This is a genomic window from Streptomyces sp. NPDC006544, assembly GCF_040611715.1.
In the GTDB taxonomy this organism is placed as follows: Bacteria; Actinomycetota; Actinomycetes; order Streptomycetales; family Streptomycetaceae; genus Streptomyces.
Genome location: NZ_JBEXOV010000060.1, coordinates 1 through 48,264 on the forward strand (window position 1 = coordinate 1; position 48,264 = coordinate 48,264).

Consider the following 48,264-nt stretch of genomic DNA (forward strand, 5'->3'; position numbering starts at 1 on the left):
AGACGACAACACCAGGCCCGCACCAGCCACTACAAACGACGCGGACACACACCACCCGAAGCTGCCAACCTGTCAGACCAAAGACCGTTGCAGTATTAGAAGTCATCTCAATTGGCGAGTCTGCGGTAGCAGATGAGGGTGCAGGCGATGCTGGTGAAGGCGGGGAAGTGGTCGGCCTTGCGTTCGTAGCGGCGGTGGAGGCGGCGGCAGGCCACCACGGGCAAGACCGGAAACACCGTCCTGCAGCTGACCAACGTCCACGGTGACGTGGCCCTGGAGCTGCCTCTGGACGGAGTCCCTCGCACACACTGATCGCGCGGACCACCGTGCGACATCGCACCAAATCGGCTGACCCGGCCCGTCCAGGCCGGGTCAGCCGCCTCGTTTACCATCCAAGGGTGGAGGACCACATGGAGGGAAGCGACCTTGAGCGCCGCTACGGGCAGCTTCTTGCGCAGTGGCTGGAGCGTGTCGAGTGCGAGCTGGGTCTCCAGGTCGCCGAAGGGCCGCCGGCCGACTGGATCCGGGACGTCTACCGCGACCACGGGGAGCTGCCTGCGGATCGGTTCGCGCAGATCGCTTTCGAGCGGAAGCTCCGTTTCGTCCTGGAGGCGTTCCCGGAGGTGGCCGCGGCCTCCGCGCGGGACACGGGCCTCCGCGTCGACATTCGGCCGGATGTGACTCATCCTTCGACCGACTTTCCCGCGGGGATCGTCATTGTGGCCGAGTTGGCGATCCAGTCGTTCGATCCCGCCGGGGTACGCGCGGAAGTGGCCGACGCCGTCCAGACGTACCTCGCCGACCGCTACGGACGGCTGTGGCCGCTCTGCCAGGAACACGACAGGGGCATGCACGCCGTCACGTACGAAAGCGAAGCGCTCTGGTGGTGCAGAGCGCAAGACCATCCGGGCGGCCGGGTCCCCCTCGGGTAGCCCTGGCACGCGAATCAGCGGCTTGGCTGCCCCAGCGGACACCAGCCTGCTCGGGCGCGACCCCGAGGGGAGCCAGGGCCTGAAACACCGTAGACCGCAGGTTCGTGGCCTCGGCGGCCTCGTGTTGGTGCCGCCCGATGTGGACAGCTCTTCCCCGTACGCGTCCGCGTCGTGCTGCTTGGTGCTCACGCTGTGCCTCCCTCGTCTTCCTGGGTGCGGTTGATGACGCCCATCACGCCCACCGCATCCCGACCTTGGATTGGACAGCTGCTCCACCCGCTCCGGCGTCAACGACGTCGACCGGCGGCGCTGGTTGTCGACCCACGTCCCGAGCTTCAGCGGTACGTCCCGCTGCGCCTGGCCGTCGCGGCCGAGGGTGAGGGTCTCGACGTGCTTGCGGGGCACCGTGAGGTGGCCCTCGCGGGCGAAGTACTGGGCTGTTCCGGCGGCTCGTGCGGGATTGCGAGAGCAGGCCGAAGTAGTGACCGGCGGAATTTGGTGTCGACCATCTTCCCTGCCAGGGCGATGGGCGGCCTCAGGGTGCGTGCGTTCAGCCTTTGCGCGGGGGGCTGAGGTTTGGTGGGTTTTGGTGCCCGAGGTCAGTGGGGGAGTGGTGGGATCAGGTTGGCTTCGTACGCGCAGATGGCGGCTTCCACTCGGTTGCGTACGCCCAGTTTCGCGAGGACCGCGCTGACGTGTGCCTTAACAGTCCCCTCGACCAAATGGAGCCGGCTTGCGGGTGCCCGTCCGGAGGGGAGGCCGACGGCAGTTACGGGGAAGGTTGAAATTCCAGCCGACTCGGACGGGCCCAGGATCTCGATCAGCAGCGACCCCGACCATCCCCAGAGGGCGCAGAGGTTCGCCCATGTGCCTGTCTCCTGTGGCCGTCGACGCCGATCGCTCCGAGGCTGGCGGCGGTGCCCTGCGCCCGCAGGGACATGTGTTTTGGGAGGATTCGAATGTCTGAGCGCAACACGGTCATGCGTAGTCTGCATGACATCGGCATGGCGGCTTGGTTCGGTGGCTCCCTGATGGGAGCGGTCGCGCTGAACAGGGCGGTGGGCAACGCCGTGAAGGAGCCAGTTCTCGTCTCACGGATCGTCAGTGCCGGCTGGGCCGCCTGGACTCCGGTGAACGCCGCTGCGATCGGCGCCCACCTGGTGGGCGGGGCGGGCCTTCTGGGCGCCGACAGCGCCCGGGTGGCCTACCAGAAGGGCGTCGGTGCCTCCACCATCGCCAAGACGGTCCTCACCGGAGCCGCGCTCGCCGCCACCGCCTACAGCCGCATGCTCGGCAAGAAGGTGGAACTTGCCTCCTCGCCGGACTCCGAGGACCAAGAGGTGGCAGCCGACAACCCCGTGGAACTGGACCAGGCGCAGCGCCACCTCGCGATGCTGCAATGGGCCGTACCGGCTCTGACGGCCGGAATCCTGGTCCTCAACGCCCTGCACGGAGAGCAGCAGCGCCCCGAGCAGCAGAGGGCGGGCATGCTGCGCCGGGCTGCTTCGCCCCTGGCCATGGCAGGCGGAACCGGTATGGCCGCCGTACGCCGTGCCTGCCAGCACGGTCCGACGACGGGCCGCTGCTGAACTCACCGGCCAGCTCCGGGGGTGTGCCGGGCCAGCGCTTCGCCCTACCCAGCACCCCAACTTCGCGGGTGACCGACAGCTGACTGCCACCCGCCAGCCGGTGGATGCCCGGTCGCCGTCCGAATCCGAATCCACATCCGACATCATTCATGCGAGGAGAGACGCCATGCCCCGAGCTGCCACGACCAAGGTGACGCAACCCGTCACGGACGACAGCATCAAGGTCCGCCAACTCAGCCACTACCAGTTCAGCTGGGTCGCCGGCGAGCCCGGTGCCCGAGGCACCCTCACTCTGCAACTTGTACTGGACGAAGGCGCCTGGGAAGAGGTGCTGACCGTCGACACTGACGACGCCGACGTCCTCCAGGACCTCCTGCGCAACACACCGACCGTGCACTACGACGTCGGCCGCCGCACCCTGATGTTCGGCGTCACCGCCGTCGGCAGCTGAACGAGCAACGCCACCTCGGTGCCGGCAGGCGCGGCCCCGCCGAGAGCATGATCCGGCGATCTGCGACGGGGGCGAACTGCGGGTGGATCAAGCAGTCCCGCCCCCGCAGCCAACACCCGGCCTCGCTAGACGCCGGACAGCCATCTGGCACCGAAATCCGAGAGGTCGCGTGCGCACTGCGCCCGCTCCTCGAGCAGTCGGCGAAAGCCCGTCAGCGCGTACCGCTCGCCGGTGGCCGAGCCGCGCCCGCGGATGCCGGCGACGTCGGCCATGAGCTGATGGGGCTGGGGCTGCCAGCCGACGACCAGGACGCGCAAGCCCAGGCTCTCCACCCGCCGGTGCAGGGCCAGGAGGTGGAGCAGACCGTCGGCGTCCATGGACATCGCGCCGTGCAGATCGACCATGAGGTCCCGCTCGCCGGCGGTGACATCGTCCAGCACCCGTTGGAGCGCCGCTCCCTCTGCCGGTACGGGGCGGAGTGGACCGCGACCAAGCTCCGCTGGGCGCACAGCGCCAAGCGGACGGCGGCTTCTTTGGTGAGTATCAGGGCTTGACGACGGCGGCCCACCCGAGGGTGCAGACGAGGGCGGGGGCGGTGCAGGACGTCTCGTAGATGTCGCCCGAAGTGGTCAGGACCTTTACGTAGACGCGGTCGCCCGCGAGTTTGACGGCGACGCTGCAGGTGTTGCGCGGGTATCCAGGGGTGATAGGACGGGTCAGATCGCGCCAGGTGATCGTGCCGGTCAATGAGGGGCGGTAGCCGACGAAGGTCCTACCGCGGGTGAGTGCCGCGCTGTATTCGCTGCCGGGCGCGAGCCCGGCCACGACCGCGATGTCGATGCAGGGTCCGGCGGGGCCCGCAGGGCCGCGGACTCCCTGGGGGCCTCTCGGGCCCGGGTCCCACGCTGCTCCGCGCACTTCAAAGCCCGGGCCTCGTCGCAGTTCGTGCTTACGACGGCATCCGTGGTCGGCGCGGCGACAGCCGGCGCCGCGATCGATGCCAGCGTGAGTGCCAGGGGGACGGCGGCGACACCCCTTCGTCGCACCGCCTTGAGTACTACGTTCACTTACCGCTCCTCGGTCGTCGTACGGAACGAAAGGAGCATCGCCGCCCGTGGGTTCCGTGGACGCGTGACGGGCTGACAGTCAGCGGGTCGTGTGAACCACAGCGTCTGAACAGCCCCGCCCCACTGGCGTGCCTACGGACACTGTGCAGTGCACTACTCACGAACGACTGACAAGCAGCTGGCAACCGAGGTCCTTCCCGTGCCGTTTGACCCCCGGCTCGAGCGGGCCGAACCTCGCACCCCCGCCCGCCGAGCGGTGTGGGCCATCACGGTCCAACGGGGCGGGCTTGTTCGGCTGGCAGGGGGTAGGGCAAGGTAAAAAACCAAGCATGGTCCGGGGCACCGGTAGGAGGAAGCGGAATGGAACGGCAGCAGGTGGCGGTGCGGCCGGACGTGGACGGTGTCCGGGTGATCGAGTGCGCGGGAGAGTTCGACCAAGACACCCTGCACCCCCTCAAGACCGCCGCCATCGAGGCTGCCGCAGACACGCATGTTCGCCGGATCGTCCTGGACGTCAGCGGGGTCGCCTTCGCGGACTCCTCCATGCTCAACCTGATGCTCCTGCTTCTGCGCTCCGGGCGCCTCGTACTAGCCGGCCCGGTGCCTGCACAACTGGACCGGCTGATGGAGATCACGCAGTCGCGCTCGCTGTTCACGACCGCCGACGGGGTCGAGGCGGCCCGCGCCCTGTAACCAACCGGGCGATGGCCCTATGGCCTCTGTACGACCACCGTGCCCGTCCTCCAGACGCTCCGCTGGGAAGAGATCGGCGACCAGGACCTGGACGACGCCGGGGAGGATCAAAGCGGACGACTGCCTGCGGGACTGGGACGGGCACACCGTCACCCCGGCCAACCAGCCCGCCCAGTGAGCCGCCCGCGCTGCCTGATCTGCACCAGCATGCGGCGCTCACTCTGGTACGCCGCGGGTTCGCCTTGTCCCGCGCCTGCGTGAACAGCGGAGCGGTCAGGTCCTCACAACGGACCTGGCGCTGGTTCATGGGGCTACAGGCTGGGCTGGTACCCAGTGCGGTGCAGGAACTGCCGGGCACCGCGCAGTGTGGTGTGCAGAGTCCGCTGGGTTGCCCGGCTGTCGAGGCGCACGTCGAGTGCGCCGGGAAGGGTGCTGTCGGCCCGCAGGCCCGTGGGCAGTCGGGAGGCATCAACACCGTCCCGCTCGGCGATGAGCACGCCAAGCTCGTGACGGCTCACAGCGTCGGGGTCTGCGAGGTGGTGGACGCCGGCTGTGTCGGTGGCCGCCAGCTCCAGGAGGGCGGCGGCCAGGTCGGTGACGTGAACGGGGCAACGGATGTCGTCGGTGAACAGGACGCCGTCGCGCGTGCCATCGGCGAGTTCGTGCCCCACCTTCTCGTGTACAGACCGCCCGTAACCGATGACCAGAGGTGCCCCTCTTGGCCGTGCGCGTTTACAGGCCCCTACGCAACCCGCCTGCGGCTTCGCGTACGCCTTCGGAGCGGGGATTCTGCGGAGGGCGCCGAGCACCATCATGACCGCTCTGGCTTTCGTCGCCGGTGAGGAGTTCCAAGCGGGACTCGGAGACGCCACCGCCCGGCCGCCAGAGCCTGGACCAAGATCCGCCGCCGGGACACCAGCCAGTCGGCCCATCCGTAGCGCGATGTGAGCACCTGGGCTACGTCGCGTACGGGCGAACGGGGAGCGGCATCGGGCTCTACACGGGGTGGCAGGTTCCGCCGCGGACCATGTCGAGGTGCATGGCTACCACGGGGCGGGCCTTCTCGGCGGACTGGGTGACGGCGGGGTCGGTGCCGGCGCGGATCTGCGTGTCGATCAATGCGAGGGTCTTGGTGTGGGCGGCTTCCTGATCGGCGAGCCAAGCCTGGTCATAGCCGGCCGACCCGGCCTTGTCCTGGACCGCCTTCAGCTTTTGCTGCTGCTCTGCCGTAGGCGTCGTCGGAAGCGTCATCTCGCTCTGCGCGGCGAGTGCCTTCAGATCGGTGTCGAGCTTCTGGTGATCGGTGACCAGCTTGGCACCGACGTCCTTGACGCACGAGGTCGTGGCGTTCGTCCTGGCATCGCTGCCGGCAGCGATTTCCGCCAGATTGCCCTGGTGGGCGGACCGGACGTATGTGCTGTCCTGGTAGCCAGAGGGGCCGGCGGCCATCGCTGCCGGCCCGCAGACCCCGCTCGCCGCAGCTACCAAAGCCGCAATGATCAGCAGACGACTGGGCATGGTGCTCATCTCCATCCACGCGGTCTGGGCTCGAAAGGAGCCACTCGTGTCACCGCGTTCTGCACGGCGCCTACCCGATCCGCGCCCGCCAAACGAGGGTGCCTCGCCGCAGCCAGGGAGACATAGCGAGGACCGCCGTGGCGGCCCGGAGATTCTCGCCCGAGCGCAGAGGCGAGCTCGGCGGTGACGGTGACCGCGAGACTGGCAGCGTGGTCGCCGCCGGTCACGCGCGGTGAGTCCTTCGCGACCGAGATGGACTCGGCCGCCTGGTTGGGCCGGGCCGCTGCTCGAGGTGGTATCCCGGGTCACCCTCTCGTGCGACCCGGCTCCGATTCGGTTCGCCGGCGTCCGCGCCGCCTTGTCCGAGATCGCCTCGACCACCAGGCCGCCCCAGTGCAGAGCGGCGGCTGCGTCCGTTCCCGGCCCCGCTGCACCCAGGCTTGGTGAGGGTGGCTTTGTCACCGAGCCAGCAACGAGTGTCTTCTCGACGATGTCGGCACGCTTTCAGCCCACCGGGCCGCCGGAGCCCCGGCCTGACAGACAGGACGCTCCATGCTGGGCTGCGGGCCCACCGCTGTCGCGTCAGGCGTGGGGCAGCCAGCCGTCGGTGAAGTCTGCACTGTCCCGTGCGCGTTGGGCGCGGGTTTGGAGGAGTCGGCGGAAGCTGGCCAGTGCGTAGCGTTCCCCGGTGGCCGAGCGGGGCCCGGGGATGCCGGCCACTGTGGCCATGAGCTGTTGGGGCTGAGGCTGCCAGCCGATGACCAGGACCCTCAGGCGCATGTGTTCTGCGCGCCGGTGCAGGTTCAGGAGGTGGAGCAGCCCGTCGGCGTCCATGACGGCGACGCCGTGCAGGTCCACCAGGAAGTCCCTCTCGTCCATGGTCACGTGCTCCAGCGCGCGCTGGAGTACCTCGCCGGCATCCTCATCGAGGTCCCCGGCGGCGCTGACCAGGACCTGGCTGCCACAGTGCTGAACGTTCACGTTGATCAATTGCTTTGCTCCCGTCACCCGAAGGCTCCCAGCCCACGGTCCTCTCATCCTGGCGCGGCACGTCTTGGGCCGGGTGCGAGGCGCGCTGAAACGCTGGCGGCCGCGGGCCGGATCGGGTTGCACGAGAGGACGGGCAGGAGTGCCACCGGGAACCCTGGGGCGGCTCGGACGCCACCGCCCACCACGTCCCCGCGAGGAAGCCCAGACGGCCGCGTGCCGCGTAGCACCCGAGACGGAGTGCAGGCGTGGGCTGGGCCGGGCTGGACGGCTGTGGTGTGCGATCGGCGTGCGTTTGGCGACGAGCGGGCTCGCCCAGCGGGGAGCACGTCCCGCCCGAGTACGCGGGCCGGCTGTTCGCCGCAGGAAGCCGCAGCGCCCGAAACCGAGCTCCAGCGGGTCGCTGCCGAAGACCTTCAAGATGCCTATCTCAAGGACAGCGGCCACCCCGCCGACGAGCTTCTCGTCGAGTTCACCGACATCGACTACCTCGACCTCGGCTACTGATCGACAGCGATCCCGGCCACAGTAAATCCGGCTGTTGAGCGGAGGCACGAGTAGGCACGAGTAGGCACGAGTACGCCGTGAGCAGCGGCGCGGGCACGGCTTCCACGGCCACGGCGAGCGCGTCCGCGTCCCTCACGTCGACCGTCCAGGAGGCGGCCGGGCCGGGCAGCTCCGCCGCCAGCCGGCCGAGCCGCTCTCCCTCCAGCCCCAGGAGAGCAACCCGGGAACCTCGCTCCGTCAAGGCGTATGCCACGCCTTCGCCCAGCCCGCGGGCGGCGGCGGTGACCACCGCGACGCGGCCTTCCAAGACGCGTGCCTCGCTCCGGTACCGCCGGGAGTGGATTGCCAGACGCCTGCCTTTCTCTACACGCCGAGGCATCTGAGGACGCGTTGTCCTGGTTCGGACCGGGTATGCGCCCCAGCATCCGAAGGGTTCGCTTGCACAGCCCTTACATCGTGCGGGCGGAGGGAGACGGTTCGATGGGCGCACTGCGAGGTCTGCGGTCCCACAGCGGGCACTTGTGCACGATGGCCGTGTTCGCCGGCTACACGGCCGGCTGGGCCCTGCTGCGCCGGCGGACGGGACGTCCTTGGCCCGCCCCCTCAGATCCCTGGGAGCTTGTGCTCACCGCAACTGCGGCCTTCCGCCTCAGCCGCCTCATCGGCAAGGCCACCGTGACGCGCCCCTTGCGTGCCCCGTTCACTCGGGTGGACCGCGTCGGCGCACCGGCAGAATTCAACGAGACCCCGCGCGAAGAACCGGGCCGCAAAACGATGGGCGAGTTGATCAGTTGTCCGTTCTGCCTCAGCGTGTGGGCCGTGGCCACCTTCGCCGGCTCCCGAGCCGTCTGGCCAAGGGCCACGCGCACGGCAGCCGAAGCCCTGACCGCTCTGACCATTTCCGATGCCCTGCAGTTCGGGTATTCCGAACTGTCACAACGCGCAGAGCGTTGATGTGACCGGGGCGGCGCCGAGCGCGCCCCTCGCCGCCCTCCACTTCCGGTCGCGGTCCTCCTGCTGACGTGGCACCGGCACTACCGCCGTGGGCCGCCCGGTCATGTGCGTGCCAGCGGGCCGAGGAATTCCGCCAGGGGCGGCATTTCGTGCCCATGCCATTCGCAGAACAGGACGGTGGCATCGTCGCCGAGCTGTCCGTCGTGATGGTCCATCACTGCGCGGACCAGTCGGCGCAAGGTCTCGGGGACGGGGAAACCGTCGGCCTGGTGGCGGATGACGAACTGCAGGAAGCTGTCGAGGCCGAACTCGCGCCCTGAGCTGTCACGGGCTTCGATGATTCCGTCGGTGTAGAAGACGATCCGATCGCCGGGTTCGAGCTGCTCACGGTGGATCTCTGCGGGCAGGCCGAGATCCGTTCCCAGGGGATGGGTCGGCCGGCGTTCCAGAGCGGTGATCCAGCGTCCCGCCCTGATCAGGATGGGCGGGGGGTGACCACAGTTGATCCAGGACAGAAGGCCGCTTCGAAGGTCGAGGTCGGCCAGGACCGCCGTCGCGTAGCGGGGCCTTGACCCCGGATCCTGAACACACGAGACACTGGATCCTGAGGATCTGAGAACGGACATCTCGTGGTCATGAAGAACTACCCGCCAGAGTTCAAGGCGGACGCGGTCGCGCTGTATGAGTCGCGGCCGGGAGCGACGATCAGGTCGGTCGCCGCCGATCTGGGGGTCAATCCGGAGACTCTGCGGAACTGGGTACGGGCGGCCGGGGCGAGTCGGCCGCGGGGACGCCGTGCCGAGGGGCCGGCCGAGGCGGCCGCGCCGCTGGAGGTGGAGAACGCCGCACTGCGGAAGAAGATCCGGGAGCTGGAGGAAGAACGCGAGATCCTTCGGAAAGCGGCGAAGTATTTCGCCGGGGAGACGCGCTGGTGCGGAGCCGTAAGGGAACTATTGCTTGATCTGGGCAAGTTGCCTGGATTCTTGTGGTAGTTGCGTTGTATGGCGATTCCGGATGAAGTCCTGCTGATGTTGGATGTGAAGTTCGCGGCGGTGTTACCGCATCTGGACGAGCGGCAGCGCCGTTTGTATCTGGCGTCCGAGGCCGAGGCGCTGGGCCATGGAGGGACCGGGGCCGTGGCCAGGCTGGCGGAGGTCTCGGAGTCGACCATCGCGCGAGGGCGTGAGGAACTGGCGGGTGGAGCGAAGTCGCTGGGGCGGGTGCGCCGACCCGGCGGCGGACGGAAGTCTGCGGCGGAGCGTGATCCTGGGCTGGTGGCGGCTCTCGAGTTGCTGATCGAGCCTCGGGTGGTGGGTGATCCGGTATCGCCGTTGCGCTGGACCACTGCCTCGCTTCGGGATCTGTCACGGGAGCTCGGTGATGCGGGACATCCGGTCAGCGCCCCGGTGGTCGGCGGGCTGCTGCGGGCGATGGGCTTCAGTCTGCAGGGCATGGCCAAGACCCGGGCCGGCAGCCAGGTGCCCGACCGGGACGCCCAGTTCCGTCACATCAACACCGCCGCCGAACGCTTCCTGGGGAAGGGCTGCCGGTGGTCAGCGTGGACGCGAAGCAGAAGGAGCCGATCGGTGACTTCGCCAGACCCGGCCGCACCTACCGCCCCAAAGGCGAGCCGATCAGCGCCCCTGACCACGATTTCATCCGCCCCGATACCCCGCTCGCCATCCCATACGGCATTTACGATCTGGGGCGCGACAGCGGCTGGGTGAACGTGGGAACCGACCGGAACACTGCTGCCTTCGCGGTGGAATCCCTGCGCCGCTGGTGGAAGGCCCAGGGGCGCCTCGACTATCCCGGAGCGGACCGTCTGCTGGTGACCGCCGACTCCGGCGGGGCCAACTCAGCCGACTCCCGCCTGTTCAAGATGGGCCTGGCCCGCCTCGCTGACGAGTACGGTCTGGCCATCACCGTCATGCATTTTCCACCGGGTACTCAATGCCGTTGCTTAACTCAGTGAACTATCGCGGGGTGCAGTGTGATGACCTTGGGTGTGGCCCGCCGTGTTGGTTGCCGGTCCCGGGTGTTGATCCGGTAGGAGAGCTTGGAGGAGTACTTCGAGTCCGGTCGTTTGAGGTGCCGGTCCGCCTCGCGCAGGCGCCTGGCGCCGTTGTCGAGCTTCCGGTGCACCTTCGCGGCCAGGACCGCCAGGAACTTCTTGATCTTCTTGGGCGTATCCGCGCACTGGCGGACCACGCTGCGGCGTGTGTGCTTGAGGACCTTAACGAACGAGACCCGGTCCGGATCGATGCCGTTGTCGTCGGCCAGACACATGATGACCCGCGTGAGGCAGTGGTGCACGGCCAGGTGCGCCCAGACCTCCTGCCGCACCAGATCCGGATCCCCCGAACGCAGGACCTCAGCAGGCCCGCGCTGGAAGGTCTTGATCTGCCGGAACGCCGACTCCGCCTCCCAGCGCTCGTGGTAAAGGGCCGCCAGTTCCGCGGCGGGGTAGGCCTCGACATCCGTCAGGTCGGTCAGCAGCCTGATCACCTCGCCGCCGTCGACCTGGTACTCAATCACCCGCACGGTCACTCCGCCCGGATGCGATGCTCGTTGGCCGGCCAGGCTCATCCGACCCAGGTAGGTCCCGTCGGGCAGATGCTCGATCGGCCGGTGCGCCACCGGCGAGCGAGCCCGGATCAGCAGATGGGCCCCGGCTCCAAGATAGGCCTTCCATAACTCGGCCCCGGGGAAGCCCCGGTCCATGATGACGAGCATCTTGCTCGCCGAGGCCGATAGAGTGATCGCCAACTCCCTCTCACCACCGTTGAATCCGCCCACCGCTGCGTCGATCTGGGCATGCGTGCCGCACTCGGTCAACGTCACCACCCGCACCTGTGGAAACCCCGCCGCCTGGCCGTTCTTGACCGGCCCACCGAACGCGGGCCGGTTGGCCGGTGTGTCCGGTGCGTCCAGCACGAACCCGTCCACCGCGGCCAGCCGCATCCCGCGGTAAAAGGCGTCCTCCAGGCCGACAGGGGCCAACGGGCCCGCCAGCTCGCGGAACACGGTCTCCAGGACCAGCGGTCCCAGGCGCCTGCGCGCTCGCGTGAACGAGGACTTGTTCGGGATGCTCCCACTCAACTCCGGAATGCTGCCTACCAGTTGCTCCGCCACATCGTCATAGGAGTCCTGCTGGAACAGCGCCAGAGCCAGGGTGAAATAGACCATGAACCCGGCTGGCAGCGCGCCGGGCTTCTTGTCCCGGATCCCGCACTTCTCCAGCACTTCGGCGACCAGTTCCGGAGTTACCCACTGGGTCACCACACCCAGTCGCACATGATCAGAAAACCCCACCCACGGATGCATGCCAGGCCCAACGACCGCGCTCCTCCAGTGTCACTGCGAACTGCTTGACGAGTTCAAGCAACGGCATTGACCGGGTACTTCAAAATGGAACAAAGTGGAACACCGGTTGTTCTCCCGGATCACCCACAGCCTGCGCGGGCAGCCTCTGACCAGCTACAACGTACTGCTGGAGACCATCTCGGCCACCCGCACCAGCACCGGTCTGACCGTCACGGCCGCACTGGACGAGAACGCTTACCCCACCGGCCGTGTCCTCTCCCGGGCCGAACGCAAGAGCGCCGACCGGCGGGTCGGACGCGATGACTTCCACGGCGAATGGAACTACACCATCGCCCCACAGACCCCTGACCAGATTCTTTCGGAAGGCCCCTACGACGAGTCGGGACCGCCGATCCCGGCCGAGGCCACCTTTCTCCTCGCCCACCCTGTTCTGACTGGCCTGACGCGCGAGAAATTCGACGAGCTCGTCCTCCGGCTCGAACCGTGACGCCAAGTCCTTGCAGAAGCACAACGCCAAAGGGAGGGGCGAGATCGGCGAGGCCGTAATCCCGGCTTCGGCATCCTCGACCACCGACACCGCATCCTGGTCGCCCTGCTCAGAAGCCGCAACACCGTCACCCTGACCCTGATGGGCAAGATCCTCGGCTACGACCGCAACACCCTGAGCTACCACGCCAAGACGAGCAGGCCACTGCTGGCCTTCGCCGGAAACGATCTCACTCCCACCCTCACCTCACGAACGCACCCGCCCCGCACGCTTGAAGCCCTGAAGCACGTGATCGAACACCACGACAACAACATCAACTCAGGCAGTAGTTGAATTACGGCTCCTGAACCGCTTCCAGTTCGTCGCCGACCACCAGCGCCGTCACGGCGTGAAGCGGCTTTGCGACATCCTGGGCATTGCCCGTTCCAGCTTCTACTACTGGCGCCGCACTGCTGCGGACCGGGCAGGCCGACAAGCGGCCGATGCCCGCCTCGCCGACCGGATACGGGCCGTGCACCGCGAATCGGACGGCACCTACGGAGCCCCGCGGATCACCGCCGAGCTCCGTGAGGACAGCGGTGAGGCGGTCAACCACAAGCGTGTCGCCAGGATCATGCGGGCGTCCGGAATCCAAGGGCTCCGCCTGCGCCGCCGGCACCGCACCACCGTCCCCGACCCGGCGGCGGCCAAGGCACCGGACCTGATCGGCCGCGACTTCACCGCCGAACGCCCGAACACGAAGTACGTCGGCGACATCACCTACCTGCCCATCGAGGGCGGGAAGTTCTGCTACCTCGCGACCGTGATCGACCTTGCCTCACGTCGTCTGGCCGGGTGGGCGATTGCCGACCACATGCGCGCGGACCTCGTCACCGACGCCCTGGCGGCAGCGGTCCGAATCCGCGGCAGCCTTGCCGGATCCATCATGCACACCGACCACGGAGCCCAGTACACGAGCAGGGTGTTCGCCGAAGCTTGCAGGTCAGCAGGGGTGAGACGGAGCATGAGCGCGGTCGGGTCCAGTGCGGACAACGCCCTCGCGGAGTCCTTCAACGCGACCTTCAAACGCGAAACGCTCCAGGGCCGAAAGAGCTGGCCCAACGAGCGCCAGGCCCGACTCGACGCCTTCCGATGGCTCAATCGCTACAACACCCGACGCCGGCACTCCCACCTCGGACACCGCAGCCCCATCACCTACGAAGCCGCACTCGAAGCACCACCAACTACGCTGGCATCAGCCGCATAACCCGTGTTCAGGATTCGGGGTCAAGGCCCGAGGTGGGTGACGGGTCACATGGGCATGCCAACACCAGCAGGTCGAACGGCATGAATGAGCGCCCAAACCGTTGCACAGTCGTGCCGGCACCAGTGTGCAGGGACCCGATTTCACACCGGCGGTTGACAGCGGATGTCGCTGCCTTTCATTCAATTGGCCCACGGGCCTGCATTCGGGTTGCTCGTCCGTTCCTTCTGGGCGTCCGAGGCTGAACGACAGGATCAGCTGCTCTCCGCCGGGCATGCGTCGTATGACGGCAGAGTCCCCCTCGCCACCACCTCCCCCCACGACGGCGCGGCCGCGTCCCTGGCGGAGAGCAGCGGTGCGTCGGCCGGCCATTCGATGCCCAAGTCCGGATCGAGCGGATGGACCGCGTGCTCGCCGGCCGGCCGGTACGTCGTCGAGCACAGGTACGTCAGGATCGCGTCGTCGGTGAGCGCGCAGAAGCCATGACCCAGCCCCTCCGAGAGATAGACCGCCCGACGCTCGACGTCGTCCAGAGGGATGCCCGCCCAACGGCCGAAGGTGGGCGAGCCGACCCGCAGGTCTACCACCGCGTCCAACACCGCACCGCGCACGCAGGTGATGTACTTCGCGGCCGCGGAGCGCACGGCGTGCGACGACCGCCACCCCGTCCCAGAGACCCCGGACCCGGACGGCCCGGCCATCGGTCCCGTGCTCCTGGACCGCCCGCCCGTCCAGGTGCCGGCCATCTGTGCCCACCCGGCCGGATGGGGCGTGATCGTCTCCCACACCGTCACCTGGCCCGGCAAGCCGCCCCGTACGTCCTTCACCGCGCTGCGTATGACCGGCGACGCCGGGGCCTGGTGGGTCGAGCAGCTGACGTTGCCGACACCGACCTGACGCAGGCCGCCGACCCCTCCCTGACAGCTCTGTCCCGGGAGACCAGGTGACCCGCGGCCTCCCCCGATGCAGGACCCTGGCCATCCCGCTCGCGGCGGTGGTCACCACCCTGGCCGCCACGTCCGGCGCGGCGTACGCCGATGCCGGCCGTCCGTGTGCGAGACGGCCGGGCGGTGGCGCGGTGCGGGGGAGCGGCCGGGCCGCAGGGGCTAGCCTCGGCGGCCGGACGACCAGGACAGGTAGGTGCGCCGTGCCCAGTTCCGCAGTTCCCGAACCCCCGCGTACGAACCGTACGGGCCGTACCCGCCGCAGGGCCGGCTCCGTCCTGGTGCTGTTGGCGCTGTGTGCGATCGGGCTGGCCCCGGCCGGTACGGCAGCCGCCTCCGACCCGGGGTCCGGGGGCGCGGGCGGCCCGCTGTACGTCTCCGACTACGGCAACGACCGGGTGCTGCGGGTGGCGCGGCGCGGCGGGCAGGACGTGGTCCCCGCCGTGGGGCTGGTCCGGCCCACGGGCATGGTGGTCGACGCCGCGGGCGATCTCTACGTGGCGGACACCGGGAACAACCGGGTCGTACGGATCCCGGCGGACGGCGGCCCCCAGGTCACCGTCGCGACGGAGGGGCTCTCCCGCCCCCTCGGGCTGGCACTGGACGCCGAGGGCGATCTGTACATCGCCGACAGCTTCAACGACCGGGTCGTCGAGGTACCCGCGGACGGCAGTGGGCAGCGCACCGTACCCACCGTGGGACTCCTCCACCCCTGGGGCCTCGCGTTCGACTCCGCGGGTTCCCTCTACGTCACCGACTTCGTGAACGACCGCGTCGTCACCCTCCCCGCCGGAGGCGGCGCGCAGCGCACCCTTCCCTTCACGGGTCTCTCCCAGCCGGCCGGCATCGTCCTCGACCCGGCGGGCAACCTCTACGTCTCCGACACCGGCAACAACCGTGTGGTGAGGCTGGCGGCCAACGGCTCCGGCCAGAGCACGGTCCCGGCGGCCGGGCTCAACGACCCGCTGGGCCTGGCCCTCGACGGGAGGGGCCGCCTCTACGTCGCGGACGCCTTCAACAACCGGGTGGTCCGCCTCTCCCCCGACGGCAGCGGCCAGACGACCCTCCCCGTCACGGGCCTGAACACCCCCACGGGCCTGGCGATCCCGCCCACCCGCACCCTCCCGGCGGGCACCCATCGCGAGGGACGGTCTTAGGAACCCTGCGCCTCCGCGCCGGCCGCCGGGTGGACCAGTGCCGCACGCAGCTCGCGGGTCAGGGAGTCGGCCCGGGCGGCCAGGTCCGGGTCGACGATCGTCACCCTGCCGAAACTGCCCTTGTCGCCCCACAGACACGTGGTGTTGCGGTAGCCGTCAGCGGCGGTGACCTCCACGCACTCCAGCCAGCCTCCGGCCGGCCCCGCCTCCGGCTTCCAGGTCCTGACCGTCGCACCGACGCTCTCGGCGCCGGCTCGCGCGGCATCCGCGAACGAGGTCGGCATGCGCGGGGACATCTCGTGCCAGTCACCCGTTATTCCGTAGATGCCGATGCGCCCCTCATTGGCCGTCGGGCGCCGTACACCTCGGTGAAGGCCTTGAAGTCCCCCGGGACCGCGACGGCGGCCTCCGCCAACATCTGGTTGAGCGGCGAGTTCCACACGCGCTTCATGCCCTGGAACGAGTCAGGGCTGACGACCTCATACCGCGGATACGCGGTGTGCTTCGCCTACGACCACACCCCGGGCCCCACCAGGCTGCTCAGCACCACCGCCGCCCCGGCCAGGCCGAATGCCAACTCGCGGGACGAATACGGCGGTACGGGCGCCAGCTCGGGCAGCGGCGCTTCCTGCGGCACCGGATGTGCGGCAGCGGCCGGCTCGCCCCGGCGCCGGGCGCCGCGCAGCACCCTGCCGAGCCAGAAGGGCAGCGCTCCGTAGGCAGCGATCCCGGCCCACCACACCCATTGCGGGAGCCCCAGGCCGACCACGGCGACGAGCACCGCGCCGAGCAGGACGCCGCGCACGAGGCCCGACATGAGCGGCTGGCGGACGAGCGGCAGCAGGAGCACCCGACCGGGCCGGTCCAGCACTTCGAGGGCCTCGGCGAGCATGGCGCGGCGCGCGTCGTCCGGCCGCTGCGCGGCATCCACCCGCGCCTGGTCGGCGGCGGGGCGCACACCGCGGCCGGCCGCCAGTGCCTGGCGCAGGTCGTACAGCTGCGTCCGGGCGATGCGCGGCGGCCTCGCGGCCTTGTCGCGGGCCGCCGTCAGCCATGGCGCACCCTGCACCTGGGCCACGCGCAGGGCCTCGGGCGAGTCGGGAGCCAGTTCGGCCACCCGCGCAGCGAGGGCGGGGCCCCGGTTCTTGCGTGCCGGGCGGTCCTGGAAGTCGCTGCGCAGGCAGAGTTCCGCGTACCCGGCGAGCAGCCCCAGGTGGTCGGGGAACACCTCGAGAGCGTCCCGGTAGACCTCTTCGGCGCGGTCGTCCTCGTCGTCGTCGTCCTCGGCCGCGTGCGCGAGCGCGAGGAGCAGTGACAGCTCGGCGTCGGGCCCGTACGCCTTCAGTCCCGTTCGGGCCGCCTGCCGGGCCCGCCCCACCGCCGCGCGGTGAGCAGCTCCCGGCCCTCGGCGCGGGCACCTTCGGCACCTCCGCCCGCCGCGTCGTTCGCGTCCGCGACTTCCTGCCCGGTGCCTTCGGCTGTCTCAGTGGCGTGCGATGTCTGGTCACCGGCCGGGTGTGCGCCGTCAATGTCCTCATTGACCTGGTTGTTTTCATTCGTGCCGTGCATCGCTACTGCGTCCCGCCCCTTGGTTGTGCGACCGGGCCCCTTCCCGGCCGCGCAACTATCGCGTGCAAATTGGAGTCCGTCAATCCATCGGGCGGGCCCGGGGAGAGGCGCCGTGGCCCGCTGAACGTATTCGCGATCGGTGACGGAGGAGTGGAAGAACGAGCGGGCCATGCCCGCGATTCTCTTCCTTCCGGCCTCGCTCCGGCACCTCCTTACCCAGCCGGGGATGACGCAGCACGCCGACCAACGCATCCGGCCAAACAAAGACCGGCATACCCCTCCGAAACCATGGAAAGAGTCTGCCCATGCCCATCGGTCCTGGCTACGACGACTCCGAGTACGACGACTACGACCCCGCCTGGAGTGAGCAGAGCACCTCATTCCGGCGATGGCTGATCGACAAGCTCACCAACGCCGGCAGCAGCTGCGCCCTCGACATCGCCTCCAGCTTCGCTCCCGCCAACCGCTACAACGGCCTGAGCGCCGTCGACATGGACAACCTCGCGCTGCTCACCGGTACCTCTTACCACGACGTCCGGGCCGCGCACAGGGACGACCTCGCCGAATGGGCGGGTGAGCAACAGCTCATGGACCACCCGGACCTGGCGGTCCTCGACGCCGACCGCATCCGGCACCGCTCCTGACCGGAATCCTTCGGCACTGCGGGGCCCGCGCCCTACGCTGTGCGAACCGATCAAGGGGGGAATCCTGATGGGAAAGCCGCTCTCCTCGCCGGAGCCTGCCCGCTTCGTCGCCCATGACGAGATGTGGGACTTTGCCCAGTTCGACGCCCTCCAGGACGACGAAGCGGGCACCGGCCGAGGCGGTGATGGACGAACTCGTCCGCCGAGGCCGGCGGCACGTCGTACCCGTTCCGGTCCGTATCCACTTCACGCCGCATTCGCCCAACGACCTGGCCTAGCCCGTTGGCAGCAGCCGTTCCGGCCGCCCGCTTTCTCGACAGCCCGTCTTCCCTTTCGGTAGGCGGGCCGCCGTCATCCGGCGGCAGCGTGGTGCTGGGACGCCGGATCCTGCCTCCTTGGAACAAGGAGTTCTACAGGGCGGTCTCGTAGGCGACGGTCGTGGTGGGGCAGTCCTCGGCGAGCCCGAGCAGGGCCTGTACCTCGGCGTCGTCGGCAGCCAGGACCCATCGGAGCTTCGTCCCCACCCATGTCGCGGCGTAGGTGCAGTGGTAAGAGCCGTCGGAGGGCAGCCATTCCGCCGGGTCCTTGTCGCTCTTGGACCTGTTGGAGGCCGCGGAGACCGCGATCAGGGTGTCCGGGCTGTTCTGGTCGTTCGCGTACGCCTCACGCCGAGCAGCGCTCCATGGCGTCTGTTCCGAGTCGAATACCTCCGCCAACGGGACGAAATGATCTACGTCGAGCCGACCGGCGTCGGTGACGATCAGGTTGGCGTAGGGGCTGCGCCAGGATCCGCCCGTCAGTTTGCAACCGGCCGCGACCTGCGGCGCCTCCACGGCCTCGGAGAGGATGACTTCCCGTCGGGTGTCGCATCCGTCGGAGGCGATCAGGCCCTTGTTCCAGTGCTTGTACAGGTCCCGCTTGTAGCCCTCGCGGTGCTCGGTCGCGATCGGGAGCTGGTCGATCGCCTCAAACAACGGCAGCGGCGCCCTGACCCCTGCAGCGGCCGGTGCCCCGGCGGCGCTCTGGACGGGAATGTACGCGGTGGGAGGTCTCCTTCGCGGGCAGCGTGTTGGCGGCGGCCGGGGAGTGGAGGCAAGGAAGGGAAGGGCGGCGAGGGCGAGCGCGGGCAGGCCGCGGCGCAGCAGATTGTTGATCATGCTCCGGGTTGTAGCTGGGCTACGGCCTGCTTGGAAGGGGGTGTCTGGGCAACTCACCCGGCCGGGTGGCCGGATTCACCGAAGAAACGAGCCTGCGGCGTCGAAGAAGACGGCGAGCCACGAACCGCGAAGCGTCTGACGGGTCAACGCCCCTCGCGGCAGCCGACGTCGGGGGTCCCCGGGGCACGGGCAGGGCTCTACGATGCGCGGGTGCCCTCGTACGCGAAAGACCCCCGCTGCATCGCCATGGCCAATGCCCTGGTGCCGTTGCTGAGCCGGTCGTGCCCGGATAATGCCGGCGGGTACGGCGGCTCGTACCAGGTCAACCTGGGCGATGAGGAACCCGTCGGGCTGGGCGGCGTGGAGCTGATCCGGGCGGCGATGCGCAAGGCGGCCCGCCAGCTGAAGTGGAAGGCCACCACCATCGGGATGATCGGCACCCCGCACGGGGCGATGGTCGTCGTCTCGGACACCCGCACCCGCGAGGTGCCCGAGGAGCATAGGGCTGCGGTCGAGAAGGCGATGAACGAGAAGATGCGGGCCGCGCTGCACAAGGTCTGGCGCGAGCCCGGCCCGGTGCCCGTACAGCATGGATCGGTCCCCCTGATGACGCAGGAGTTCCGCGCCGCCGTCGCCCAGGACGCCGGCTGAACCCCGGCGTGTTCGGCACGGACGGCGCCCGGAGCTCGCTGGACGCCCGTGGCCTTGAACGCCCCCACAGTGCACCGCGTGAGGGCGTCTCGCGTTGATCTGATCCACCCCCGGCAGGACCAGCTAACCCGATGGGAGCGCGTCCTGGTGACTGCGCGTGGCGTTCGATTGATCCTGCGTATTGGCGGGAATGCCGGGGCGGCGAAACGGTTCACTACAGTGCCGCCCGCCGAGAGGAACCAGCTGTGAGCACCCCCACCCCACGCCCCGGGGTCGCGACCTGGGCACCGTCCCAGGCCGGACCCTGCACCCGCTGCCATCTTCTCTGCACCGACAGCGAGATCGAGGCCGTCATCGAAGCGCCGGCCGAAGGCCTCATCACGTTCCGACAAGTCCTCACCCAGGTGCTCGGCTACGGACGTGCGGACGCCGTAGCCACGCGTGTAGGCATCTGATCGGCCTCTCCTTGAGGCTCGGAAGCGCCCTGCCCAACGAGCCAGAGATGATGCAGTTGACACCCCAGCATCTCGCGGCTGGCCGGCCGCGCAGCCAGACACTTGACCTTCACCACCCGCCTGCGCTTTCTATTTGTATCGCCAGCCACACGAGCGGTGCCGCTGCCAGAACGATCAGCACCAGACAGCACGGTACCTGGGACGGCCCCTTGAGTGGCTCGGCTGCTACCCGCGGGGCCACTCGGCGCACGTCGTCGGCGTGATACCACATCTTGCCGGCATAGCCCGTAGTGGTCATCCAGCTCTCCGTACGGGTCCGCACCCCATGGGCCAGCGCATTCACATACACCGAGCCAGTACCGACGCCCGGCCACAAGGTGCTCACCTGGCGCTCCGTCAGCCAGCCGTCCCCCTCGTCCGCCATAATCCGCCCTTCCCCCAGCAGCCGGTGACACGACATCATGAACTGTCCCATAGCCAGGCGTAGTTCGCCCCCCCATCGTTCCCCGGGGTTCCGGCGCGGCGATATCCGCTTCCTGGGCCCCGATCGCCTGGCGCGAGCGGGTTGGCCCTCGTCATCGAGAACGGGCGGTCAAGGTCCGACCGCCGCCCTACCCCCGAATCGCGGCGCCGGGGTGTGAGCACCGTCAGTGCAGTCAACAAGCCACCGGGCACAGGGGCCGGTCTGGCTGGGTGCCCAGGTGACGAGCTGCGGCCTGCTGGTGGGGGCGGGGGAGGTCATGGCGCTGCTCCTCGGTGCGGGGATCCCGCTATTCCATCATGTGTTCGATTTTCTGAGCGCGGGGGCGCACCGCAGGTCAGCGGTAGGTCTGGTGACACAGTGAGGCGATGGCGGGGCTGGTGATGCCGTGGGCCGCGCGACACAGCTCCCTCATGTCCCCGCTTCCCGCTCCCGTTCCGGGCGCCGGTCGGGCCGGGCGGTGCGGCGTTTGGGCAGAGTGGTTCGGCCGCGCCTTCGCCTTGGCTTTGGGCTTGCCTGCGGGGCGCGGGGCCCGCTTCGGTGCGATGGCCCGGTTGGGCCGTACGGGTCCTGGTCCGGCCGTCCGGCGGGGCGTGGGCAGGGTGTGCCGGGCCTGGCCGGTGCTTGCGTGGTCCGCTGCGGTGGGGCCGGGTCCGTGGTCTTGCGCGGGGGCGGCACCGGCCGGGGCGGCGGGCGCAGGGGCGGGCAGGGGGGAGAGCGGCAGTGCCGTCCCGGTCACGGGCCGGGCGGGCAGGGGGCCTGCGGGGTGCTTGTGATCGGCCGCCGCTGGGGCGCGGGTGTCGGGATGAGGGAGCGGGGTGGGGTGGATGGTGACGCATCCGGGGGCCGTGAGGAGGGCGGCGAGGAGCAGGGGGAGGGTCCAGCGGCGCATGCCGCCACCGTGCCGCACGCAGGCGGCCCCGCTGGCCAGGCGGCCCCGCCCCCACCTCGGATGGATGACGCCCTGGACGCCTTCCGGACCGGCCGGTCCGGCCCGGCGGACCCTTGGAAGGGAGGACGACAAGGGAGGCTCCAGGATGACCTTGAGACCGCCGGTGGAGCCGATGTTGGCGCAGGCCGCCGAGGTGATGCCGCCCGTGCGTCCGCTCGCTTCGGGGGTGGCGTATGAGCAGAAGTTCGACGGGTACCGGGCGCTGGTGTTCACTGCGGCTGGGCCGGGTGGGCGGGTGCTGCTCCAGACCCGCCGCGGCGCTCTGGTCCAGGGCGCGTTCCCCGATCTCGTCGCGGCTGCCGAGGCGCAGCTCCCCGCCGGCCTGGTCCTCGATGGCGAACTGCTCGTGTGGGACAGCGAGGCTGGCGCCCTGTCGTTCGAGGGGTTGCAGCGTCGGGCCGCCGTCCGCGCCCGCAGCGCTCCCGCGCTGGCCGCGAAGCTGCCGGCGTTCTTCGTGGTGTTCGACGTTTTGCAGATCGACGGCCGCGAGCTGCTGCACCTGCCGTATGTGGAGCGCCGCGCCCGCTTGGAGGCCCTGTTCGCCGAACACGCCCTGACGGCCCCATGGACCCTGTGTCCCATGACCACGGACCCGGCCAAAGCCCGCGAATGGCTGGAGTCGTGGACCGGCGTGTCCGGCGTCGAAGGCATCGTGGTCAAGCCCCAGACCAGCCACTACATGCCGGGCCACAGAGGGTCGTGGACCAAGGTCAGACGACGGGATACCACCGAGGCGATCATCGGCGCCATCACCGGCACCCTCACCCGCCCGCAGCTCCTCGTCCTCGGCCGCCACGACCCAGACGGCCGGCTGCGCGCGGTCGGCCGCACCGTCCCGCTGCGCACGGAGGCGGCCCACCTGGTCGCCGAGCACCTGACGGCCGCTGACCCCGGACACCCCTGGGAAGGCGTCACGTTCGCCGCAACCTGGGGCTCCCGTGATGTCCTAGACGTGCGCCTGGTCCGCCCCGACCTGGTGGCCGAGATCAGCGCCGACCGCTCCATCGACCGAGGCGGCGTGTGGCGCCACCCGCTGCGCTTCAAGCGGCTGCGCCTGGACGTGGGGGTGGAGGATGTCCCGGTGTTCGGGCAGGGCCCGGACGCCGCAGCCGGCTGACCGAATTTGGGCGCGGTCGGCAGGGTTGCGGGGCTAGCTGAGCAGTCGTCCAGTTCCAGCAGGTCGGCGCGACGCATCTCGGCCAGCAGGGCGGCATGCAGCCGGGTGCTGACCCACCGCATGGACCAGATCCGCGACCAGGGCGGCACCGGTTCTCCTCGCCGCGCACCTGGCCCGCCTTCAGGCCGACGCCTCCTGGAAGGACGGCCCGTCCTTCACCACGGTCGGGCGGCTCGTGGACGCGACGCTGCACGCCCTGACGACATCGCCCTCGGCTTCGGCCGCGCCCGCGTCCCGGGTCCGGGTCTCCCCGGCGGCTGCCCGTTGCCGCTCCACCACGGCGCCCGCCGCCGCGGCCCTGGACAGCCGGCCCCGACGGAAGCCGGCCGTCCCCGCCCACCGGCAGCAGGCCGCACCGGCCAGGGGCGCGGGGCGTACGCGGCTCCCACACCCGGGCGCAGTGGGCGCGGTGCCCGCTTCCGGGTGTGGACGGATCGCGTACGGGCGCGGGCGGGCCGGTGGGTGCCCACCGGCCGGGACCGGATTGGAGTGGAGGGGATGCTGATTGCCGTCCCCATCCAGGTGCTGGGCTGGTGAAGTCGGCCTGGAGCAGCCGGCCTATGTCCTGACCGCCCTGAGTGGGTTCGTCGCCCTGGCCACCATCTACCGGACCCTGGTCTACCGGCGGCCGGACACCGGCCCTCTCCGGCGGGACCGCTGGTGCGGCCCTCGGAAGAAGTACCAGCGCCACGCGGCCCGCGAGGCGGGTACCAGGTGCGGGTCTGAGACGGCGGGCGGCGGCGCGTGGCGGGTCCGCGCGGCCGGGAGAACCTGCGGCCGAGTACTCACACCATCACGAACGGCCGAATCCTCACACCGGTCACGGCTGACCAGGACATCTCATCAAGATCCTGTTACGAGCTCTAAAGATGCTGTCGCAGCGCCAAAGCGATCATGGCCCACTGTGAGGCATTCTCCCGCGAGGAGCCACCGGTGTGGATATAGGTGCCGTCGTGCCCGATGAGCGACTTATGCAGTTCCTGCATTGCTGCCTTGTACATTTCTTCCCAAGTCACCATGTCGCCTCTCTACAGGTGTGCGTACGTGCATGACCCAGACCATGCGACCCGACATGGAGATCTTCCTTCTTCGCAGATCCCGATTGTGATCCATGAGATGGCAGCCCGCACGTTGGGGAGTGTGGGCATTCACGTTTTCCCCATCTCGGGTGGTTTAAGGTTGTCGCCCGTGTGGCCAGGCCTCGGCTCTGCCAGTCGTTGCGGACCACTTCGTGATCCCCGCGCGGTGTCGCCTGCTCCAGCCGCCCCGGCCGGTCGAGCACGGCTTTCGGCACGGGTCAGACGCCGTTGCCGGTCATGCCTCCCAGGTCGTCACTCCGATTGGTCTCGGAGTTCGGCCCACCTCTAGCACCAATACCAGTTGGGGTGGCCGCCTTGAGCATATGCCTCTGAGAGGTATCGCTTTCCGCGATCGCACTCCCATATCTCCCGTGAGCGGCAGGTCTCTTCGGAGGGCTCCGGGAAGGTTCTGGCACAGTCATCCGGATAGTGGTATGTTCCGACACGTTTGCTCATGACGACTCGCCCCGGAGCAGCCGAGCTGCCGGACGCCGGGGCACGGGAGCAAGCAATGGGTCCTCGGCACTGGCCAGCCCTACACCGAATCGGCAGTCCTCCGAGGTTTTCTGCGGTCAGCGTTTGACGCGGTTGCGGACTGCGAGGACCGCGAGACCCAGTAGGACGGGTTCGGTCAGGCGAGACGCCATCTCGATGTAGGTACCGGCGGTGGTCAGGTCCTGTCCGGAGGAGCGGAATACCACCGAGTTGAGCGTGACGTCGAACGCCTTCTCGAAGCGCTTCCCGGTGAACCTGGCACCCTTTGGGTTCTGCGGATCAGCCTTGTCGATCTTGAATGTGACGCTGCCGCCGCCGGCCGGGATGGTCCCGGTCGCTTGCTGCTTCGGGGAGTCCTGGGCTATCCCGCACCACATCAGCAGCAACACAGTGGCGCTCATGGTGAGGGCGAGCCAGCACAAGGCACGCGAGGCACGCAGCCCGTACCCGGACAGGGCCCAGTAGCCGTGCAGCAGTCCGCGTTCCGTACGGGTCGTTCCCTTACGGTCGTGGCGGCGCATCTCCATCTCGCCGTAGTAGAAGTCCGCCGCTCCCGGCTCGTTTTTGCTGTCCTCGAACGACTTGCGCAACGCCCGATACACGGGTGCCAGCTGGGGCGGTCCTGCCCGCCCGGCACCAAGGACAGCCGAATTCCAGCCGGGCAAGGCCCCGGGCTGGCTTGCGCGCCAGTAATGCTCTTCGGCGAGTGTGCGGCGCTCGGCGAGCCTCAGCCGCCACCGGCCCCGAGGGGGAACCCTGGCGAAAGAGCAGGCGCCTTCCAACCGGAGGAGATCCAAATGCACGGCTCCGGTGAACAAGCACTCCGACAGATCGACGTCGGCGAGGACCAGATGGGTGACGTCCACGCCCCGCAGCGACCCCACCCTCACATGGTCATCAGGCGTCCTGGAGAACATTCGCTCCACCATTGGCTGTCCGCCGAGGAGAGTGAAGGGGTAGGCCTCAGCGGCGATCGTCACGGCGTACTCAAAGACAGCGTGGGAGAAATCCAGCGTGGCGTACCGCAGACGCAGCTCGGCCGTCGACGACCAACGCGTTCGCCGACATTCCACACGGTGTGCAGCAACCGAAAGGACGACCGGCCCTGCGAAGTCCGCCCCCGACAACTGCACCAGCCCCGAACACATCAGAGGCCCAAAGGTACTCGCTCGTTCAAAGACTGCTTGCCCGAAACGGGCATTTGTCCCAAACGATGCCTGCTCGAAATCACAATCCTCTCGGAAGGTCGCCGAGCGGAAGTCTGCGTCATCTGTGAAAGTTGTCGATCGGTACTCGGCGGTGCCGGTGAAGTTCGCGGACCAGAAGGCGGCGCGACGGGTGAAGGTCGCACCTCCGAACCTGGCGTCACTGTTGAAGGTCGACGATGCGAAGTGGGCGTTACCGGTGAAGGTCGTCGACCCGAACTGAGCGTTGCTGGTGAAGGTCGCCGAGCTGAACCAGGAGTCACCTGTGAAGGTAGCCGACTCGAAGTCGGCGTTTCCAGTGAAGGTCGCCGACTGGAACCTGGCGTCGCCGGTGAAAGTCGCCGACTGGAACCCGGCGCCACGGGTAAAGGTCGCCGACTGGAAATCGGCGTCACGGATAAAGGTCGCCGACCGGAACACCGTCTGGCCAGTGAAGGTCGCAGATCCGAAGTCGGCGTCACCGAGGAACGTAGCCGACATGAACCCGGCAAAATCGGTGAAGGTCGCCGACTGGAACCACGCGTCACCGGTGAAGGTCGCCGACCCGAACCACGCGTCACCGGTGAAGGCAGCTGACGCGAACCAGGCACGACCGATTTTCGGGTGGTTGGTGGCGGGGTCTCGGAGGGCGTTGAGGAGATATGTGAGTAGAGACGGAGTGAAAGTGGTGCCCCGGTGATCGATGTCGTCGCCGTGTGTCAGGTCGGCCAGGTAGCTGTCACGGTCGGTGGACGCCAGGTGTGCGAGGCATGCGGTGTGCCCGGGAACGTGAATCCCGCGGCACCCGATCGGGTCCACTGGTGTGGCGCCGTGAGCACAGTGCGGCCAATGGGGCGAGGCAGGCGGTGTCGGCATACCCGAAGGGACGATAGGGGGGCAGCACATGGTTGCCCGCGTGCTCTGATTGAAGTTCCCCCTGAACCTGGACAACGGGTGGTTACGCTGCGGGGGTGAGGTCGTGGGTCGCCAGGGCTCTGGTTTCGAGTGGGGTGACGTAGCCGTATACGGGGTGCTTGAGCCTTTTCCAACCTCATGTTGAGGCGTGGTGGAGGACGAGGACGGCCTTCACGATGTCGGTGATCCGGTTGGTGGTGCAGCGGAGCTTTCGGAGCAGGCGCCAGCCCTTCAGGACGGCCATGGCCTGCTCGCCGACGCACCGGATCTTGGCGTGGCTGCTGTTGTGACGTCGCTTCCACCGCTTGAGCCGGCGGCCCCGGAAGGGGACTCGGATGTGTCGGCCCGCGCCTTGGTAGGCCTTGTCCGCCCAGCACTTCAGTCCTGAGGCGGCGAGCGCGTCGACGATGCCATGGTGTCGGGCCGCGGTCAGGTCGTGGGTGGCTCCGGGCAGGGCCGGGGAAGCCCAGAGCAGTCGGCCGAACGGGTCGGTGAGGACCTGGACGTTCATGCCGTGCCGCTTGCGTTTGCCCGAGTAGTAGGGGGTGTCGGCGGCGATCCGGTCGATCGGCAGCAGCGTGCCGTCCAGGATCACGAACGCTTTTGTCCGGGCCGTCTCCATCGCGTTGGCCAGGGTCGGTGCGAGAGCGGCCGGACTTCGATGGCCTCGTGTATGTACCGGTAGACGGTCGCGATACCGATTGCGAACCCGGCGGCAAGCTGGGCGTAGGTGTCGCCGCACCGCAGATGGCCAAGGCAAGCAAGGCTTGACGGCCTGCCAGCAGCCGTCGCCACCGGGTACCGATCTCCCATCGCCGGACTGCGAGCCGCTCGGCCAGGTGCCGCAAGGTACTGCTGGACAGATCGATCGACGACGGGTAGACAAGCACGCGAAGCTCCTGGCGGACACGGGTGATCTGGTCGAGAACCCGTCTACCAGGAGCTTCGTCATTCCGTACAGCCCCTGACTCGCAACAACCACCCTGCAGCGCCGTCAGGTTGGAAAACGCTCATTCGCTGGAATGCGTGGTCGTTGCCGCTGCATCAGACAGCATATCAGCCCCGCCAAGCAGAGCTTGGCGGGGCTGATATCTCTATTGAAGACTTCTTTTCGTCAACCGCTTGGTGAATCTGGCCGCTGGCAAGAAGTCCACGTTATGGAAATCGATACCGGAATTAATGGAACGATCCGGCGAGAGGGATAAATCGGGCTATTCCAACTTACCGAGAGTTCCCTGCGGTCCCTCTGTCACGACCGCACGGAGCGCCTCGACAATGGCGACCACTCCAGCCTTTGGGACGATCACGAGATCAGAACGCTGAAAGAAGACACCACCGCCATACTCGCCTGTTTTTCTCCATCGATTCATCACCACTTCGATCGCGCCAACAGTCATGAAAGTTCCACTCCAGCTAGTACCGTCCGGAAGTCGCAACTCGACGTCAACGTTGTCTACCGATTCCACCCGGTCGTCGGCGCCGAGCAGGAACAGTGCAGTGAATTCAGGTTCCCTGACGACATGATAGATGTCGTCGTCTTCCGTGAATTCGAAGTGCTCACTGTCCATAGAGTTCCTTCAGCCTCCTGATCACTTTGGGTTCGCTATCCTTCGCCTTACCCGACTTGCCGACAATCTGTATACCGCCATCAACATTCCGAAAGAAAAGCCGCCCGCCGTTTCTCCCTCGAGCGTAGGACACGTCTGTGCCTTCCAGTGTCTTACTTCCCGTACCCGGCTTCATATTCCCATTGGAAAGCTGTTCGAACAGGTGGTCAAAATCTCGTTGCACATCCTGATTCCTCCCTGCCCTTTGCGCCTCTTTGGTCAGCATTGAATCCTGGCCAATGACAGACGACATTGTCGGGCCGTGACCCGACACCGCCGGGGTGCGTTAGCCCGGTGGCGCCGCGCATGCTGTCCGGCCGGGCTCGTCCCGATCCCGCTGCCCCCCGCCGACCTCGAAGAGCACTCGGCCTGATCGTTGCCCCCGCTACCCCCTGCCTGTCGTCGAGCCGTTCTCCGAAGCCCTCGCCGAGGCCGGGCAGTCCGCCGCCTTCGCGATGCCCCTGTTCTTCTCCGTCGCCGACACCGCACACCGCGCCGCCCACCAGGCCCGCCAAGGCGGAGAGGACGAACTCGGCGAGGACGCCGCCAAAGCTCGCGCAGAGCTAGTAGTAGGCGGGGGCGGCGGCGGGATTCTTGGCGAAGCCGGCGCAGCGGGTCGCCGCGGTGACAAGTCAGGGAGGTTGACGATTCGGCGATGCACGCGTCTCGGGTTGTCAACGAACGGCGTCACTGAGCTGTCCGATAGAAGCCACAGGCCATCGCAGGCCTGAGGGTGTTTCAGGCAGGCTGCGCACCTGGCGGTGTATCTCGCGGTATGGGAGCGTGGAGGCCGTTATGTCGGATGGGGACGATCCGAGATAACGGTCAGGCTCTGGCTTCTGTGCAGTGGCTGATCAGGTGGTGGGTTCCTTGAATCCGTTGGCTTTCATGCAGGCGTCGTCGAGGCCGATGAGGCTGATCTTTGTGCCGCCTGCGCCTTCGACACCCTCCCAGTATTCGACGACGAGTCGCCAGCCGCGTTGTTCGAAGCCGTCTCTGGCGTTGAATGTTTTTCCGGTGGTCTTGTCCTTGCGTTCCTCGCGCTTCTGGGTTGTGTCCAGCCGCGGTTGCGTAGTTCGCGCAGCACTGATTCGTACCGTGTCATGTCGACCTTGGTGGTCTTGTCCTCGAAGCCCGCGAAGGCGGCACCGCATGTCAGGCGTGAGCCGGCGGGTGCGTCTGTGTACCCGCGGGCGTACTCCGGGGCGTTGTCCGGAACGCCGGCGGCCGCGGCTGCATCGGCTAGGTCTGTGGTGACGAAGGCCTTCGGGAGTGGCCCGGTGCCCTCGGGCCGGGGTGCGACCGGCACTGAGGTGTTCCCGGTAGTGCTGGCGGTGTTCGGGAGCAGCCCGGTGTCCTCGGGCACGGGTGCGGTCGACACTGAGGTCTTCCCCGTGGTGCTGGTGGTGTTCGTGCCGCAGCTGGTGGCTCCGAGCCCGATGACGAACACGTACCTTCGGCCGCAGGTGGGCACGGGGCACGTCTGCCGAGCAGCCATCGCGCGATCCAGCGCCCACTCCTGCGCGAGCGTAGGGACCCGCTTCGGCCGGGCGAGGCTCGAGTCGTAGAGCCAGCCGCGGGTGGAGTGGACTGCAGGACTTCCCTGTCAAGTTCTTCTGTTCAGCCCCCGTGTGCGAGTAGGACTCACTTCGCCTCAGGAGCTTGGCCGTGTCTGGCTCCCTCAAAGCTGCGGTGCTTGCCGGTTACCGGCGCAGATTGGACTTTCGGCAGTGTCGGACGGCTCCCGATGTCCGTACCGTCGCTTCCGTGGACAGTATGGTGATCGTTAGTGGAACTCCGACCGGGACGGCTGTTTCCCGGCAGACTCTTGATCCAGGGAGCCTTCTGACAGCGGGCGCTATGACGGCCGCCGGCCTGAGCATGGTGAACCAGTGGTGGGCTGTCCCGACTGCCATCGCCGCGTTCCTGGCCGGGCGGCGGCCTGGTCGGATGGCGCCGACCGTGCTCGCTCTGGTCGGGCTTCTCTCGGCCGGCGTGGTGGCATTGTCCGTCGTGCCTGCCTGGCTGCCGTTGGCCAGCCGATTTGTGACAGTGGTGGTCGTCGCCACGATGCTGCCCTGGTTCACGGGCCGGTTCTGGTGCCACTATCAGCAGCTTGTCCGGGCCGGTTGGGAGCGTGCTGGGCAACTGCGGCGCGAGCAGGAGCTGGTCGCTGAGCAAGCCAGGCTCCGCGAGCGGGCGCGTATAGCGCAAGACATGCATGACGTACTGGGCCATGACCTCAGCCTGATCGCCCTGTCGGCCGGTGCTCTGAAACTCGCGCCGGGCCTTGAAGAGCACCATCGAAGGGCCGCAGGTGACATCAGGGCCAAGGCGGCGGCCTCAGTGGAGCGTCTCGGCGAGGTGATCGGTGTCCTGCGGGAGGAGACCGGTGATGCGCTGACGGGCCCTGACGGCGCCAGTCTTGCAGGCCTGATCGCAGAGGCGTCGGCGGCCGGGCTCGCCGTGAAGTTTCGCGCCGACGGCAAGTCGGACGACCTGCCACCGGTGGTCGAGCGGGCGGTTCATCGGGTCGTGCAGGAAGGCTTGACCAACGTTGCCAAGCACGCGCCCGGCGCGACGGCGACCGTCCAAGTGACGCATTCGGCAACGGAGTCGGAAGTCGTCGTGGAGAACGGCCCGCCAACGTCTGCGGTCAACCTTCAGCCCCAGATCCGGCCCCGGAGCGGGGGGCATGGCCTCATCGGTCTCGAAGAACGGGTGCGGTTGGCCGGCGGTTCGTTCGACCATGGTCCGCGCGGCGGGGGCTTTGCCGTCGCCGCGCGGATCCCGCACGCGCCCTCGTCACCGCCGCCACGGCTCCTCGCGCCCGAGGTCCCCCGGGCCGGCAACGAGTTGCCGCAGGAACATCGCCGTGCTCGGCGGCGGGTCGGCCGGGCACTGGTGTCTGCGGTCATTGTGCCCCTGGTGACTGGAGCGGTGCTGAGCGGAGCGCTCATCGGGTGGGAGATGCTGTCGGCGTCCCGATCGGTTCTGGAACCTGGTGACTTCGCCCGCCTGCGAGTGGGGCAAGATCGTTCTGAGGTGGAGCGTTTCCTGCCGGACCGGCAGACGAACTACCGACCGCTGACGGCCGAGCCGACAGGAGACGGCATAACGTGCGAGTACTACGCGATAACGGCCGACCGATTCGACGACAGGTCCGGGGACGCGTACCGGCTCTGCTTCCGGGACGGCATCCTGGTGTCCCGAGACGTGCTCACCCCGTGAGGGTCCGATGATCCGGGTGCTGATCGCTGACGACGAGCCGATGATCCGGGCTGGAGTACGCGCCGTTCTCGCCTCGGATCCGGGCATCGAGGTCGTCGCCGAGGCCGGTGACGGGCGCGAGGCCGTGGAACTGGTCCGGCGTCACCGCCCTGCGGTGGCTGTGCTGGACATCCGTATGCCGGGGATGAACGGCATCGACGCGGCAGCGGAGATCCGCAGCACTTCGCCCGGCACGGGCGTCGTCATGCTGACGACATTCGGTGAGGACGACTACATCCTGCGGGCACTCGGTGGTGGCGCGGCCGGCTTCCTGATCAAGTCGGGCGAACCGGAAGAACTGATCACCGGGGTCCGGGCGGTGGCCGACGGCGCCGCCTACCTGTCACCGAAGGTCGCGGCCCGGGTCGTCGCTCACCTTGCCGCGACGGGCGCGGGCGCCCTGGCCGGTCGGCGCTCCGTCGCTCGCTCCCGAGTCGGCTCCCTGACCGTCCGGGAACGGCAGGTACTGGCCCTCCTCGGCACGGGACTGTCCAACGGGCAGATCGCCCGGCGGTTGCATGTGGTGGAGGGGACGGTGAAGGCCCATGTGAGTTCCGTTCTGGCGAGACTGGGGGTGGATAACCGGGCTGCTGCCGCAGTCGTTGCCCACGAGGCCGGGATCGTTCCTCCGCCATCCCAGACGTGATGCCGCCCGCTGGGTCAGTTGCAGGAACGTGAGCAGTACGGCCACCACCACAGTGGCGCCAAGGACCGCGCCGGCGAGCACATCGTGCGGGTAGTGGACCCCCACCAACACGCGCAGCAGCGCGGCGGCCCCGGCCAGCGGCAGTGTGGCTGCGGCAAGGCGCGGCCGAAGCACGGCCAGGCCGACGGCCAGCCCGGCGGCCAAGGTGGCGTGGTTGCTCGGGAAGGACCAGTCTCCCGCGCCGGGACACTCCGCAATGAGGTCGGCCCCCATGCGCAGCGCGCGGCAAGGTCGCTCCTCGTCCACCACCAGCTTCACTGCTTCGCTCACCGCGTAGGCCGCGACGGTGCCGAGACCGGTCAAAACGGATCCGGCGGCCCCTCTTGAGTCTTTGCGGCGGATAGCTGTCCACCACGTCCAGGCCAGCAACATTCCTAGAATCACCAGCGTGCCCTCGGTGGCGACTTCCAGCAGCGGGCCCAGCCATGAGGGCGCATCTGTCACCGCCCGTGTCACCGACCGGTACGCAGACGCCGATGCTCCTCCAGTGACCTGGACGGCATCACCTTCACCCAGCCCACCTGGGGAAAGCCAGACGACCGCTCCCGCCCCCACACCCAGAACGCCCAAAGCGCCAAGCAGCCGACCAGCTCTGATCTTCTCTCGCGGTTCTTGTTCCATGGGGCCTGAACGTAGAAGCGGGGACGACCGGAAACCCGAGCCGATCGGCAACAGTGGCCCCTGCCGATCGTCAGGGTTGACGGCTCTGAAAACCTCACCCACAGCACCGGACGGCCATCTTGATCGCGGCCCCGAAGTGCGATGGGCTCGGGGTGAGCTGAGGGCGTGCCACGCCTCTCCGACTTCGGAGATCTCGCCGCCCCAGCCTGAACCACTACACAGCCCACCGAGGGGATGACTCAGAGGACCTGGTGAGATAGGAGCAGACCCTGCGCTTCAGCCCTCTCAGGTTATGGATTCCGGAACGGGATGACCGTCAGCTGCCTTGCGGAGATTGTCAGCATTGAGTCGCAGACGCTTGGCGATCTTGACGGGTGAGTACGCGGCCAACTGGTCGATCTCGTCGGCCCGCTGCCGCATCTGGCTTGCATGGGCGTCGGTGCGGACCGTGTTGCCGCCGCCGGAGCCGAGCAGCAGCTGCAGATGTCCGGCCCGTGGCCGGGGCTCGACGTCGCGCCGACGCGGGAGGCCGCCCGCGAGCGGGCCGGGGCCCGGAGCGGCCCCGCGGCCCCGCCGCGCGCGAAACCGCTCCCGCGCCCGGTGCCGACGGGGCGCCGGGGGAGTGCGGGACGCCCCTGTTGGGCAGGTCGGGCCCGTGAACGAGAACGAGTCCCGCCTGCAGGCGATCGCCGCCCTCACGGGGCTGCCCGCAGGGGTCGGGCCGGAGTGCATCTCCGGCCAGCCCGGCGGCGTGACCCCGACCGGTTCCTGGTGCTGGTGGACGCGGACCCCGCAGAGGTCGGCCAGTTCGTGCTGAACAGTTGTCGGGACCGGTCAACTCCCTGATCAACGGTTCCATCCTGGTCTTCGAGGTCGTGGCCGACTCCTACGACGAGACGGATCCGAAGATGCCAACCGAGAAGATTATCCAGGCCCAGGCCCAGGCCCTGCGCCTGGCCCAGGAGCCGACGGACCCCGACTGAACCGCGACGGGCACACGAGGGCGCCGGCCCCGCAGGAGTGCGGGGCCGGCGCTCGTCGTGCCGTGCTGCGGGGGCGCGTCAGCGGCGCGGGCCGCCCCGGCCGTCGCCGCGACGGGTGTCCCGGCCTTCCTTGCCGTCCTCGAAGCGGACCTGCTCCTTGCGCACGGCGTCGGAGACCTCCTGCTGCTCGGTGACCTTCTCGGTCTCCAGGCGCACGCGCTCGACGGGTACGGTCTCCTTGCGGGTCACCGCGCGCTCCGCGTGCAGGGTCACCTCGGTCTCCGCCTCGCCGATGTCGCCCCGGACGCGCTCGCCCCCGCGGATCGGCTCGCGCACGACCCGGACCTCCTCGTGGGTGACCGGGACAGTAGTGGTGACGTTCTCGGTGACGACGACCTTCTTCAGGCGGGCGCGGCCGACTTCCTCATTGGCGGTGCCCACGCGCAGCCGCTCCTCGGAGCGGATCATCTCCTCCGTGCCGCGGCCCTCGCCCCGGTCGTCGACGTACGTGCCGGTGGCGATTCCGGGCGCGTCCACAGCAGTCCGCTTGGCCTTCCCGTTCCCGTTGCCGTTTCCGTTCGAGCCGGACAGGCCGTAGTGCTGGTAGAGCCTGCGCTCCTCGTCGGCGTCCAGGTGCTGGTCGGCGTCCACGCGCGGGGCGTCCTTCACGACGTCCTTGGCGTGCGGGACGAGCAGGGCCTCACCGTCGCTGCGCGCACCCGCCAGGGGGACGAACGACTCCTTCATGCCGAACAGGCCCGTCTTGACGGTGACCCACTCGGGCCGGCCCGTCGCGTCGTCGCGGTACACTTGGCCGACGCTGCCGATCTTCTCCCCGTCGGCGTCGTAGGCCGTCAGGCTGACCAGCTGCTCGGTGCTCAGGAACCCGTTTCCAGCGCTCATCGGTACATCCTCCAGTGCGGTACGGCACGTAGCGCGCGGCGACCTCGGTGTCCCGCGCTCACCCCGTGCCCCTCCCCACACCGCCCCATCAGGCGTTTCCCCGCAACCGGTACGGCGCGCACGGAGGACACCGGCCGCCCCGGGGCCCAGTGACACCACCGCGCAGCGCTCCCTCACGCACCGCGTCCGCCCGGCTCCGAACGAACCACCCCGCAGCCGTCCCGGGCGGCGGCGTCCCGCACCCCGTCCGCCTCCGGCACCCCGCCCTCCCGCACCCCGTCGCCGGACTCCCAGCGCAGCAGGTCTCCGGGCTGGCAGTCGAGTACGTCGCAGAGCGCGGCGAGCGTCGCGAAGCGCACGGCCCCGCCCGAACCGTCCCGGAGACCGGCCGATGCCCGTGCTCTGCCGCCGACGCCGCTACCCCTCCGACACCACCGTCGTCGACCATGAGGTCCCGCTCGTCGCCGGTGACGTCGTCCAGGGCCCGCTGGAGCGCCGCGCCCGCGTCCTCGTCGAGTTTCCCGCTGACGCCGGCCAAGACCGAACTGCCGCAGTACTGGACGTCCATGGTGATCAATGCATTCTCCTCCCGCCGGGGCAACAGGGGGCCCTCGGGCTCCCGGCGTTCCCCCGCACGCGTGTGAGGCTCGCTGAAGCTCCGGTATCAACCCGGCCCGGTACGGATCAACGCCTGCCCGAGTGAGACATTTGATCGATGCTGGCTCAGCGAGGGGTGATGCCCTGCTACCCGATGTGGATGGGTGTGGCGCGGGTGATGAACTGGCGGGTGCTGTCCGGGTTCCGAGCCTGGGCCTGCACGTGGTCGTACAGGACCCTGTAGCGCTCGACGTCGCATCGTCTCTCCAGGTAGAGGTCGCTGGTGAACCGTTCCCGGTACACCGCCCCTGCCCCGGGAGCGTCCGCGAAGTGGAGGAGGGAGAACTGCCCCGAGATGCCCGGGTGGGCCCCCACGTCGTGTGGGAGGACCTGCACGGTGATGTACGGCTGGGTGCTGAGGTAGTTCAGGTGCTCCAGCTGTTCGCGCACGATGGCGGAGCTGCCGACCACACGACGCAGTGCCGATTCGTCGAGCATCACCCATAGTCGCGCGGGGCGGGCCGGGTGGTGGAACCGGTGCTGACGGCGCAGCCGTACCTCAAGGCACGTGGCGATCTGTTCCGGCGTGGCCTGCGGGATCGTTTCGGCGATGACCGCAGCCGCGTAGGCGGGGGTTTGCAGGAGGCCGGGGATCACCAGGGGTTCGTAGGTGCGGATGGAGGCGGCTTCCGTTTCCAGGCGGATGTAGACGGCGTAGGGGACTTCGCCGAAGGCGATCCACCAGCCCTGCCGGTCCGATTCACCGGCCATCCGCATCAACGTGTCGATGACCTGCTGGTCGGTGACTCCGTAGAGGCCGCACAGGTCCCGCACATCGCGGGGCCTGATGACGCGGCGGCCGTTCTCCAGGTGACTGATCTTGGGCTGGGAGATCAGCAGTCGCTCTGCCACCTGCGTACTCGTCAGGCCACGGGCCAGACGGAGCCGGCGCAGCTCCGCGCCCAGCCGGCGTCTTCTGACGGTGGGGTTTCCGTTCACCGCCACGGGCGCTCTACCTCCGGCCGGGGACCCTCTGCCAGCCGCGGTGATGCCAGGGCCGGGCCCAGGCGAACGTGTTCGCCGTGCAGAAATGATCAACGAGTGTTTCTGCACGGCGTTACCTGGCGCGAGTCGGGCTCACCCGGGTAGCCGTCGACGAGCAGCCGGCTGTGCGGCCCTTCCCTTCTTTTTCCGGGTCGCTCGCCGGAGGCGGAGCGGGCTGGCCTGTCGGTCGGCTGTGGGCGGGACGTGACAGAGCTCGGCCGGGTGACTACGGTCCCGACCGGGCTCTGCGTGCGTGGGGTGCTGCCCCTGCTTTAGAGCTCGTCGTCGCGCAGGTCGCGCTCGTCGTGGAGCGGGTTGTCCTCGGGGCGCCGCGAGGTCTCCTCGGGGCTCTTGCTACGGGACGACTGGCCCGGCTGCTGGGGGTGGACCGGGTCCTGGACGGGTCGCTGCGGGCGCTCCTGCTCCTCGCGGCCCTTGCCCGGCTCCTGGCGCTTGTCCTGCGTACCGCCCATGCGACTCATCTTGATGCGAGGGTGAGGAATTCCTCGCCCCCACACTCACGGACAGTTACCGTCAGCAGCATTTCGGCTACGGATCGTGGCGCAAGGGTGACGTCGGGAACCGGAGTGGCTGCGTCGGAATGCGGACCGCGTCTCCGCTGCCGAGGATGAGCGGGATCCCCCCTCCCGCCTGATGTTAGGAGTGCACCGCCATGCTGGAACGCAAGCCACGCAGGGACCGCACCGAGGTCACCTTCGTATTGCCCGCCGACACCCCGCCCGGGCCGGTCAGTGTGGTGGGCGATTTCAATGACTGGCAGCCCGGCACCCACACGCTCACGCCGCGCAGCGACGGCACCCGGGCGGTCACCGTCGCCCTGCCCGGCAAGAGCGAGCACTCCTTCCGCTACCTCGCGGCCGGCGACTACTGGTTCGACGAGGAGAGCGCCGATAGCCACGACGGCCTCAACAGCCGCGTACTCACCTGAACAGCCCAACCAGCGTGACCTGCGGGGAGCCGTATGCGTTGAGAGCGGCGACACGTGCCCCCGGCCCTTCGCTCCCCCCGGGCCGGAATCCGTGTGACGGCGGCCCCTGCCTCGCCCCCCGGCGGCAGGGGCCGTCGTCGTTCCCGGCCCTGCCGCCTTCATGGCATCGGTTCATGACGGAACGGTCACGCGCCGCCACATCGGTTGCCCGAGTTCGTTGGACCCGGGTATGGAGCAGAAAACCGTTTCGCCTCCGGAGCGAGCCGGATTTGCCCGGCTGGCCGAGGAGTTCTGGCAGGTGTCCGACGCGCCGATCTACGACGCTGTCGAGCGTCAGTGGCTCGCCGAGGGCCGGGAGGTGCCCCGCCGTCCGGGCTTGGCGTCGGGTGCCCGGCGCCCACTGAATACCGGAGACTTGTTCCACCGGGCCTGAAAACCACACCTTCAGTCCGGCGCGTACAGCCGCTTGCGCAGGTACAGCAGGACCGCGGTGTCCGCGACGGCGGCCGAAGTGGCCAGCAGGGCGCGGATGCGGGCGTCGTCGCCCACGGACCGCCCGCACGATGTTCTCGATCACCTCTCGGGCGCGGGGGTCCATACCCGCCGAACCGGCCGCATAGGGGCCATGGCCGGCCTGGTCGCCGAGGACTCGTCGGGGCCCCGTGCGCTGCCGTCATATCATCCCCAAGGGATCGCAGTAGTCCCAGGTCACCACCGCCGTGAAACGGCGGGGCAGACCGCGCTACGATCACGCTCGGCCCGCCGACGGTCATCGAGAGGCCGGGTGGGGCCTGTACGGGGGTCAGGCCGTCCGCCCGTTACCTCCCGGCCTCGGCGCGGCTCAAACGGACAGAGGCCGGGCTCAATCCTCTTTTCCCGCCAGGACACGGTCAGCCGCATAGTGCGGGCAAGACAACACATGCCACGTCACCGTCAGCCGGCACCCGGCCGCAACTGCGACCGTACGCGCCTGGCCATCGGTCGGGCCCGCCGCGCAGTACGAGCACACGACGGTCTCTGCCCTCAACTCAGCCGTCATCCTCCAGATCCTGCCCCGCCGACGCGGACGTGACGAGAGGGCCGCGCCGATCGCTGCGGGCATCCGCTGGCCAACTGGAAATCAACGTGGCCAAGTAAGGATCAACGTCTCACGGAGTGTGACCGCTCACGATTGTTGGCGGGCGTGGTCCGATGTCCCCGCAGGTCGCCGGAAACTGTTCATCGCCGTTGGCGGGTTCTGTTCGCGTTAGGTGGCGGTTTGGTGCCGTCGGTCGGGTGTGAGCATGCGGCGACCCGCCCCGCCACCCTCGCCTGAATCGGAGTGCCTGTTTCTGAACCTGAGCTCAGCAGGTCAAGGGCCGCGAGTCCGAATGGGTGCTTTGCGCAAGCGTTTGGGGAGCGGTCACCGTGACTACTCCCCAAACGCTTGCGCAAGGCCCGTGCTGCGGGACTCCGCGGCAGGCCACCGGGTAGGGCTGACCGGCGTCGGAGCGCCCGGCTCGGGACATCTACAGGTGTGAACAGCCCCCGCGGGAACAGATCACGCCGTCCAGCGGTTCCATGTTCTCGTCGTACATCATGATGCCGACCTGTACGACGCCGCCCGGGAGCGGAATCCGCATTGATCCGCCCCAGGGCTGGTTCGGCCCGCCCGCGTACGCCCACGGGCTGCAGGGGAATTCGTCCGACACCGCGTCGCCGTTGAGCCCAACGGCGCAGACCTTGCGTCGGCCGCTCGCGGCGTGGACGACGCCGGACACGCTGGCGGTGTACCCGTCGGTGAAGCTGACCGTTCCGGTGGCGGTGCTGGCGCCGAAGGCAAAGCTGTAGGGCTTGGACACGGGGGCGGCTTGCGCCGGTGCGGCGAAACCGATGGCCGCCATCAAGGCCACCACCATCACCGTCAAGAGCTTGCGCATGGCTCTTCCTTTCCTCGGACGAACATGGCGGTGCCCGGACGACCGGGTGGAACGCTCGTCGTCCGCCGGAAGAAGCCAATCAGCAACCCACGGACCCTCCTAGAGCGGGAAGTAGCCACAAGTTCAGCAGAAGACCGAGCCGAGCAGGAGTTCCTGGAACGTCCGGTGATCACTCGGCGACCCCGCCCGCCATCTTTCGTGAACACCCGCCAACTATCGCGAGCAGTCGCACCCGGCTCCGAAAGCCGACTTGGGAGCGGCAGCCTGGCCTCTGTCCACAGGGGCACCGTGGCGTCCTTGGTGACATGAGCGATCACGAGCAGCAGCCGGCCCCGCGCCACGGCAAGGTCCTGGAGGCCCTCGCGCGGGCGGAGCGGAAGGTCTTCACCCGGCCCGTGCCGCAGTCAGCCAATGCACGGGTGAAATTCCTCCTCACGCGGATGACGGAGTCAGCGAGGAGCCTGGCGGAGCGTGTGGGCACCTCGACCCGCACGATCGAGCGCTACCGTGCCGGGAAGCTGAAGAAGCCGCAGAAGCGGCTCCAGGCAGCTCTGGTGGAAGCGACCGAATCCGAATGGCAACCGCAGGTCAGAGCGCAGGCGTCCACCTCCAGGGGGATGATGGTGGAGGTGACGGCGTACTTCGGATTCACCTGCACGGGCAGCTCGGATGACGGACGCGAGCGCCAGATCACCACGGACATTTCGCCCATCTACGTGAAACAGATCCTGGAGCTCCAGGCAGCCGGTGCGACGGAGGAGGAGCTGCGTCGGATCGTCGCCGAGGCCATCACGGAGTCGTATTTCACGGAATGGGGCACACGGGCGGATGGTCTCCGCGCTGATTTCACCGCCGTGTCGTCAATCTCTTTCCGGTTCTGACCCAGCTGAATTCTGAACCTGCTGTAAACCAAATCTTGAGCCGAAGCACGATAGCTGTCACCAAGGCAGGCTTGTTGTCACCAAGATCCCCGGCGCGTGGTGGTGGCGGTCACCGTTCATGTCCTGTCGCAGTCCAGCTGGCGGATTCGCACCCGGTCTCATCCGAGCTGCCACGTTCCGCTGAGTGAGCTGACCGCGTCCTGGCACGGACGGCGGCTGCGCCGCCGCCTTGCTAGCCGCGGGACCAGCGCCCGGGCCAGTACCAGAACCTCGCGTTACGCGGCCGCCGGTTTCCGGCGGGTGGGCAAACTGGCGGTTGCGGCCTCCTTGTGTGTGGCGGTTGCCCTACGGTGAACTCCGCAGCGTTATCAATGAGGTTGAGGGGTGGTTGATGGTGTCGGAACCGTGGGCGGAGCTGGGTGAGGCGGTCGGTGCGATCCGTGCTCAGTTGCAGCAGGCCATGGAGGAGGGTGCCGGCAAGGCATTGGCGTTCCGTGCGGGGCCGGTGGAGCTGGAGTTCAGCGTCGAGGTCCGCAAGGAGGCCGGGGCCACGGCGAAGGTGTTCGTGCTGCCGTGGTCGGCGGAGGCCCGTGGTACGGCCGGCTCCGGCATGGTTCACCGGATCAAGCTCACGCTGCAGCCGGTCGATGATGCGGGCGCGGACGCGCGCATCCACGCCCAGACCGCACAGCGGCCCTTGTGAGCGACGCAGCCGTCGGACTCACTGACCGTAAGGGGTAGGGATGGATCAGGCTCGGGTCGTTGAGGTATGGGCTCCCGGCGCCGGGCAGGCGGGCACCGGGCGGGTAGGTACGGGGTATCTACTGACCGCCCGTCTGGTGCTGACGTCCTACCACGTGGTGCAGGACGTGGCGCCGGGCGGGCGGGTCGAGGTCCGGCCTCTGGAAGTCCCGCAGCGCACCGGGTGGCTGGCAGCGGCGTGGTGTTGGCCGCACGAGCCGGTAGACCTGGATGCCGCACCGAACCATGATGCTGCGTTGCTGGTGATCGACGGCCCGGACCGGGCGTGCCCATCGACCGGAACGGTCCGCTTCGGGCGGATCACTGGCCAGGACAAGGTCCCCTGCATGGGATTGGGCTTCCCCGACGCAGAGGCACGTCCCGGCAGCCGACGCGACACCATGCCGGTGCGCGGCCACGTGGACGCCCTGCACGCGCGCAGATCGGGAATGCTGACCGTGCACGTCGACGAGGGTGTCGTGCCCCGCCGACTCGCCGGCGAGTCGGGCTGGGCGGGCAGTTCGGGCACGGCGGTGTTCTGCGGGTCCCTGCTCGTCGGGGTACTGGCCACCGATCGCCCTGTCGCGCAGGACGCCAGTGTGCTGGGAGCGGTCCCCGTGACGGCCCTGGCCGAGCTGCCGGGCTTCCGTGACACCCTGGCCGCGCATGGGATCGGCCTGCGGCTGGAACACGCCAGTCCGGCAGCCCGGCATCTGGCGGACTATCTGGCCGCTGCGCACCGCGCGGCCAGCGAGCACCCCTATGCCGGTGTCCTGCCCGGCGCCGCGCCCCCGCTGGCCACGGTCTACCTGCGTCAGGAAGTCCGCCGACTGGATAACGACGCTGCCGACAGCGACCGCGAAGCCCATGCCGCCGTCACCGCGAGGGCAACGGGAGCCGACGTTGTCCTAGCCGACCCGCCGACCTGTGTGGTTGTGGCCGGGCCGGGGGGCGGCAAGTCCAGCCTGCTGCGCACCCGTATGGCCGAGGGCGCCGCACGCTTTCTCAACGGCTCCGGCGGAGCGGCCCTCCCGATCCTGGTTCCCGCCGCCGCCCTGACCGCTGAACTGCCCCTGCAACGCGCACTGGCAAAAGCCGTGACAGCCGCTCTCACCCACCACGGTCTGCGCGACGGCATCCCTCCGGAGCTTTTCGCTGCCGCCCCACAGCCGGGCATGCGCTGGCTGGTACTCATCGACGGGTTGGACGAGGTCACCGACCCGGCGGCGCGTTACCGAGTCCTGACGAGGATCGCCAGCGTCTCCGACGGCGACGACAAGGACCTGTACCGGTTCGTGATCGCCACCCGCCCCTTGCCGGACGGCACACTGGACACGCTCGGCGCCGACGTGCCTCGTTACGACCTTCAGCCCTTCAGCGACGACGACCTGCCGCAGGTTGCCAGCGGCTGGTTCCGGGCCGCAGGCCTGCCGGACCCTGACGCTGCCGCCGAGGGCTTCGTCCTGGCACTGGACCGCAGCCGCCTTTTGGCGCTCGCCCGGGTACCGCTTATGGCCGCGATGCTCTGCCAGCTCCACGCCGCCGCCCCCGAGCAGCCCCTGCCCGCCGGACGCGCGGGCATCTACGACAGCTTCACCACATTGCTGCACAAACGCCACTACACCGCCGACGCGTCAGGCAGCCCCTCCCGCCTGCTCGCAGGTGTGGACCGCTACGGACCCGCCGCCTCCGCACAGGCCGAGATCATCCTGGACCAGCTCGAGGACATCACCGGCCATCTCGCAGCCGAACGTCAACAGGCCGAAAACAGCCGGCCCGCCGTGGACATCGTGCAGTCCCACCCCAGTGCCAAGCGGCCGGACCGGGTACCCGCCGACGACTGGAACGCGTTCCTCAGCACTGCTCTGCGCGGCAGCGGCCAGCTCATCGCCCAAGCCGGCGACCTCGTCTTCCTCCACCAGACCATTCAGGAACACCTCGCCGCCCGCCACCTCATGAACAACCGGCGCACCGGAGCCCAAGTCCTCCGCCGTGTCTTTCACGAGCCATACAGATACTGGCCCTCGGACCGCGGACTCGGCATCGCGCCGCGGATATGGGGGAGTAGGTACTGGATGCCCCCGCGTGAGAATCCCTCCTACGTCGGGTTCCTCCTCGACGCCGCACACCACAGCGGCCTCACCGCAGGCCGCCGGTACCTCAGCCGTCTGGCCCGCTCCGGACTCGAAGGCTGCGACTTCATCATCGAGCTCGCCAACCTGGGTACCGCTCTCCCGGACGAGACCATCCACTTCACCGCGAACCGCCTGTATCGCCTCGCCCAAAACGCTCTCCTGGAGGGCGACGACCGCGTGGCCGCCGCTGAGTCTCTGGCGGAACTCGGCGACCCGCGTGCCGCCGACCTCCTTCATGGTCTGGCTCACGACACCACCCTGGAGAGTGACGACCGTATGCAGGCCGCCGAGGCCCTGGCCGAATTCGGCGACCCCCGCGCCGCTGACCCTCTCCACGCCTTTGCCCACGACACCACCCTGAACTGGGGCGGCCGCGTGGACGCCGCTGGGTCTCTGGCGGAACTCGGCGACCCACGTGCCGCCGACCTCCTTTATGGTCTGGCTCACGACACCACCCTGGAAAGGCGCTACCGCGCGCAGGCCGCCGAGATCCTGGCAGAACTCGGCGACCCCCGCGCCGCTGGCCCAGCGCCGCCGTTGGGTCATTGAGCGGACGATGTCCTGGCTGTCCCGGCTGCTGGCGCCTGAGCCCCCGCTACGAGCGCAAAGCCAGCCGCTTCTACAACAACGCGGAGTGGGAACGCCTCGCCCAGCTGCTCGCCGACGCGGCGCCGGGCACCGTCTACGACCCGGACGCCGACGTTGTGGTGGTCGGGCACCGGCGCCGCCACGGACGACGTTGACCGCTGCTTGGCAGGCGTTCCTCCGCCGCTTCGACGTGGAGCACACCTTCCGCCTCCTCAAGCAGACCCTTGGCTGGACCCGCCCGAAGGTGCGGGACTCGCGGGCCGCCGATCGCTGGACCTGGCTCGTCCTGGCCGCGCACGCTCAGCTTCGCCTCGCCCGCCCCCTCGCACAGGATCTGCGCCGGCCGTGGGAACGGCCAGCGGAACCGAACAGACTCACCCCCGCCCGGGTCCGCCGCGGGTTCAGGAACCTGCGCGCGAAGACGGGCACGCCAGCCAGTGCGCCAAAACCCACCCGCCGCGGCCCAGGCCGACCGCTCGGCTCGAAGAACCGGCGGCCCGCCACCCGTTACGACGTCGGACGCGTCCTCGCCACCGGCGAGGCATACAGTCGCCCAACCCACCATCAAAGGGGAACAAAGCCCAGACGTGTCACGACTGACGCAACAACGCGGCAGGCGGATCTCGCCCATCCAGTACATCAACCCACGTGACTACAGACTGAGACGGATCAACACCCAGCAGGAACACCGTCTCCGCTTCACGTTCCAGTGCGATGACCCACGGCGATGGCGTCCCATCCGGAGCAGTCAACACATAGTTGCGGCAGATCCCGTGAACGGGCAGGCTCGAGATCGAGTCCGAGATCGGGTCTCCCGGATGTGAGTCCCGCAGCAGGGCAACTATCTCGCCAACGAGATCAGGACAGACATCCACCAGGCGCAACAGGTTCTTCTCGGGACTCATGCGGGACTCCATGCCTGTAGGGCTCGGAAAGTCATCGCTGCAGTTCATGCCGCATAGCGGTACTCGTTGATGATGCCGCCGAGGACGCGGGTGCGCAGGAGCCTGCGCCCGTCGAAGCGGCGGACAGGGGCAGGCTGCGCACTCACATCGGGTGGCCGCTGATCCCGAGCCCGATGAGGCCGATGCCCGTTGTAGTGATCCTGATATTCGGCCAGGACCCGTCGCGCGTGAGCCTCGTTCAGCACCAGAACATGATCCAGTACCTCACGGCGGACCGTGCCGATCACCCGCTCACAGTGGGCGTTCATACGGGGTGCTCGTGGGGCACTGAGCAGGACGTCCATGTCCTCGGACTCGAAGACGGCATCGAAGGACATCGTGTACTTGGCGTCTCGGTCCCGCAGCAGGAAGCGCAGGAACTCCACGCGGGTCCCGAGGTCGGTGGCGAGGTTGCGGGCCTGCTGCGTGGCCCACTGCCCGGTCGGATGCCGGGTCACCCCGGTGATGTGCAGCCTCCTGGTGCCGTGCTCGAGGAACGCCATGGCATACAGGCGCGTGCCCAGCACCGTGTCCACGTGGAAGAAGTCCGCCGAGATGATCCCCTCGGCCTGAGCAGTGAGGAAGTCCCGCCAACTCGGACCCGACCGGCGCGGGGCCGGATCGATGCCGGCCGCGTGCAGGATCTCCCAGACCGTGGACGGTGCGATCGAATGGCCCAACCGTACAAGTTCACCCTGGATCCGGCGGTGGCCCCACCGCGGATTCTCGCCCGCCAGCCGCAGCACCAGCTTCGTCAGCGCGGCAGCAGTCGGCGGCCTACCGGTACGACCGCGCCGGGCAGAGCAGTCCCACTTCCTCGCCATCAATCTGCGGTGCCAGGCCAACAGCGTCCCCGGCACAACCGGGAAGACCTCCGCCCAACGACGACGCGGGACCAGCGAAGACAACGCCGACAACCAGAACCGGTCGACCGGCTCATAGCGCACCGGACCAGTGATCTGACGCCGCAGCACCGCATTCTCGTGCCGCAGCACCAACAACTCGACATCCTTCGCCGTGTCCCGACGCACCAACACCCCTGGTATCGAGAGCAACGTGCGAGTAGCGCGGTACAGCAACGAAACGATCACCCGCGCATCATGCCAGCAACCCCACGAACACCACCTGACCAGCAACGATGATTTTTCGAGCCCCACAGGCTCCAGGGAAACTTTGCGACCTTCTCCAGCTCGATCAGCATCGTTCGATCATGCAGCATCCGAGTTCCTTCCGGAACCCGTGAAGTTTCGGCACTGCCTGGCACAGGTTCGCCGGAACATGTGCGCTTTGGAGAACGACTCGTTGGAGGCGATGGCGACGCTGTTCTTCTCCTCTCGTTCGGTCAGGACCTGGAAGAGGAGTTCGGCGCCGCGTCGGTCGAGTTCCATGTAGCCGAGTTCGTCGATGCAGAGGAGATCGACGCGGCCGTAGCTGTTGGACGACTCTCTGGGTGGTGATGAGAAGGGGTGACGGCGACACTTTCGTTGGGCACGGGCTGTGGTCGTGTCTGGAGTCGTGCTGTCTCTTCATCCGCGACGACACGGTGAAGACGAACGCGTTGTCGCTAGGTCATCTACAAACCGGCGTACGGGTTCGAGTCGGAGCCCAGGCACCGTCGCACGCTTCGTCAACCGCTGCGGATCATGGCCTCTTCACGGCCTCGACGGCACAAAGCCACGATCTGCTCGCCGGATCTCTGCGGATGTCAGGACGGCGTATGCGGCGCCGACGAAGAGCAAGCCTGGGATCGCGAACATGCTGCGCTGATCACTCTCCAGGACTGCCTCGTACTGGCTCTGGGTGATCTCTACCGTGCCGCGCGCATGCGGCGTTGTGTCGAGGGCGAAGTAGCGGCCGTCCTTTACCTCGGCCGACTGCAAGTTCCTCTCTGCGGCCATACTGACGATGATCATCGCGACGCCCGCCATGGCCAATGTCGCAAGCCCCAGCTGAACCTTGCTGGAGAGGCACCGGAAGGCCAGCCACATCGAGTGCCGGTCCGCGCGCGTCAAGAACATACGTACCCAGGCAGATATGAAGATCGGGAAGAGCAGCACGACAATCACTGGCATCAGCCACCTCGACCCGCTTATCGGCAAGGAACCAGGAAGCCAGGTGAGCGCGGCCAGCACCAACAGTGCGGTGCCCAGCGCGGTAGCGATTCCGCCGTGCAATTTGAATGTCCACCCCATAGTCCGCAGCTTGGCACAGGAACAGTTCCAAGTCGTTGCCGGACCCCGGCAACAATGGCCGTCCCCCAGGGGCGACAGGCGATCTGGATCTCTTCGTCCCGATACAGGTTGAGTGAAGGCGAGTTCGCCTTGAGTGACATGGTCCTTTGGTGTTTGGGCAGGCTGGCGGTACTTCGTCCGTGCTCGGTGCCGGAGCACATCGTGGCTGCGGAGGCTGCGGAGGCTGCGGAGGCTGCTGTGCTGATCGTGGACGCGGATGTGCTGTTGGTGGAACGGCAGCTGCGAGCCGGTCGGCTGGTGTGTCCCGTGTGTTCGTCTGTCCTGGCCCCGTGGGGTCATGGCCGGCCGCGGGAGATTCGGGGTGATCTTGGGGCCCGGCTGTTTCTGCGGCCACGCCGTACGCGTTGCTCGGACTGCAAGGTCACCCACGTGCTCTGGCGGAAGCATTTTGGCCGCGGCGGGCGGATGCGGCCGAGGTAATCGGGGCGGGGCTGGACATAGCCGCCCTGGGCATGGGCCACCGCCAGGTCGCCGCCCGTCTGGGCTTGGCCGAGGGCACGGTCCGTGGCTGGCTGCGGGCGTTCGCCGGGCGGGCGGAGGCCGTGCGCCGGCACTTCACCGTCGCTCTGGTCGCGCTCGCGGACGACCCGGTGATGCCGGATGCGGCGCCTTCGACGTTCGCCGACGCCGTCTCGGCGGTCGCGGCCGCCAGCAGACGTGGAACTGGGCCGTGCCGCTCGGCGCGGACCGCCCCGCCCCAGCGGCACCCGGCCCACCGCGACCGAACTCGAACTGCTGGGAAGCTCCTCGCCTCGGGGTGTCCCTGCGCACCGTCCGACGCCAGATGTCCGCCCTGATGGAGCGCCTCCACGCGACGAGCCGCTTCGAGGCCGGCCCCAGAGTGGCGCAGCAGGACCGTCTCCGGGCGGGGCAGGGTTTCGGTGGTGGCGCCGGGGACGGCTTCGGCGGTATCCCGGACCGGCATGTCTGCCAGCCGGGGTGGCGCGGCTGATTCGGCTGCTGCTCCTGGCCCTTGGCCACGATTCCCTCAACGCCGACCTGAGCCCACTGCCGCATCCTCCCCGCGCCTGACCTGGATCGGCGGTGGTCGGTGTCAGCGCCCCGGGGCGGCGGTGCCTGCCCTCCGGCGGCAGTCTGCACCGGGCGTGCGGGGCGGGCGCGATGATCCCGCGTGGGTTCCCGCAGCCGGAAGCAGCGCCACGGGCGGAGCGTCCGGGTGCGCCCGGTGCAGGCACGGGCGGGGCGCCCCCATGCGCGGCGGCGGCCTTGTGCGGCCGAGTGCGCCCTGGCGGGTTCGCGGTAGCTTGCTGCGCTCTGAAGGCTCGGGTCGGCTGCGGGGCGCGGGGGAGCCATGACGTCCCGGACACGCCGTACCGCCGCCACCGGTGGCCACCGCAGCGCCTGATGACACGTTGGTCCCGGCAACGGGGCATGTCTGTCAGGGCCGGGGGTCCTAGGGCCTGTGTGATGTCGTGATCATTCGGGAGCCTTCAGCAGGTCGTCGATCCAGATCATTGCGGCGCGGAGGTGGAGGCCGGCGAGGTAGCT

48 protein-coding genes and 15 pseudogenes are annotated in these 48,264 nt (G+C 68.6%); 28 read left to right on the forward strand and 35 right to left on the reverse strand.

Features of this window, described 5'->3' with window-relative positions; all coding sequences use genetic code 11:
• Positions 1 to 107 precede the first annotated feature (107 nt).
• Positions 108 to 209 (reverse strand): annotated as a pseudogene (locus ABZY44_RS24965) (IS5/IS1182 family transposase); the annotation flags it as partial.
• A gap of 189 nt (positions 210 to 398) precedes the next feature.
• Here ABZY44_RS24965 and ABZY44_RS24970 point away from each other — a divergent pair.
• Entirely contained in the window at positions 399 to 932 is a 534-nt protein-coding gene (locus ABZY44_RS24970) for a hypothetical protein (protein WP_356657450.1), read from the forward strand.
• Positions 933 to 1,253: 321 nt separating this feature from the next.
• Here the strand turns inward: ABZY44_RS24970 and ABZY44_RS24975 are convergent.
• Positions 1,254 to 1,337: pseudogene (locus ABZY44_RS24975) on the reverse strand (hypothetical protein); the annotation flags it as partial.
• Between the two features lie 194 nt (positions 1,338 to 1,531).
• Positions 1,532 to 1,669: pseudogene (locus ABZY44_RS24980) on the reverse strand (LuxR C-terminal-related transcriptional regulator); the annotation flags it as partial.
• Between the two features lie 222 nt (positions 1,670 to 1,891).
• Between ABZY44_RS24980 and ABZY44_RS24985 the strand changes: the two are divergent.
• Entirely contained in the window at positions 1,892 to 2,521 is a 630-nt protein-coding gene (locus ABZY44_RS24985; protein ID WP_356657452.1) for a hypothetical protein, read from the forward strand.
• 166 nt (positions 2,522 to 2,687) lie between these two features.
• Positions 2,688 to 2,972 (forward strand): hypothetical protein, encoded by a 285-nt coding sequence (locus tag ABZY44_RS24990; RefSeq protein WP_356657454.1) that lies wholly within the window; start codon positions 2,688 to 2,690, stop codon positions 2,970 to 2,972.
• A gap of 125 nt (positions 2,973 to 3,097) precedes the next feature.
• Here the strand turns inward: ABZY44_RS24990 and ABZY44_RS24995 are convergent, their stop codons facing one another.
• Positions 3,098 to 3,412 carry an STAS domain-containing protein gene (locus tag ABZY44_RS24995; protein WP_356657456.1) on the reverse strand — a complete coding sequence of 105 codons (315 nt, stop codon included), beginning with the start codon at positions 3,410 to 3,412 and terminating at the stop codon, positions 3,098 to 3,100.
• Between the two features lie 103 nt (positions 3,413 to 3,515).
• Positions 3,516 to 3,797, reverse strand: a complete 282-nt coding sequence (locus ABZY44_RS25000; RefSeq protein WP_356657458.1) for a hypothetical protein — start codon at positions 3,795 to 3,797, stop codon at positions 3,516 to 3,518.
• 602 nt (positions 3,798 to 4,399) lie between these two features.
• On the opposite strand from ABZY44_RS25000, the gene ABZY44_RS25005 reads away from it, so the two are divergent.
• Complete coding sequence (locus ABZY44_RS25005; RefSeq protein WP_356657460.1) at positions 4,400 to 4,732, forward strand: STAS domain-containing protein; 333 nt, start codon at positions 4,400 to 4,402, stop codon at positions 4,730 to 4,732.
• Between the two features lie 311 nt (positions 4,733 to 5,043).
• Here the strand turns inward: ABZY44_RS25005 and ABZY44_RS25010 are convergent.
• The 3 genes and pseudogenes from ABZY44_RS25010 to ABZY44_RS25020 all read right to left on the reverse strand — a co-directional run.
• Positions 5,044 to 5,439: pseudogene (locus ABZY44_RS25010) on the reverse strand (dTDP-4-dehydrorhamnose reductase); the annotation flags it as partial.
• 289 nt (positions 5,440 to 5,728) lie between these two features.
• Positions 5,729 to 6,265 carry a DUF4142 domain-containing protein gene (locus ABZY44_RS25015; protein ID WP_356657462.1) on the reverse strand — a complete coding sequence of 179 codons (537 nt, stop codon included), beginning with the start codon at positions 6,263 to 6,265 and terminating at the stop codon, positions 5,729 to 5,731.
• 567 nt (positions 6,266 to 6,832) lie between these two features.
• Positions 6,833 to 7,258 (reverse strand): STAS domain-containing protein, encoded by a 426-nt coding sequence (locus tag ABZY44_RS25020; protein WP_356657464.1) that lies wholly within the window; start codon positions 7,256 to 7,258, stop codon positions 6,833 to 6,835.
• A gap of 195 nt (positions 7,259 to 7,453) precedes the next feature.
• On the opposite strand from ABZY44_RS25020, the gene ABZY44_RS25025 reads away from it, so the two are divergent.
• A complete protein-coding gene (locus ABZY44_RS25025; protein ID WP_356657541.1) occupies positions 7,454 to 7,744 on the forward strand; it encodes a hypothetical protein in 291 nt (96 codons plus the stop codon).
• On the opposite strand, the gene ABZY44_RS25030 is transcribed toward ABZY44_RS25025, so the two are convergent.
• Positions 7,710 to 8,123 (reverse strand): SDR family NAD(P)-dependent oxidoreductase, encoded by a 414-nt coding sequence (locus ABZY44_RS25030; RefSeq protein ID WP_356657466.1) that lies wholly within the window; start codon positions 8,121 to 8,123, stop codon positions 7,710 to 7,712. The two genes, ABZY44_RS25025 and ABZY44_RS25030, sit on opposite strands and share 35 nt — an antisense overlap.
• 149 nt (positions 8,124 to 8,272) lie before the next feature.
• Between ABZY44_RS25030 and ABZY44_RS25035 the strand changes: the two genes are divergently transcribed.
• Positions 8,273 to 8,698, forward strand: coding sequence for a DUF1360 domain-containing protein (locus ABZY44_RS25035; RefSeq protein ID WP_356657468.1), 426 nt, complete (start codon positions 8,273 to 8,275; stop codon positions 8,696 to 8,698).
• Between the two features lie 101 nt (positions 8,699 to 8,799).
• On the opposite strand, the pseudogene ABZY44_RS25040 reads toward ABZY44_RS25035, so the two are convergent.
• Positions 8,800 to 9,261 (reverse strand): annotated as a pseudogene (locus tag ABZY44_RS25040) (PP2C family protein-serine/threonine phosphatase); the annotation flags it as partial.
• Between the two features lie 66 nt (positions 9,262 to 9,327).
• On the opposite strand from ABZY44_RS25040, the pseudogene ABZY44_RS25045 reads away from it, so the two are divergent.
• Together ABZY44_RS25045 and ABZY44_RS25050 are read left to right on the forward strand one after the other, a co-directional pair.
• Positions 9,328 to 9,618: pseudogene (locus ABZY44_RS25045) on the forward strand (transposase); the annotation flags it as partial.
• A gap of 108 nt (positions 9,619 to 9,726) precedes the next feature.
• Positions 9,727 to 10,649: pseudogene (locus tag ABZY44_RS25050) on the forward strand (ISAzo13 family transposase); the annotation flags it as partial.
• Positions 10,650 to 10,666: 17 nt separating this feature from the next.
• Here ABZY44_RS25050 and ABZY44_RS25055 read toward each other — a convergent pair.
• Positions 10,667 to 11,995 (reverse strand): IS4 family transposase, encoded by a 1,329-nt coding sequence (locus ABZY44_RS25055; protein ID WP_356657470.1) that lies wholly within the window; start codon positions 11,993 to 11,995, stop codon positions 10,667 to 10,669.
• Positions 11,996 to 12,107: 112 nt separating this feature from the next.
• Here ABZY44_RS25055 and ABZY44_RS25060 point away from each other — a divergent pair.
• The 3 genes and pseudogenes from ABZY44_RS25060 to ABZY44_RS25070 form a co-directional block, all read left to right on the forward strand.
• Positions 12,108 to 12,512, forward strand: a pseudogene (locus ABZY44_RS25060) (ISAzo13 family transposase); the annotation flags it as partial.
• Positions 12,513 to 12,653: 141 nt separating this feature from the next.
• Positions 12,654 to 12,845 (forward strand): hypothetical protein, encoded by a 192-nt coding sequence (locus ABZY44_RS25065; protein WP_356657472.1) that lies wholly within the window; start codon positions 12,654 to 12,656, stop codon positions 12,843 to 12,845.
• 7 nt (positions 12,846 to 12,852) lie between these two features.
• A pseudogene (locus ABZY44_RS25070) lies at positions 12,853 to 13,758 on the forward strand (IS3 family transposase); the annotation flags it as partial.
• 251 nt (positions 13,759 to 14,009) lie between these two features.
• Here ABZY44_RS25070 and rfbC read toward each other — a convergent pair.
• Positions 14,010 to 14,384, reverse strand: a pseudogene (rfbC, locus tag ABZY44_RS25075) (dTDP-4-dehydrorhamnose 3,5-epimerase); the annotation flags it as partial.
• On the opposite strand from rfbC, the gene ABZY44_RS25080 reads away from it, so the two are divergent.
• Positions 14,374 to 14,652 carry a hypothetical protein gene (locus ABZY44_RS25080; protein WP_356657543.1) on the forward strand — a complete coding sequence of 93 codons (279 nt, stop codon included), beginning with the start codon at positions 14,374 to 14,376 and terminating at the stop codon, positions 14,650 to 14,652. The pseudogene rfbC and the gene ABZY44_RS25080 overlap by 11 nt on opposite strands.
• A 355-nt stretch (positions 14,653 to 15,007) precedes the next feature.
• On the forward strand, positions 15,008 to 15,856 hold the full coding sequence (locus tag ABZY44_RS25085) for a hypothetical protein (RefSeq protein ID WP_356657539.1): 849 nt from the start codon (positions 15,008 to 15,010) through the stop codon (positions 15,854 to 15,856).
• On the opposite strand, the gene ABZY44_RS25090 is transcribed toward ABZY44_RS25085, so the two are convergent.
• From ABZY44_RS25090 to ABZY44_RS25100, 3 genes are all read right to left on the reverse strand, one after another.
• Positions 15,853 to 16,140 carry a hypothetical protein gene (locus tag ABZY44_RS25090; RefSeq protein ID WP_356657473.1) on the reverse strand — a complete coding sequence of 96 codons (288 nt, stop codon included), beginning with the start codon at positions 16,138 to 16,140 and terminating at the stop codon, positions 15,853 to 15,855. The two genes, ABZY44_RS25085 and ABZY44_RS25090, sit on opposite strands and share 4 nt — an antisense overlap.
• 224 nt (positions 16,141 to 16,364) lie before the next feature.
• Entirely contained in the window at positions 16,365 to 17,234 is an 870-nt protein-coding gene (locus tag ABZY44_RS25095) for a hypothetical protein (RefSeq protein ID WP_356657475.1), read from the reverse strand.
• A complete protein-coding gene (locus ABZY44_RS25100) occupies positions 17,198 to 17,425 on the reverse strand; it encodes a hypothetical protein (protein WP_356657477.1) in 228 nt (75 codons plus the stop codon). The genes ABZY44_RS25095 and ABZY44_RS25100 overlap by 37 nt, the downstream gene beginning before the upstream one ends.
• Before the next feature lie 305 nt (positions 17,426 to 17,730).
• Here ABZY44_RS25100 and ABZY44_RS25105 point away from each other — a divergent pair, with 305 nt between their 5' ends.
• Positions 17,731 to 18,069, forward strand: coding sequence for a hypothetical protein (locus ABZY44_RS25105; protein ID WP_356657479.1), 339 nt, complete (start codon positions 17,731 to 17,733; stop codon positions 18,067 to 18,069).
• Between the two features lie 410 nt (positions 18,070 to 18,479).
• On the opposite strand, the gene ABZY44_RS25110 is transcribed toward ABZY44_RS25105, so the two are convergent.
• Positions 18,480 to 19,226 (reverse strand): DUF1524 domain-containing protein, encoded by a 747-nt coding sequence (locus ABZY44_RS25110; RefSeq protein ID WP_356657481.1) that lies wholly within the window; start codon positions 19,224 to 19,226, stop codon positions 18,480 to 18,482.
• Between the two features lie 210 nt (positions 19,227 to 19,436).
• Between ABZY44_RS25110 and ABZY44_RS25115 the strand changes: the two genes are divergently transcribed.
• A complete protein-coding gene (locus tag ABZY44_RS25115; RefSeq protein WP_356657483.1) occupies positions 19,437 to 19,877 on the forward strand; it encodes a hypothetical protein in 441 nt (146 codons plus the stop codon).
• Between the two features lie 245 nt (positions 19,878 to 20,122).
• Complete coding sequence (locus tag ABZY44_RS25120) at positions 20,123 to 20,332, forward strand: hypothetical protein (protein ID WP_356657485.1); 210 nt, start codon at positions 20,123 to 20,125, stop codon at positions 20,330 to 20,332.
• Positions 20,333 to 20,441: 109 nt separating this feature from the next.
• On the opposite strand, the gene ABZY44_RS25125 is transcribed toward ABZY44_RS25120, so the two are convergent.
• Together ABZY44_RS25125 and ABZY44_RS25130 are read right to left on the reverse strand one after the other, a co-directional pair.
• Entirely contained in the window at positions 20,442 to 20,807 is a 366-nt protein-coding gene (locus ABZY44_RS25125) for a hypothetical protein (RefSeq protein ID WP_356657487.1), read from the reverse strand.
• A gap of 343 nt (positions 20,808 to 21,150) precedes the next feature.
• The gene (locus ABZY44_RS25130; protein ID WP_356657489.1) at positions 21,151 to 21,705 is read right to left on the reverse strand and encodes a hypothetical protein; all 555 of its coding nucleotides are present in this window, start codon (positions 21,703 to 21,705) and stop codon (positions 21,151 to 21,153) included.
• A 145-nt stretch (positions 21,706 to 21,850) separates the two neighbouring features.
• On the opposite strand from ABZY44_RS25130, the gene ABZY44_RS25135 reads away from it, so the two are divergent.
• On the forward strand, positions 21,851 to 22,882 hold the full coding sequence (locus ABZY44_RS25135) for an ATP-dependent DNA ligase (protein WP_356657491.1): 1,032 nt from the start codon (positions 21,851 to 21,853) through the stop codon (positions 22,880 to 22,882).
• Between the two features lie 180 nt (positions 22,883 to 23,062).
• Here the strand turns inward: ABZY44_RS25135 and ABZY44_RS25140 are convergent, their stop codons facing one another.
• From ABZY44_RS25140 to ABZY44_RS25170, 7 genes and pseudogenes are all read right to left on the reverse strand, one after another.
• The gene (locus tag ABZY44_RS25140; RefSeq protein ID WP_356657493.1) at positions 23,063 to 23,221 is read right to left on the reverse strand and encodes a hypothetical protein; all 159 of its coding nucleotides are present in this window, start codon (positions 23,219 to 23,221) and stop codon (positions 23,063 to 23,065) included.
• Positions 23,222 to 23,805: 584 nt separating this feature from the next.
• Positions 23,806 to 23,961: a hypothetical protein gene (locus ABZY44_RS25145; protein ID WP_356657495.1), complete on the reverse strand. Its 156-nt coding sequence runs from the start codon at positions 23,959 to 23,961 to the stop codon at positions 23,806 to 23,808.
• A 632-nt stretch (positions 23,962 to 24,593) separates the two neighbouring features.
• A complete protein-coding gene (locus tag ABZY44_RS25150; protein WP_356657497.1) occupies positions 24,594 to 26,519 on the reverse strand; it encodes a pentapeptide repeat-containing protein in 1,926 nt (641 codons plus the stop codon).
• A 232-nt stretch (positions 26,520 to 26,751) separates the two neighbouring features.
• Positions 26,752 to 27,505, reverse strand: a pseudogene (locus tag ABZY44_RS25155) (transposase family protein).
• A gap of 321 nt (positions 27,506 to 27,826) precedes the next feature.
• Positions 27,827 to 28,183, reverse strand: coding sequence for a hypothetical protein (locus ABZY44_RS25160; protein WP_356657499.1), 357 nt, complete (start codon positions 28,181 to 28,183; stop codon positions 27,827 to 27,829).
• On the reverse strand, positions 28,173 to 28,448 hold the full coding sequence (locus ABZY44_RS25165) for a hypothetical protein (RefSeq protein WP_356657501.1): 276 nt from the start codon (positions 28,446 to 28,448) through the stop codon (positions 28,173 to 28,175). The genes ABZY44_RS25160 and ABZY44_RS25165 overlap by 11 nt, the downstream gene beginning before the upstream one ends.
• Before the next feature lie 628 nt (positions 28,449 to 29,076).
• Entirely contained in the window at positions 29,077 to 29,376 is a 300-nt protein-coding gene (locus ABZY44_RS25170) for a hypothetical protein (protein WP_356657503.1), read from the reverse strand.
• Positions 29,377 to 30,082: 706 nt separating this feature from the next.
• On the opposite strand from ABZY44_RS25170, the gene ABZY44_RS25175 reads away from it, so the two are divergent.
• Positions 30,083 to 31,453 (forward strand): histidine kinase, encoded by a 1,371-nt coding sequence (locus ABZY44_RS25175; RefSeq protein ID WP_356657505.1) that lies wholly within the window; start codon positions 30,083 to 30,085, stop codon positions 31,451 to 31,453.
• A gap of 7 nt (positions 31,454 to 31,460) precedes the next feature.
• On the forward strand, positions 31,461 to 32,138 hold the full coding sequence (locus tag ABZY44_RS25180) for a response regulator transcription factor (protein ID WP_356657507.1): 678 nt from the start codon (positions 31,461 to 31,463) through the stop codon (positions 32,136 to 32,138).
• A 36-nt stretch (positions 32,139 to 32,174) separates the two neighbouring features.
• Here ABZY44_RS25180 and ABZY44_RS25185 read toward each other — a convergent pair.
• Positions 32,175 to 32,819: pseudogene (locus tag ABZY44_RS25185) on the reverse strand (phosphatase PAP2 family protein); the annotation flags it as partial.
• A gap of 655 nt (positions 32,820 to 33,474) precedes the next feature.
• Between ABZY44_RS25185 and ABZY44_RS25190 the strand changes: the two are divergent.
• Complete coding sequence (locus ABZY44_RS25190) at positions 33,475 to 33,636, forward strand: hypothetical protein (RefSeq protein ID WP_356657509.1); 162 nt, start codon at positions 33,475 to 33,477, stop codon at positions 33,634 to 33,636.
• A gap of 4 nt (positions 33,637 to 33,640) precedes the next feature.
• Positions 33,641 to 33,802: a hypothetical protein gene (locus ABZY44_RS25195; protein ID WP_356657511.1), complete on the forward strand. Its 162-nt coding sequence runs from the start codon at positions 33,641 to 33,643 to the stop codon at positions 33,800 to 33,802.
• Between the two features lie 78 nt (positions 33,803 to 33,880).
• Here ABZY44_RS25195 and ABZY44_RS25200 read toward each other — a convergent pair whose 3' ends face one another.
• From ABZY44_RS25200 to ABZY44_RS25215, 4 genes and pseudogenes are all read right to left on the reverse strand, one after another.
• The gene (locus tag ABZY44_RS25200) at positions 33,881 to 34,705 is read right to left on the reverse strand and encodes a PRC and DUF2382 domain-containing protein (RefSeq protein WP_356657513.1); all 825 of its coding nucleotides are present in this window, start codon (positions 34,703 to 34,705) and stop codon (positions 33,881 to 33,883) included.
• Between the two features lie 173 nt (positions 34,706 to 34,878).
• Positions 34,879 to 35,094: pseudogene (locus tag ABZY44_RS25205) on the reverse strand (helix-turn-helix domain-containing protein); the annotation flags it as partial.
• A 355-nt stretch (positions 35,095 to 35,449) separates the two neighbouring features.
• Positions 35,450 to 36,307 (reverse strand): Scr1 family TA system antitoxin-like transcriptional regulator, encoded by an 858-nt coding sequence (locus ABZY44_RS25210; protein WP_356657515.1) that lies wholly within the window; start codon positions 36,305 to 36,307, stop codon positions 35,450 to 35,452.
• A gap of 311 nt (positions 36,308 to 36,618) precedes the next feature.
• Positions 36,619 to 36,819, reverse strand: a complete 201-nt coding sequence (locus ABZY44_RS25215) for a hypothetical protein (protein WP_356657517.1) — start codon at positions 36,817 to 36,819, stop codon at positions 36,619 to 36,621.
• Positions 36,820 to 37,019: 200 nt separating this feature from the next.
• Between ABZY44_RS25215 and ABZY44_RS25220 the strand changes: the two genes are divergently transcribed.
• A complete protein-coding gene (locus ABZY44_RS25220; protein ID WP_356657519.1) occupies positions 37,020 to 37,295 on the forward strand; it encodes an isoamylase early set domain-containing protein in 276 nt (91 codons plus the stop codon).
• A gap of 229 nt (positions 37,296 to 37,524) precedes the next feature.
• Positions 37,525 to 37,728, forward strand: coding sequence for a hypothetical protein (locus ABZY44_RS25225; RefSeq protein ID WP_356657521.1), 204 nt, complete (start codon positions 37,525 to 37,527; stop codon positions 37,726 to 37,728).
• A 1,075-nt stretch (positions 37,729 to 38,803) separates the two neighbouring features.
• On the opposite strand, the gene ABZY44_RS25230 is transcribed toward ABZY44_RS25225, so the two are convergent.
• A complete protein-coding gene (locus ABZY44_RS25230) occupies positions 38,804 to 39,214 on the reverse strand; it encodes a hypothetical protein (RefSeq protein WP_356657523.1) in 411 nt (136 codons plus the stop codon).
• 305 nt (positions 39,215 to 39,519) lie between these two features.
• On the opposite strand from ABZY44_RS25230, the gene ABZY44_RS25235 reads away from it, so the two are divergent.
• The 5 genes and pseudogenes from ABZY44_RS25235 to ABZY44_RS25255 form a co-directional block, all read left to right on the forward strand.
• Positions 39,520 to 40,095 (forward strand): terminal protein, encoded by a 576-nt coding sequence (locus ABZY44_RS25235; protein WP_356657525.1) that lies wholly within the window; start codon positions 39,520 to 39,522, stop codon positions 40,093 to 40,095.
• 391 nt (positions 40,096 to 40,486) lie between these two features.
• A complete protein-coding gene (locus ABZY44_RS25240; protein WP_356657527.1) occupies positions 40,487 to 40,798 on the forward strand; it encodes a trypco2 family protein in 312 nt (103 codons plus the stop codon).
• Between the two features lie 136 nt (positions 40,799 to 40,934).
• Positions 40,935 to 43,520: a HEAT repeat domain-containing protein gene (locus tag ABZY44_RS25245; protein WP_356657529.1), complete on the forward strand. Its 2,586-nt coding sequence runs from the start codon at positions 40,935 to 40,937 to the stop codon at positions 43,518 to 43,520.
• Positions 43,517 to 43,714, forward strand: coding sequence for a hypothetical protein (locus ABZY44_RS25250; protein WP_356657531.1), 198 nt, complete (start codon positions 43,517 to 43,519; stop codon positions 43,712 to 43,714). The genes ABZY44_RS25245 and ABZY44_RS25250 overlap by 4 nt, the downstream gene beginning before the upstream one ends.
• Positions 43,674 to 44,211: pseudogene (locus ABZY44_RS25255) on the forward strand (hypothetical protein); the annotation flags it as partial. The gene ABZY44_RS25250 and the pseudogene ABZY44_RS25255, both read left to right, overlap by 41 nt.
• Here ABZY44_RS25255 and ABZY44_RS25260 read toward each other — a convergent pair.
• The 4 genes and pseudogenes from ABZY44_RS25260 to ABZY44_RS25275 all read right to left on the reverse strand — a co-directional run bounded on the left by ABZY44_RS25260 (position 44,150) and on the right by ABZY44_RS25275 (position 46,695).
• Positions 44,150 to 44,464 carry a hypothetical protein gene (locus ABZY44_RS25260; protein ID WP_356657533.1) on the reverse strand — a complete coding sequence of 105 codons (315 nt, stop codon included), beginning with the start codon at positions 44,462 to 44,464 and terminating at the stop codon, positions 44,150 to 44,152. The pseudogene ABZY44_RS25255 and the gene ABZY44_RS25260 overlap by 62 nt on opposite strands.
• A gap of 44 nt (positions 44,465 to 44,508) precedes the next feature.
• A complete protein-coding gene (locus ABZY44_RS25265) occupies positions 44,509 to 45,594 on the reverse strand; it encodes an integrase core domain-containing protein (protein WP_356657535.1) in 1,086 nt (361 codons plus the stop codon).
• A gap of 201 nt (positions 45,595 to 45,795) precedes the next feature.
• Positions 45,796 to 45,933: pseudogene (locus ABZY44_RS25270) on the reverse strand (ATP-binding protein); the annotation flags it as partial.
• 222 nt (positions 45,934 to 46,155) lie between these two features.
• Positions 46,156 to 46,695, reverse strand: a complete 540-nt coding sequence (locus ABZY44_RS25275; protein ID WP_356657537.1) for a hypothetical protein — start codon at positions 46,693 to 46,695, stop codon at positions 46,156 to 46,158.
• Positions 46,696 to 48,264: the final 1,569 nt, after the last annotated feature.

Coding starts and splice junctions, on each gene's coding strand:
- ABZY44_RS24985 (WP_356657452.1), top strand. CDS start 1,892: ATGTCTGAGCGCAACACGGTCATGCGTAGTCTGCATGACATCGGCATG.
- ABZY44_RS24990 (WP_356657454.1), top strand. CDS start 2,688: ATGCCCCGAGCTGCCACGACCAAGGTGACGCAACCCGTCACGGACGAC.
- ABZY44_RS25005 (WP_356657460.1), top strand. CDS start 4,400: ATGGAACGGCAGCAGGTGGCGGTGCGGCCGGACGTGGACGGTGTCCGG.
- ABZY44_RS25015 (WP_356657462.1), bottom strand. CDS start 6,265: ATGGAGATGAGCACCATGCCCAGTCGTCTGCTGATCATTGCGGCTTTG.
- ABZY44_RS25030 (WP_356657466.1), bottom strand. CDS start 8,123: ATGCCTCGGCGTGTAGAGAAAGGCAGGCGTCTGGCAATCCACTCCCGG.
- ABZY44_RS25035 (WP_356657468.1), top strand. CDS start 8,273: ATGGCCGTGTTCGCCGGCTACACGGCCGGCTGGGCCCTGCTGCGCCGG.
- ABZY44_RS25065 (WP_356657472.1), top strand. CDS start 12,654: ATGGGCAAGATCCTCGGCTACGACCGCAACACCCTGAGCTACCACGCC.
- ABZY44_RS25080 (WP_356657543.1), top strand. CDS start 14,374: ATGTACTTCGCGGCCGCGGAGCGCACGGCGTGCGACGACCGCCACCCC.
- ABZY44_RS25090 (WP_356657473.1), bottom strand. CDS start 16,140: ATGCCGACCTCGTTCGCGGATGCCGCGCGAGCCGGCGCCGAGAGCGTC.
- ABZY44_RS25100 (WP_356657477.1), bottom strand. CDS start 17,425: ATGCACGGCACGAATGAAAACAACCAGGTCAATGAGGACATTGACGGC.
- ABZY44_RS25105 (WP_356657479.1), top strand. CDS start 17,731: ATGCCCATCGGTCCTGGCTACGACGACTCCGAGTACGACGACTACGAC.
- ABZY44_RS25110 (WP_356657481.1), bottom strand. CDS start 19,226: ATGATCAACAATCTGCTGCGCCGCGGCCTGCCCGCGCTCGCCCTCGCC.
- ABZY44_RS25125 (WP_356657487.1), bottom strand. CDS start 20,807: ATGGGACAGTTCATGATGTCGTGTCACCGGCTGCTGGGGGAAGGGCGG.
- ABZY44_RS25130 (WP_356657489.1), bottom strand. CDS start 21,705: ATGCGCCGCTGGACCCTCCCCCTGCTCCTCGCCGCCCTCCTCACGGCC.
- ABZY44_RS25135 (WP_356657491.1), top strand. CDS start 21,851: ATGACCTTGAGACCGCCGGTGGAGCCGATGTTGGCGCAGGCCGCCGAG.
- ABZY44_RS25145 (WP_356657495.1), bottom strand. CDS start 23,961: ATGGTGACTTGGGAAGAAATGTACAAGGCAGCAATGCAGGAACTGCAT.
- ABZY44_RS25160 (WP_356657499.1), bottom strand. CDS start 28,183: ATGGACAGTGAGCACTTCGAATTCACGGAAGACGACGACATCTATCAT.
- ABZY44_RS25165 (WP_356657501.1), bottom strand. CDS start 28,448: ATGCTGACCAAAGAGGCGCAAAGGGCAGGGAGGAATCAGGATGTGCAA.
- ABZY44_RS25170 (WP_356657503.1), bottom strand. CDS start 29,376: ATGCGGTGCCGCCTTCGCGGGCTTCGAGGACAAGACCACCAAGGTCGA.
- ABZY44_RS25175 (WP_356657505.1), top strand. CDS start 30,083: ATGACGGCCGCCGGCCTGAGCATGGTGAACCAGTGGTGGGCTGTCCCG.
- ABZY44_RS25180 (WP_356657507.1), top strand. CDS start 31,461: ATGATCCGGGTGCTGATCGCTGACGACGAGCCGATGATCCGGGCTGGA.
- ABZY44_RS25200 (WP_356657513.1), bottom strand. CDS start 34,705: ATGAGCGCTGGAAACGGGTTCCTGAGCACCGAGCAGCTGGTCAGCCTG.
- ABZY44_RS25215 (WP_356657517.1), bottom strand. CDS start 36,819: ATGGGCGGTACGCAGGACAAGCGCCAGGAGCCGGGCAAGGGCCGCGAG.
- ABZY44_RS25220 (WP_356657519.1), top strand. CDS start 37,020: ATGCTGGAACGCAAGCCACGCAGGGACCGCACCGAGGTCACCTTCGTA.
- ABZY44_RS25225 (WP_356657521.1), top strand. CDS start 37,525: ATGGAGCAGAAAACCGTTTCGCCTCCGGAGCGAGCCGGATTTGCCCGG.
- ABZY44_RS25230 (WP_356657523.1), bottom strand. CDS start 39,214: ATGCGCAAGCTCTTGACGGTGATGGTGGTGGCCTTGATGGCGGCCATC.
- ABZY44_RS25235 (WP_356657525.1), top strand. CDS start 39,520: ATGAGCGATCACGAGCAGCAGCCGGCCCCGCGCCACGGCAAGGTCCTG.
- ABZY44_RS25240 (WP_356657527.1), top strand. CDS start 40,487: ATGGTGTCGGAACCGTGGGCGGAGCTGGGTGAGGCGGTCGGTGCGATC.
- ABZY44_RS25260 (WP_356657533.1), bottom strand. CDS start 44,464: ATGAGTCCCGAGAAGAACCTGTTGCGCCTGGTGGATGTCTGTCCTGAT.
- ABZY44_RS25275 (WP_356657537.1), bottom strand. CDS start 46,695: ATGGGGTGGACATTCAAATTGCACGGCGGAATCGCTACCGCGCTGGGC.